The 56,570-nt window shown below is 73.4% G+C and carries 52 protein-coding genes and 1 tRNA gene (2 of these 53 cut by a window edge); 31 read left to right on the forward strand and 22 right to left on the reverse strand.

From position 1 onward, the window contains the following. The 10 genes from ABD230_RS11555 to ABD230_RS11600 form a co-directional block, all read left to right on the forward strand. Nucleotides 1-1,461, forward strand: the 3' portion of a protein-coding gene (locus ABD230_RS11555) for a DHA2 family efflux MFS transporter permease subunit (protein ID WP_344373637.1). It extends 66 nt beyond the left edge of the window; the window shows 1,461 of its 1,527 coding nt (coding positions 67-1,527); its start codon lies beyond the left edge, outside the window; it ends in the stop codon at nt 1,459-1,461. Between the two features lie 71 nt (nt 1,462-1,532). Then, on the forward strand, nt 1,533-2,657 hold the full coding sequence (locus ABD230_RS11560; protein ID WP_344373641.1) for an ABC transporter ATP-binding protein: 1,125 nt from the start codon (nt 1,533-1,535) through the stop codon (nt 2,655-2,657). Between the two features lie 58 nt (nt 2,658-2,715). Beyond that, nucleotides 2,716-3,885 carry a hypothetical protein gene (locus ABD230_RS11565; protein WP_344373644.1) on the forward strand — a complete coding sequence of 390 codons (1,170 nt, stop codon included), beginning with the start codon at nt 2,716-2,718 and terminating at the stop codon, nt 3,883-3,885. Between the two features lie 3 nt (nt 3,886-3,888). Next, nucleotides 3,889-5,778: an ABC transporter permease gene (locus ABD230_RS11570; protein WP_344373663.1), complete on the forward strand. Its 1,890-nt coding sequence runs from the start codon at nt 3,889-3,891 to the stop codon at nt 5,776-5,778. A 140-nt stretch (nt 5,779-5,918) separates the two neighbouring features. Further along, nucleotides 5,919-7,277 carry a 4-aminobutyrate--2-oxoglutarate transaminase gene (gene gabT, locus ABD230_RS11575; RefSeq protein ID WP_344373667.1) on the forward strand — a complete coding sequence of 453 codons (1,359 nt, stop codon included), beginning with the start codon at nt 5,919-5,921 and terminating at the stop codon, nt 7,275-7,277. Next, nucleotides 7,274-8,599 (forward strand): Glu/Leu/Phe/Val family dehydrogenase, encoded by a 1,326-nt coding sequence (locus tag ABD230_RS11580; RefSeq protein ID WP_344373670.1) that lies wholly within the window; start codon nt 7,274-7,276, stop codon nt 8,597-8,599. The genes gabT and ABD230_RS11580 overlap by 4 nt, the downstream gene beginning before the upstream one ends. A gap of 43 nt (nt 8,600-8,642) precedes the next feature. Then, nucleotides 8,643-10,109, forward strand: a complete 1,467-nt coding sequence (locus tag ABD230_RS11585) for an NAD-dependent succinate-semialdehyde dehydrogenase (RefSeq protein WP_344373672.1) — start codon at nt 8,643-8,645, stop codon at nt 10,107-10,109. Between the two features lie 194 nt (nt 10,110-10,303). Then, on the forward strand, nt 10,304-11,713 hold the full coding sequence (locus ABD230_RS11590) for a flavin monoamine oxidase family protein (RefSeq protein WP_344374348.1): 1,410 nt from the start codon (nt 10,304-10,306) through the stop codon (nt 11,711-11,713). Continuing rightward, nucleotides 11,710-12,585 carry a universal stress protein gene (locus ABD230_RS11595; protein ID WP_344373674.1) on the forward strand — a complete coding sequence of 292 codons (876 nt, stop codon included), beginning with the start codon at nt 11,710-11,712 and terminating at the stop codon, nt 12,583-12,585. Before ABD230_RS11590 ends, ABD230_RS11595 begins: the two co-directional genes overlap by 4 nt. Nucleotides 12,586-12,595: 10 nt before the next feature. Then, nucleotides 12,596-14,146 (forward strand): APC family permease, encoded by a 1,551-nt coding sequence (locus ABD230_RS11600; protein ID WP_344373676.1) that lies wholly within the window; start codon nt 12,596-12,598, stop codon nt 14,144-14,146. Nucleotides 14,147-14,299: 153 nt separating this feature from the next. Here the strand turns inward: ABD230_RS11600 and ABD230_RS11605 are convergent, their stop codons facing one another. The 5 genes from ABD230_RS11605 to ABD230_RS11625 form a co-directional block, all read right to left on the reverse strand. Further along, a complete protein-coding gene (locus ABD230_RS11605) occupies nt 14,300-14,845 on the reverse strand; it encodes an SRPBCC domain-containing protein (protein ID WP_344374352.1) in 546 nt (181 codons plus the stop codon). Continuing rightward, nucleotides 14,821-14,952: a hypothetical protein gene (locus ABD230_RS11610; protein ID WP_344373687.1), complete on the reverse strand. Its 132-nt coding sequence runs from the start codon at nt 14,950-14,952 to the stop codon at nt 14,821-14,823. The genes ABD230_RS11605 and ABD230_RS11610 overlap by 25 nt, the downstream gene beginning before the upstream one ends. Nucleotide 14,953: 1 nt before the next feature. After that, nucleotides 14,954-15,418 carry an ArsR/SmtB family transcription factor gene (locus tag ABD230_RS11615; protein WP_344373692.1) on the reverse strand — a complete coding sequence of 155 codons (465 nt, stop codon included), beginning with the start codon at nt 15,416-15,418 and terminating at the stop codon, nt 14,954-14,956. A gap of 175 nt (nt 15,419-15,593) precedes the next feature. Beyond that, nucleotides 15,594-17,261 (reverse strand): amidohydrolase, encoded by a 1,668-nt coding sequence (locus ABD230_RS11620; protein WP_344373694.1) that lies wholly within the window; start codon nt 17,259-17,261, stop codon nt 15,594-15,596. Further along, nucleotides 17,258-18,511, reverse strand: a complete 1,254-nt coding sequence (locus tag ABD230_RS11625) for an MFS transporter (protein WP_344373696.1) — start codon at nt 18,509-18,511, stop codon at nt 17,258-17,260. The genes ABD230_RS11620 and ABD230_RS11625 overlap by 4 nt, the downstream gene beginning before the upstream one ends. Before the next feature lie 185 nt (nt 18,512-18,696). Between ABD230_RS11625 and ABD230_RS11630 the strand changes: the two genes are divergently transcribed. The 5 genes from ABD230_RS11630 to ABD230_RS11650 all read left to right on the forward strand — a co-directional run bounded on the left by ABD230_RS11630 (nt 18,697) and on the right by ABD230_RS11650 (nt 22,133). Beyond that, complete coding sequence (locus ABD230_RS11630; RefSeq protein ID WP_344373698.1) at nt 18,697-19,314, forward strand: TetR/AcrR family transcriptional regulator; 618 nt, start codon at nt 18,697-18,699, stop codon at nt 19,312-19,314. Between the two features lie 84 nt (nt 19,315-19,398). Next, nucleotides 19,399-19,989, forward strand: coding sequence for a DUF937 domain-containing protein (locus tag ABD230_RS11635; protein ID WP_344373700.1), 591 nt, complete (start codon nt 19,399-19,401; stop codon nt 19,987-19,989). A gap of 44 nt (nt 19,990-20,033) precedes the next feature. After that, nucleotides 20,034-20,480, forward strand: coding sequence for an FAS1-like dehydratase domain-containing protein (locus tag ABD230_RS11640; protein WP_344373702.1), 447 nt, complete (start codon nt 20,034-20,036; stop codon nt 20,478-20,480). Continuing rightward, the gene (locus tag ABD230_RS11645) at nt 20,480-20,914 is read left to right on the forward strand and encodes a MaoC family dehydratase (RefSeq protein WP_344373704.1); all 435 of its coding nucleotides are present in this window, start codon (nt 20,480-20,482) and stop codon (nt 20,912-20,914) included. Before ABD230_RS11640 ends, ABD230_RS11645 begins: the two co-directional genes overlap by 1 nt. A gap of 1 nt (nt 20,915) precedes the next feature. Next, nucleotides 20,916-22,133: a UDP-N-acetylmuramate dehydrogenase gene (locus ABD230_RS11650; protein WP_344373706.1), complete on the forward strand. Its 1,218-nt coding sequence runs from the start codon at nt 20,916-20,918 to the stop codon at nt 22,131-22,133. Here ABD230_RS11650 and ABD230_RS11655 read toward each other — a convergent pair. Beyond that, nucleotides 22,130-23,101, reverse strand: a complete 972-nt coding sequence (locus ABD230_RS11655) for an EamA family transporter (RefSeq protein WP_344373708.1) — start codon at nt 23,099-23,101, stop codon at nt 22,130-22,132. The genes ABD230_RS11650 and ABD230_RS11655 overlap by 4 nt on opposite strands. Before the next feature lie 72 nt (nt 23,102-23,173). Here ABD230_RS11655 and ABD230_RS11660 point away from each other — a divergent pair, with 72 nt between their 5' ends. Further along, nucleotides 23,174-24,091, forward strand: coding sequence for a LysR family transcriptional regulator (locus tag ABD230_RS11660; protein ID WP_344373711.1), 918 nt, complete (start codon nt 23,174-23,176; stop codon nt 24,089-24,091). A 45-nt stretch (nt 24,092-24,136) separates the two neighbouring features. On the opposite strand, the gene ABD230_RS11665 is transcribed toward ABD230_RS11660, so the two are convergent. The 10 genes from ABD230_RS11665 to ABD230_RS11710 form a co-directional block, all read right to left on the reverse strand. Further along, nucleotides 24,137-25,138 (reverse strand): alpha/beta fold hydrolase, encoded by a 1,002-nt coding sequence (locus ABD230_RS11665; protein ID WP_344373714.1) that lies wholly within the window; start codon nt 25,136-25,138, stop codon nt 24,137-24,139. A gap of 114 nt (nt 25,139-25,252) precedes the next feature. After that, a complete protein-coding gene (locus ABD230_RS11670) occupies nt 25,253-26,851 on the reverse strand; it encodes a bifunctional phosphatase PAP2/diacylglycerol kinase family protein (RefSeq protein ID WP_344373716.1) in 1,599 nt (532 codons plus the stop codon). Between the two features lie 98 nt (nt 26,852-26,949). Beyond that, entirely contained in the window at nt 26,950-27,588 is a 639-nt protein-coding gene (locus ABD230_RS11675; RefSeq protein ID WP_344373719.1) for a response regulator, read from the reverse strand. After that, on the reverse strand, nt 27,585-28,766 hold the full coding sequence (locus ABD230_RS11680) for a sensor histidine kinase (RefSeq protein WP_344373721.1): 1,182 nt from the start codon (nt 28,764-28,766) through the stop codon (nt 27,585-27,587). Before ABD230_RS11680 ends, ABD230_RS11675 begins: the two co-directional genes overlap by 4 nt. A gap of 57 nt (nt 28,767-28,823) precedes the next feature. Then, nucleotides 28,824-29,735 carry an ABC transporter permease gene (locus ABD230_RS11685; RefSeq protein ID WP_344373723.1) on the reverse strand — a complete coding sequence of 304 codons (912 nt, stop codon included), beginning with the start codon at nt 29,733-29,735 and terminating at the stop codon, nt 28,824-28,826. Further along, nucleotides 29,732-30,631: an ABC transporter ATP-binding protein gene (locus ABD230_RS11690; protein WP_344373725.1), complete on the reverse strand. Its 900-nt coding sequence runs from the start codon at nt 30,629-30,631 to the stop codon at nt 29,732-29,734. The genes ABD230_RS11685 and ABD230_RS11690 overlap by 4 nt, the downstream gene beginning before the upstream one ends. Nucleotides 30,632-30,719: 88 nt before the next feature. Next, nucleotides 30,720-31,982, reverse strand: coding sequence for an RNA polymerase sigma factor (locus ABD230_RS11695; RefSeq protein WP_344373727.1), 1,263 nt, complete (start codon nt 31,980-31,982; stop codon nt 30,720-30,722). Nucleotides 31,983-32,086: 104 nt separating this feature from the next. After that, on the reverse strand, nt 32,087-32,923 hold the full coding sequence (locus ABD230_RS11700; protein WP_344373730.1) for a YciI family protein: 837 nt from the start codon (nt 32,921-32,923) through the stop codon (nt 32,087-32,089). A 131-nt stretch (nt 32,924-33,054) separates the two neighbouring features. Then, the gene (locus ABD230_RS11705; protein WP_344373732.1) at nt 33,055-34,059 is read right to left on the reverse strand and encodes an isopenicillin N synthase family dioxygenase; all 1,005 of its coding nucleotides are present in this window, start codon (nt 34,057-34,059) and stop codon (nt 33,055-33,057) included. 298 nt (nt 34,060-34,357) lie between these two features. Beyond that, the gene (locus ABD230_RS11710; RefSeq protein ID WP_344373734.1) at nt 34,358-35,035 is read right to left on the reverse strand and encodes a LysE/ArgO family amino acid transporter; all 678 of its coding nucleotides are present in this window, start codon (nt 35,033-35,035) and stop codon (nt 34,358-34,360) included. A gap of 71 nt (nt 35,036-35,106) precedes the next feature. Between ABD230_RS11710 and ABD230_RS11715 the strand changes: the two genes are divergently transcribed. After that, nucleotides 35,107-36,024 carry a LysR family transcriptional regulator ArgP gene (locus ABD230_RS11715; protein ID WP_344373737.1) on the forward strand — a complete coding sequence of 306 codons (918 nt, stop codon included), beginning with the start codon at nt 35,107-35,109 and terminating at the stop codon, nt 36,022-36,024. An 81-nt stretch (nt 36,025-36,105) separates the two neighbouring features. Here the strand turns inward: ABD230_RS11715 and dgt are convergent, their stop codons facing one another. Next, nucleotides 36,106-37,617, reverse strand: a complete 1,512-nt coding sequence (gene dgt / locus ABD230_RS11720; RefSeq protein ID WP_344373740.1) for a dGTP triphosphohydrolase — start codon at nt 37,615-37,617, stop codon at nt 36,106-36,108. Between the two features lie 14 nt (nt 37,618-37,631). Next, on the reverse strand, nt 37,632-38,849 hold the full coding sequence (locus ABD230_RS11725; RefSeq protein ID WP_344373741.1) for a pyridoxal phosphate-dependent aminotransferase: 1,218 nt from the start codon (nt 38,847-38,849) through the stop codon (nt 37,632-37,634). A 469-nt stretch (nt 38,850-39,318) separates the two neighbouring features. Between ABD230_RS11725 and ABD230_RS11730 the strand changes: the two genes are divergently transcribed. The 10 genes from ABD230_RS11730 (at nt 39,319) to ABD230_RS11775 (ending at nt 48,606) form a co-directional block, all read left to right on the forward strand. Beyond that, nucleotides 39,319-39,391: transfer RNA gene (locus tag ABD230_RS11730), tRNA-Trp, on the forward strand. Nucleotides 39,392-39,432: 41 nt separating this feature from the next. After that, nucleotides 39,433-39,708, forward strand: a complete 276-nt coding sequence (gene secE / locus ABD230_RS11735; RefSeq protein WP_344373742.1) for a preprotein translocase subunit SecE — start codon at nt 39,433-39,435, stop codon at nt 39,706-39,708. A gap of 66 nt (nt 39,709-39,774) precedes the next feature. Continuing rightward, entirely contained in the window at nt 39,775-40,698 is a 924-nt protein-coding gene (nusG, locus tag ABD230_RS11740) for a transcription termination/antitermination protein NusG (protein ID WP_344373745.1), read from the forward strand. A gap of 155 nt (nt 40,699-40,853) precedes the next feature. Further along, complete coding sequence (gene rplK, locus ABD230_RS11745; RefSeq protein ID WP_344373747.1) at nt 40,854-41,282, forward strand: 50S ribosomal protein L11; 429 nt, start codon at nt 40,854-40,856, stop codon at nt 41,280-41,282. A gap of 130 nt (nt 41,283-41,412) precedes the next feature. Then, nucleotides 41,413-42,102: a 50S ribosomal protein L1 gene (gene rplA / locus ABD230_RS11750; protein WP_344373749.1), complete on the forward strand. Its 690-nt coding sequence runs from the start codon at nt 41,413-41,415 to the stop codon at nt 42,100-42,102. A 152-nt stretch (nt 42,103-42,254) separates the two neighbouring features. Next, a complete protein-coding gene (locus ABD230_RS11755; RefSeq protein WP_344373751.1) occupies nt 42,255-43,874 on the forward strand; it encodes a LuxR C-terminal-related transcriptional regulator in 1,620 nt (539 codons plus the stop codon). Between the two features lie 128 nt (nt 43,875-44,002). Beyond that, nucleotides 44,003-45,178: a flavin-containing monooxygenase gene (locus ABD230_RS11760; RefSeq protein WP_344373753.1), complete on the forward strand. Its 1,176-nt coding sequence runs from the start codon at nt 44,003-44,005 to the stop codon at nt 45,176-45,178. A 140-nt stretch (nt 45,179-45,318) separates the two neighbouring features. Further along, the gene (locus tag ABD230_RS11765) at nt 45,319-46,956 is read left to right on the forward strand and encodes a LuxR C-terminal-related transcriptional regulator (protein ID WP_344373755.1); all 1,638 of its coding nucleotides are present in this window, start codon (nt 45,319-45,321) and stop codon (nt 46,954-46,956) included. Nucleotides 46,957-47,092: 136 nt separating this feature from the next. Beyond that, entirely contained in the window at nt 47,093-47,593 is a 501-nt protein-coding gene (locus ABD230_RS11770) for a hypothetical protein (RefSeq protein ID WP_344373757.1), read from the forward strand. Beyond that, complete coding sequence (locus ABD230_RS11775) at nt 47,545-48,606, forward strand: FHA domain-containing protein (RefSeq protein WP_344373760.1); 1,062 nt, start codon at nt 47,545-47,547, stop codon at nt 48,604-48,606. Before ABD230_RS11770 ends, ABD230_RS11775 begins: the two co-directional genes overlap by 49 nt. 10 nt (nt 48,607-48,616) lie before the next feature. Here the strand turns inward: ABD230_RS11775 and ABD230_RS11780 are convergent, their stop codons facing one another. After that, nucleotides 48,617-48,886, reverse strand: a complete 270-nt coding sequence (locus ABD230_RS11780; RefSeq protein WP_344373762.1) for an acylphosphatase — start codon at nt 48,884-48,886, stop codon at nt 48,617-48,619. A gap of 85 nt (nt 48,887-48,971) precedes the next feature. Between ABD230_RS11780 and ABD230_RS11785 the strand changes: the two genes are divergently transcribed. Both ABD230_RS11785 and glsA read left to right on the forward strand, forming a co-directional pair. Next, a complete protein-coding gene (locus ABD230_RS11785; protein WP_344373766.1) occupies nt 48,972-49,337 on the forward strand; it encodes an iron chaperone in 366 nt (121 codons plus the stop codon). After that, the gene (glsA, locus tag ABD230_RS11790; RefSeq protein ID WP_344373768.1) at nt 49,334-50,572 is read left to right on the forward strand and encodes a glutaminase A; all 1,239 of its coding nucleotides are present in this window, start codon (nt 49,334-49,336) and stop codon (nt 50,570-50,572) included. The genes ABD230_RS11785 and glsA overlap by 4 nt, the downstream gene beginning before the upstream one ends. A gap of 51 nt (nt 50,573-50,623) precedes the next feature. On the opposite strand, the gene ABD230_RS11795 is transcribed toward glsA, so the two are convergent. The 3 genes from ABD230_RS11795 to ABD230_RS11805 all read right to left on the reverse strand — a co-directional run bounded on the left by ABD230_RS11795 (nt 50,624) and on the right by ABD230_RS11805 (nt 54,050). Continuing rightward, nucleotides 50,624-51,859, reverse strand: coding sequence for an alkaline phosphatase PhoX (locus tag ABD230_RS11795; RefSeq protein WP_344373770.1), 1,236 nt, complete (start codon nt 51,857-51,859; stop codon nt 50,624-50,626). A gap of 301 nt (nt 51,860-52,160) precedes the next feature. After that, nucleotides 52,161-52,490, reverse strand: coding sequence for an SPW repeat domain-containing protein (locus tag ABD230_RS11800; protein WP_344373772.1), 330 nt, complete (start codon nt 52,488-52,490; stop codon nt 52,161-52,163). 192 nt (nt 52,491-52,682) lie between these two features. Further along, a complete protein-coding gene (locus ABD230_RS11805; RefSeq protein WP_344373774.1) occupies nt 52,683-54,050 on the reverse strand; it encodes an NAD-dependent succinate-semialdehyde dehydrogenase in 1,368 nt (455 codons plus the stop codon). Nucleotides 54,051-54,264: 214 nt separating this feature from the next. Between ABD230_RS11805 and ABD230_RS11810 the strand changes: the two genes are divergently transcribed. Both ABD230_RS11810 and ABD230_RS11815 read left to right on the forward strand, forming a co-directional pair. Then, nucleotides 54,265-55,515: a CaiB/BaiF CoA transferase family protein gene (locus tag ABD230_RS11810; RefSeq protein ID WP_344373776.1), complete on the forward strand. Its 1,251-nt coding sequence runs from the start codon at nt 54,265-54,267 to the stop codon at nt 55,513-55,515. Beyond that, nucleotides 55,512-56,570: the 5' portion of an acyl-CoA dehydrogenase family protein gene (locus tag ABD230_RS11815; protein WP_344373778.1), read on the forward strand. 144 nt of this gene lie beyond the right edge of the window; 1,059 of the gene's 1,203 nt are visible here — the first part of the coding sequence; the start codon lies at nt 55,512-55,514; its stop codon lies beyond the right edge, outside the window. Before ABD230_RS11810 ends, ABD230_RS11815 begins: the two co-directional genes overlap by 4 nt.

Here is a 56,570-nt window from a genome sequence, read left to right on the forward strand (position 1 = left end):
CTCGTGATCGGCTTCTTCATGATCCTCGTCGACACCACGATCGTGTCGATCGCGAACCCGGCGATCCTCGCCGACCTCGACACCGACCTCACCTCGGTCATCTGGGTGACGAGCGCCTACCTCCTCGCCTACGCGGTGCCGCTGCTCATCACGGGTCGGCTGGGGGACCGCTTCGGTCCGAAGCGCGTGTACCTCGTCGGCCTCGTGGTGTTCACGCTCGCATCGCTGTGGTGCGGGCTCTCGGGCGACATCGCGATGCTCGTCGCGGCGCGCGCCGTGCAGGGCCTGGGCGCGTCGCTCATGACCCCGCAGACCATGGCCGTGATCACCCGCGTCTTCCCGCCGAGCCGGCGCGGCGCGGCCATGGGCCTCTGGGGCTCGGTCGCGGGCGTCGCGACGCTGGTCGGCCCCATCCTCGGCGGGGTGCTCGTCGACGCGGCCGGATGGCAGTGGGTGTTCTTCGTGAACGTGCCCGTCGGCGTCGTCGCGTTCGTGCTCGCCTGGCGCCTCGTGCCCGACCTCGCGACGCAGGCGCACCGCTTCGACTGGCTCGGGGTCGTCCTGAGCGCGGTCGGCATGTTCCTCGTCGTGTTCGGCATCCAGGAAGGCCCCACCTACGACTGGGGCGTCATCGCCGGCCCGATCACGGTCTGGGCGCTCATCGCCGCGGGGGTGGTCGTGCTCGCCGGGTTCGTGGTCTGGCAGGCGTTCAACCGGGTCGAGCCGCTGCTCCCGCTGGGGCTGTTCCGCGACCGGAACTTCGCGCTCTCGAACGTCGCGATCTCGCTCGTCGGGCTCGCGCTGACCGCGATGCCGCTGCCGTTGGCGTACTACTTCCAGGTCGCCCGCGGCCTCACGCCGACGCAGGCCGCGCTCATGCTCGCGCCGATGGCCGTGGTCTCGGGCGTGCTCTCGCCGATCGTCGGCCGGTTCAGCGACCGGGTGGATCCGAAGTGGGTCGCGCTCGCCGGGCTGTCGACGGCGGCCGCGGCGCTCGCCTGGTACAGCGCCTGGCTCGGACCGGATGTCGCGTACGCCGCCCTGCTCCTGCCCTCGGCGCTGCTCGGGGTCGGCATCTCCGGCGTGTTCGCGCCGCTCGCGTCGACGGCGACGCGCAACCTCCCGCGCGAGTCGGCCGGAGCGGGCTCGGGCGTGTACACGATGACCAGGCAGGTCGGTTCGGTGCTCGGCTCGGCGGCGATCGCCGCGCTGATGGGCTCGACCCTCGCGGCTCGACTGCCCGGTGTCGACGCCGGGGCGGCGCGAGCGACCGACGGCGCCCTGCCGCCGGAGGCCGTCGCGGGATACTCGGCCGCGATGGCCCAGTCGTTGTGGCTCGCCGTCGGCGCGTTCGCGCTCTGCGCCGTCGTGGCCCTCTGCTTCGCCGAGCCCCGGGTCACCGTCGGCTGGGGCGAACCGCCCGCGCCCGCCGCGGTCCCGACCCCGATCGCCGAACGCTGATGGCGGCCCGCGCAGCCCGTCGGAGCACTCGACCCACCGACGGGATCCTGAATACAGAAATGGCACCGGACATGCATCCAGCACGCGGAGGCGGCCGACTCGTGGTCGACGGCCTCGAGAAGCACTACGAGCTCGACGGCGCCGAGGTGCCCGTCGTCACGGGCGTCACGTTCACGATCGAACCCGGCACGTTCACCTCGCTCCTCGGACCGTCCGGGTGCGGCAAGACGACGACCCTGCGCTGCGTCGCCGGGCTCGAGACCAGCAACGGCGGCGAGATCTCGCTCGACGGCACGGTGCTCTCGACCGGCACCCGTCACGTGCCGCCCGACCAGCGCGACGTGGGCATGGTGTTCCAGAACTACGCGATCTGGCCGCACATGACGGTGTTCGCGAACGCCGTCTTCCCGCTCCAGGTCTCGTCGGGCCGCCTGCCGAAGAAGGAGGCGAGGCAGCGGGCCATGGAGGCGCTCGAGCTCGTGCAGCTCGACCGGTTCGCACACCGGCCCGCGACGGCGCTGTCGGGGGGCCAGCAGCAGCGGCTGGCGCTCGCCCGCGCCCTCGCGCACCGTCCGCGCCTGCTGCTGCTCGACGAACCGCTCTCGAACCTCGACGCGAAGCTGCGGGACACGATGCGCAACGAGCTGCGCTCCCTGCAGCAGCGACTCGGGATCACCGCGCTGTACGTCACCCACGACCAGTCCGAGGCGCTGTCGATGTCCGACCGCGTCGCCGTGATGAACCAGGGCCGCATCGTGCAGGAGGCGACGCCGCGCGACCTCTACTTCCGGCCGGCGGACCGCTTCGTGGCGGACTTCGTCGGCCGGGTGAACCTCATCCCCGCGATCGTCCGGGACCGCGCCGACGACGGCACGGCCGTCGTCGAGGCCTTCGGCCGGGGGCTGGTCACGCCGTGCCCGAGCGACCTCGGCGCGGGTCGCGAGGTCACGGTCACGTTCCGCCCGGAGAGCGTGCGCTGGCACGAGACCGCGCCCGACCGCCCGAACGTCCTGCCCGCCCGCGTCGCCAGGGTCGAGTTCCTCGGCGAGATCGTCGAGGTCGAGGCCGAGGTGCTCGACGGCGACACCGCGGTCGGCAGCCTCGTCGCTCGCGGCGCCCCCCTGGACTCGCCCGCGGCCGGCAGTTCCGTCTTCATCGAGCTCGCACCGCAGGCGTGCCGCGTCCTCGCGGCATAGCCCGGAGATCGACCGCACCACCACCCACCAGAGCAACGCCAGAGAGGAAACCCGGATCATGAACGTTCGAACCACCCGGATCGGCGGCATCGCCGCGGCGGCCGCAGGCATGCTGCTGCTGAGCTCCTGCAGTTCCCCGGGCGCGGCCGCGCCCGACCCGGTCGAACCCGGCGGCGACGGATCGACGGCGGCCGCCTGCGACGCCGTCCAGGTCGGCGCCATCACGCGCTGCGAGAACTTCTACGACGACTTCTGGCCCGAGATCGACCGCCAGATGGACGCGCTCTACGAGACGGCCAGGGAGACCGACGGCGGCCGCGTCGTGATCTGGGACTGGTACGAGCTCTCGCCGGACGTCATCGCCGAGTTCACCGGCCGGTACCCGGACCTCACGATCGAGACCCGCGGTCTCACCTACAACCTGTCCTCGGCGATCATCTCGGCCAAGGCCACGGGCGCCCGCAACACCGACGTCATCTCGGGCTCGCTCGTGTCGGCGGCCGCGATGACCGACGAGGGGTACTGGGCCGACGTCGACTGGACGGCGTTCGGCGTGCCGGAGGAGTTCTTCACGATCGGCGCGCCCGAGATGCTGCCGGACAGCGTGAACGGGTCGCTCATGCAGGTCAACGTCGACCGGATCGAGGCACCCGCCACGCTCGAGGGGCTCCTCGACCCCCAGTACGAGGGCAAGGTGTCGGTCGCGAGCTACAACGCGAACGTCTTCGCCGGCTACGGCCTGGACCGGGGCGAGGCCGCCATGACCGACCTCATCGGCGAGCTGAAGTCGACGGGCACCCTCCAGGTGCTCGAGGACCAGGACTCCCCGCTCTCGAGCGGCGACGTGCCGATCGCGCTCGGGCAGACCCTCTTCAACCCGAACCCGAGCCTCGGCGTCTCGCCGTACGAGGACGCCGGGGTCTTCGCCCAGTTCTCGGGCGTGAACGTCGACGCGAAGAACCCGGCCGGCGGCATGCTGTGGACCCTCTGGAACGCCTACGACCCCGACTGGCTGCAGCTGCGCATGACGGACGAGCGGTTCTCGACGACCCAGGTGCCCTACCCGGGGCTGCCGACGTCGCTGTTCGACTCGGCGACCGGCCTCATGGAGACCAACGCCGGCGCCCTGCTCGACGGCCTCCAGGGGGGCGCGATCACCGAGACCGTGGACACCCGCGACGAGTGGATCGCGATGATCAACGCCGCCGACGCGGCACTGAACGGATAACCCGTGTCCCAGGCAGGACGGACCACGAGGGCCGAGCGCACCCGGCCGACCTCGATGCGGATCGCGACGATCATCGCCGGCGCGGTGATCTTCCTCCTCCTCGCGATCCCGCTGGTCGTGCAGGTCATCACGGCCTTCCGTGGTCCGTTCCTGCCGTTCGGGGTCTCCACCGCGCGGTGGTCGGCCGAGAACTTCGTCACGCTCTGGAGCCTGCGCGAGGACTTCTGGGCGGTGCTCGGCTCGACCGCGGCATTCGTGGGCGGGTCCACGGTGCTCTCGCTGCTCATGGCCTTCGGGCTCGCGTGGGTCACCGTCCGCACCGACGCCCCGCTGCGCCGGGTGATCTCGGTGCTCGTCGTCGTGCCGTTCATCATCCCGCCCATCGTCAAGGCGCAGGCGTACCTCCTGATGCTCTCGCCCGAGTCCGGCGTGCTGAACCAGGTGCTGCGACTGCTGCCGGGCGACCTCGTGATCGATCCCTATTCGTTCTCGACGATGATCGTGATCCAGGCCCTCACGAACGTGACCTTCCCGTACCTCATGATCGTGCCCATCCTCACGAGCATGGACGGCTCGCTGGAGGAGTCGGCGCGCGTCTCCGGCGCCTCCTGGCCGCAGACCCTCCGTCGGGTGACGCTGCCCATGCTGTGGCCGGGTCTGCTCGGCGTCGCCGTGCTCACCTTCATCCTCGGGCTCGGCAGCCTCGAGATCCCGCTGCTGTTCGGGCAGGAGTCGGGGAAGTCGATCTTCGCGCTCAAGCTCTGGACGCTCATCAGCGCCGGTGCGGGAGAACTGCCGCAGTACGGCCTCGCCGCGGCGTGGGGGTGCGTCTTCCTCGTGATCACGACCATCGCCTTCGTGGTCTACCTCCGGGCGACGCGGAACGCCGAGCGGCGGGCGTCCATCTCGGGCAAGGGGTTCCGCCCGACGGTGATGAGGCTCGGCGCCTGGAAGCTCCCCGTCATGCTCGTGATCCTCGTCTTCGTGCTGCTCACGGCGGTCCTGCCGCTGTTCGCGCTGCTCTGGTCGGCGATCACGCCCTACCCGATCGCGTTCTCGTTCGAGGCGCTCGCCGCGCAGACGCAGTTCGGCGCCTTCGGCGCCGTGCTCGGCGACCCGGAGTTCTGGGCCTCGCTGGGCCGGACCCTGGTCATCGCCGGAGGGAGCGCGACCATCGCCTGCGTCGCGGCGACCGTGCTCGCGTACGGCATCGCGCGGAGCCGCCGGACGGGATGGACGAGGGCGGTCGACCTCTTCGCGTCGTCGTCGGTCGCCATCCCGGCGGTCATCGCGGGCTTCGCGATGTTCCTGACGTTCATGGTGATCAACCCCGTCATCCCGCTCGCCGGCACGATCGCGGCGCTCGTGATCGCCTACTCGTTCCGCGTGTCGATCGCCTACCGCGCCGGGTACAGCGCCACGCTGCAGATCCGCATGGAACTCGAGGAGGCTGCCCTCGTGAGCGGCGCGAGCGCGTTCGAGGGCTTCCGCCGCATCGTCGCGCCGCTGCTCGCCCCGACGGTCTTCGCCGTCTGGATCCAGATGTTCATCCTGGGCACGAACGAGTTCACGCTCCCCGCGTTCCTCGCGACCCCGGAGTCCCGGCCGCTCTCGGTGTACATGTACGCGATGATCAGCCCACGCTCGGCCCAGCTCTACGCCCCGGACCAGGGGGCGGCGATGGCGCTCATCTTCACGCTCCTCGTCTTCGCGATCGGCTACGGGCTGCAGTGGCTGGTCTCGCTGCGCGCCATCGGCCGCAGCTCGCGTCGCGTCGCGGTCGTCGAGGCGGCGCCGGAGGCGCTGGGCGCGCCGGCACCGGCGGAGACCACCGCTGCGCCGGACACGCGCTCGATCGCGGCGCAGCGGGTCCGTGAGCTGACGCGACGCTGACGCCCGCCCATCTCGACGCGGTTTGTACGAGATGGCCTGTCGACCTGCTCCTGATGTACATGAGGGAGGGGGTGGCATCCGTTCGGCCCTGCCTACCATGAGCCGACATCGCCACCGTCGTCACCGCATCGGAGCACCCCATGACCATCGTCGAACCCACGGCCACCACCGTCGGCGGCCCCGCACTCCCGCAGGAGCGCCGCCTCGTCACCAGCATCCCGGGCCCGCGCTCGCAGGAGCTCATCGCCCGCAAGGCGCAGGCCGTCGCGAAGGGCGTCGGGCACACCATCCCCGTCTCGGTCGCGGCCGCGGGCGGCGGCGTCATCGTCGACGCCGACGGCAACTCGATCATCGACCTCGGCTCGGGCATCGCCGTCACCGGCGTCGGCAACTCGAACCCGCGCGTCGTCGACGCGGTCAAGGCCCAGCTCGACGCCTTCACCCACACCTGCTTCACCGTCGCGCCGTACGAGGGCTACGTCGCCGTCGCCGAGAAGCTCAACGAGCTCACCCCCGGCGACCACGAGAAGCGCACGGCGCTCTTCAACTCCGGCGCCGAGGCCGTCGAGAACGCGATCAAGGTCGCGCGCCACCACACCAAGAAGATGGCCGTCGTCGCCTTCGACCACGCCTACCACGGCCGCACGAACCTCACCATGGGCCTCACGGCGAAGAACATCCCGTACAAGAACGGCTTCGGCCCGTTCGCCCCCGAGGTGTACCGCGCGCCGCTCAGCTACCCCTTCCGCGACGGCGGGCTGTCCGGCGCCGAGGCCGCGGCCCGCGCCATCACCCAGATCGAGAAGCAGATCGGCGCCGAGAACCTCGCCGCCATCATCATCGAGCCCATCCAGGGCGAGGGCGGCTTCATCGTGCCCGCGCAGGGCTTCCTCCCCGCGCTCGTCGAGTGGGCGAACGCGAACGACGTCGTCTTCATCGCCGACGAGGTGCAGACCGGCTTCGCCCGCACCGGCGCCTGGTTCGCCAGCGAGCACGAGGGCATCGTGCCCGACGTGATCGTGACCGCGAAGGGCATCGCCGGCGGCCTGCCGCTCTCGGCGGTCACCGGTCGCGCCGAGATCATGGACTCCGCGATGGCCGGCGGCCTCGGCGGCACCTATGCGGGCAGCCCGCTCGCGTGCGCCGCAGGTCTCGCCGCGATCGAGGCCTACGAGGAGGACGGCCTCATCGAGCGCGCCAAGCAGATCGGCTCGGTGCTCATCGGCCGCCTGAACGCGCTCCGCACCGCCGACCCGCGCATCGGCGACGTCCGAGGACGCGGCGCCATGGTCGCCGTCGAGCTCGTCGACCCCGTCACCGGCGCGCCCGACGCGGCGCTCACCGCGAAGGTCGCCGCGTACGCCCACGCCAACGGCGTGCTCGTGCTCACGTGCGGCACCTACGGCAACGTCATCCGCTTCCTCCCGCCGCTCACGATCGGCGACGAGCTGCTCGTCGAGGGCCTCGAGGTCGTCGCGGAAGGACTGCGACGCGCATGAACCCCGTGACGGCGACGACGGCGTCGCCCGTGATCCCCGCGGGCGCGGCGTCCGTGCCCGTGAACCCGGTCGCCGACGCCGAGCCGACCCCGCTCGTCGACGCCCGCGCCCAGCTGGCCGAGGCGATCGAGCTGCTCGGCTACGGCGACGGCCTGCACCGCATGCTCGCGACCCCGCGTCGCGAGCTGGCCGTGGCCGTGCCGCTGCGGCGCGACACCGGCGAGACCGAGGTCTACCTCGGCTACCGAGTGCAGCACAACTTCAGCCGCGGCCCCGCCAAGGGCGGCCTCCGCTACGCGCCGAACGTGAACCTCGACGAGGTGCGCGCACTCGCGATGTGGATGACCTGGAAGTGCGCCCTGCTCGACGTGCCGTACGGCGGCGCCAAGGGCGGCATCGCGATCGACCCGCGCGACCACTCCGTCGGCGAACTGGAGCGCGTCACGCGGCGCTACACCAGCGAGATCCTGCCGATCATCGGGCCGGAGCGCGACATCCCCGCCCCCGACATCGGCACCGACGAGCGCACCATGGCCTGGATGATGGACACCTACTCGGTGAACTCCGGGTACACGGTGCCCGGCATCGTCACCGGCAAGCCGATCTCGCTGGGCGGCTCGCTCGGCCGCGCCTCGGCCACGAGCCGCGGCGTCACGCACATCGCGCTCGCGGCGCTCCGCCACGCCGGCATCGAGCCCGGTCGCGCGACCGCGGCCGTGCAGGGCTTCGGCAAGGTCGGCGCGGATGCCGCCCGGTTCCTCGCCGAGGCGGGCGTGACGGTCACCGCGATCAGCGACCAGTACGGCGCCGTGCGCAACGACGCCGGGCTCGACGTCGAGGCGCTCTCGGACCACGTCCGTGCGACCGGCTCGGTCGTCGGCTTCGCCGGCGGCGACGATCTCGACCGCGACGCGGTGCTCACGCAGGACGTCGACCTGCTCGTCCCGGCCGCGGTCGAGGGCGTGCTGCACGAGGGCAACGCCCGCGAGGTGCTCGCGACGGTCGTCGTCGAGGGCGCCAACGGTCCGACCACCCCGGCCGCCGACGCCATCCTCCGGGAGCGCGGCGTGCTGGTCGTCCCCGACATCCTCGCCAACGCGGGCGGTGTCATCGTCTCGTACTTCGAGTGGGTCCAGGCCAACCAGGCGTACTGGTGGCGGGTCGACGAAGTCGAGAGCAGACTGGAGGAGCGGATGCTGAACGCCTGGCGTCATGTCCTCGGCTACGCCGAGGCCCGCGACCTCTCGCTCCGCACCGCCGCCACGGCCCTCGCCGTCGAGCGCGTCGCCGAGGCGCACCGCCTCCGCGGCCTCTACCCGTGATCGCGCGCGATCCGCGCAACCGAACGAAACGGACACCCCGAGCATGACCACCGCAACGCAGGAATCCGCACTCCTCGACCAGGTCGCCGACGGCCTCTTCATCGGCGGCGAGTGGGTCGCGGCCGAGGACGGCCGGACCTTCGAGGTCCGCGACCCGGCCACGGGCGACGTGATCAAGACCATCGCCGACGCGTCGCCGGCCGACGGCATCCGCGCGCTCGACGCGGCCGTCGCCGCGCAGGACGCGTGGGCGGCGACCGCGCCGCGCGAGCGCGGCGAGATCCTCCGCCGCGCCTTCGACACCCTCATGGAGCGGGCCGACGACTTCGCCCTCCTCATGACGCTCGAGATGGGCAAGCCGCTCGCCGAGGCGCGCGGCGAGGTCAAGTACGGCGGCGAGTTCCTCCGCTGGTTCAGCGAGGAGGCCGTGCGCATCACCGGCCGCTACGGCTGGAACCCCGAGGGCACCGGCCGGATCGTGGTCGCGCAGCGCCCCGTCGGCCCGTCGTACTTCATCACGCCGTGGAACTTCCCGCTCGCCATGGCGACCCGCAAGATCGCCCCGGCGCTCGCCGCGGGCTGCACCGTCGTCGTCAAGCCCGCCGCCCTCACGCCGCTCACGACCATCGCGTTCGTGCAGCTGCTCGAGGAGGTCGGGCTGCCGAAGGGCGTCGTGAACGTGGTCACCACCACGAGCTCGTCGAGGGTCTCGGGCCCGATCATCGCGGACCCGCGCCTGCGCAAGCTCTCGTTCACGGGGTCGACCGAGGTCGGCCGCAAGCTCATCGAGCAGTCGGCGCAGGGGATCCTCCGCACCTCGATGGAGCTCGGCGGCAACGCCCCGTTCGTCGTGTTCGAGGACGCCGACCTCGACAAGGCGGTCGAGGGCGCGATGGTCGCGAAGTTCCGCAACATCGGGCAGGCGTGCACGGCGGCGAACCGCTTCATCGTGCACGAGGCCGTGGCGTCCGAGTTCGCGAAGCGCGTGACCGACCGCGTCCAGGCGATGCGCGTCGGCCGCGGCACCGAGGACGGCGTGCACATCGGCCCGCTGATCGACCAGGACGCGGTGGCGTCGACGCACGAGCTGGTGACGGACGCCGTGGACAAGGGCGCGACCGTCCTCGCCGGGGGAGCGCCCATCGACGGCGCGGGCTCGTTCTACGCGCCGACCGTGCTCCACGACGTCGCGGCCGACGCCCGACTGCTCCGCGAGGAGATCTTCGGGCCGGTCCTCGGCATCACCACGTTCGCCGACGAGGACGAGGCGGTGCGCCTGGCGAACGCCACCGAGTACGGCCTCATCTCCTACGTGTTCACGCAGGACCTCGCCCGCGGTCACCGCATGATCGACCGCCTCGACACCGGCATGATGGGCCTGAACACGGGCCTCGTCTCGAACGCGGCGGCGCCCTTCGGCGGCGTCAAGCAGTCGGGCATCGGCCGCGAGGGCGGCTTCGAGGGCATCCACGAGTTCCTCGACACGAAGTACACCCTGATCCCGGCGTAGCCGGGGTCCGGTCCGGCACGACCGGACCGAGCGGATGCCGCGACGTGCGCCGCACGTGCGCCGCGGGTCGCGGCATCCGTCCCGTTCACATCACCGATATCGCTCTTCTCAGGAACCGGGGCCCGCTCGCGGGCGTTTCTCAGGAGGACACGCCGTGTCCTGCCCCTGTGCACCCGGATTCCTCCTGAGTACCGATCCGCGGACGGGCGCGAGACAGCAAGGAAACCACCATGGAACGCATCGAGACCGACGTCGTCATCGTCGGCGCCGGCGCCGCGGGCCTGACCGCCGCCACCGAACTCGTCACGGCCGGCCGCGAGGTCGTCGTCCTCGAGGCGCGCGACCGCGTCGGCGGCCGGCTCTGGACCGGCGACGTCGACGGCGCCATGCTCGAGATCGGCGGGCAGTGGGTCTCGCCCGACCAGGACGCGCTCATCGAGACGCTCGACGAGCTCGGACTGGAGACGTACGACCGCTACCGCGAGGGGCAGAACGTCTACATCGCCGAGGACGGCGAACGCCGGCTCTTCGAGGGCGAGATCTTCCCCGTCCCCGCGAAGACCGAGGGCGAGATCGTCGGCCTCATCGAGAAGCTCGACGCGCTCGTCGCGGAGATCGACCCCGACGCGCCGTGGACCCACCCCCGTGCGAAGGAGCTCGACGAGATCTCGTTCGCGCACTGGCTCGAGACGCAGACCGACGACGTCGAGGCGCGCCTGAACATCGGCATGTTCATCGCCGGCGCGATGCTCACCAAGCCCACGCACGCGTTCAGCGCGTTGCAGGCACTGCTCATGGCCGCGTCCGCGGGCTCGTTCTCGCACCTCGTCGACGCCGACTTCATCCTCGACAAGCGTGTCGTCGGCGGCCTCCAGCAGGTGCCGCTCCTGCTCGCCGAGCGCCTCGGCGACCGCGTCCGCCTCGGCCAGCCGGTCCGCACCGTGCGCTGGCAGGAGGACGCCCCGGCCGGCGCCGCCGCCGTGGTCGCCGTCACCGACGAGCTCGAGGTCCACGCGCGCGAACTCGTGCTCGCCGTGCCCCCGGTGCTCGTGGACCGCATCTCGTACGAGCCGCCGCTGCCGCGCCGGCAGCACCAGCTGCACCAGCACCTCTCGATGGGCTTCGTCATCAAGGTGCACGCCGTCTACGAGACGCCGTTCTGGCGCGAGCAGGGCCTGTCGGGCACCGCCTTCAGCCCGTACGAGCTCTCGCACGAGGCGTACGACAACACCAACCACGGCGACACCCGCGGCACGCTCGTCGGCTTCGTCTCCGACGAGGCGGCCGACGAGGTCTTCCGGCTCAGCGCCGAGGAGCGCAAGGAGCGCATCCTCGAGTCGCTGTCGCACTACTACGGGGAGCAGGCCAAGCACCCGGTCGTGTACTACGAGTCCGACTGGGGCTCCGAGGAGTGGACCCGCGGCGCCTACGCCGCGAGCTTCGACATGGGCGGCCTCGCGCGCTACGGCGCCGACCTGCGCACCCCGGTCGGGCCGATCCGCTTCGCCTGCTCCGACATGGCCGGCAAGGGGTACCAGCACGTCGACGGCGCCATCCGCATGGGCCGGCTCGTCGCCTCGCAGATCGTCGAGGAGCTCGCGTGAGCGCAGCCCCCGTCCTCGTCGGCTACACGGCCAACGAGGCGGGCGCCGACGCGCTCGCGGCCGCGAACCGCATCGCGACCGCCGCCGGCGCCCCCCTCGAGGTGGTCATGGTCCTGCCCTCCGAGGCGCGCAACTCGTCGGTGCCGGCCGACGCGGGCTACGAGCGGTTCCTCCGCGAGCAGTCGCGGTCGTGGCTCGCCGAGGCCTCCGGGTGCCTCGGCACGGAGGTCGCGACGAAGCTGCACCTGCGGTACGCGGAGTCGTACGCCGAGGGGCTCATCGCCGCCGCGCACGAGTTCGGCGCGAAGCTGATCGTCGTCGGCACCGCGGGCGGCGGCATCCTCGGCCGGGCGCGCATCGGCTCGGTCGCGAACGAGCTGCTGCACTCGTCCGACGTGCCCGTGCTGCTCGCCCCCTCGGGCGCCCGGGCGGCGACGACGCAGGGCGTCACGCGGATCACGGCCGCCGTCGGCACGCGCCCGGGTGCCGACGCCCTGCTCGAGTCGGCGATCCGGCTGGCGCGCGCGACGGGCGCCCCGCTGCGCCTCCTCTCGCTCGTGCCGATCGACCTGCCCGCCGGACTCGACGCCGAACTCGCCGCGCTCACGAGCACGGTGCACGCCGAGGACGTCCTCGACGAGGCGCGCCGCGCGCTTCCCGACGGCGTCGACGCGAGCGTCGAGACCGCCGCCGGCGCCTCCATCGAGGCCGCCGTGCGCGCCCTCGACTGGCACCCCGGCGAGGTCGTGCTGGTCGGCTCGAGCCGCCTCGCGGCGCCGCGCCACCTGTTCCTCGGCTCGACCGCGGCCAAGATGCTGCGCGAGCTCCCCGTCCCCATGATCGTGGTGCCGCGCACCACCCGCACCACCTGAAGGACCTGCGATGACGCATTCCCTCCAATCCCCGCCACCGCTGACCGAGGCGACCCGGGCGGTCGCCCCGGACGAGCAGGGCATCTCGAAGAAGGGCCTCTCGGCCGGGTCCGTCGGCCTCATCGGCGCGATCGTCATCGGCATCTCGTGCATCGCCCCCGCGTACACGCTCACCGCGGCGCTCGGCCCGACGGTGTCGGAGGTCGGCACGCAGGTGCCCGCCGTCATCCTGCTCGGCTTCATCCCGATGCTGCTGGTCGCGTTCGGGTACCGGGAGCTGAACCGGCGGATGCCGGACTCGGGCACGTCGTTCACCTGGGCGACCCGCGCGTTCGGCCCGTGGATCGGCTGGATGGCGGGATGGGGCCTCGTCGCGGCGACGATCCTCGTGCTGTCGAACCTCGCCGGGATCGCGGTCGACTTCCTGTTCCTGCTCGTCTCGCAGGTGGTCGGCGATCCCGCGATCGCGGACATCGCGGCGAACCCGTTCGTCAACGTCGCCGTGTGCCTGCTCTTCATGCTCGGCGCGACGATGATCTCGTACCGCGACATGCGGACCACCCAGAAGCTGCAGTACTGGCTGGTCGGCTTCCAGGTCGTCGTGCTCGTGGTGTTCTCGGTCGCGGCGCTCGTCGAGGTCGCCAACGGCAACGCCTTCGACGCGACGCCGATCGAGCTGAGCTGGTTCAACCCGTTCGCGGTGAGCGACTTCAGTGCGCTCGCCGCCGGCCTGTCGCTGTCGATCTTCATCTTCTGGGGCTGGGACGTCACGCTCACGATGAACGAGGAGACGAAGGGCGCCGAGAAGACGCCGGGCCGGGCGGCCACGCTGTCGGTGGTCATCATCGTCTCGCTCTACCTGCTCCTCTCGACGTCGCTGATCTCGTTCGCGGGCGTCGGCGACGGCGAGCACGGCCTCGGCAACCCCGACATCCAGGACAACGTGTTCTTCGCGCTCGCCGGGCCGGTGCTCGGCCCGCTCGCGGTGCTCGTGTCGCTCGCCGTGCTCACGAGCTCGGCGTCGTCGCTGCAGTCGACGTTCGTGTCGCCGGCGCGCACGCTCCTCGCGATGGGGCACTACGGCGCGCTGCCCGAGAAGTTCGGCCGCGTCAGCCCGCGCTTCTTCACGCCCGGGTACGCGACGATCGTCTCCGCGATCGTGGCGTCCGTCTTCTACGCCGTCATGCGGTTCGTGAGCGAGAACGTGCTGTGGGACACGATCACCGCGCTCGGCATGATGATCTGCTTCTACTACGGCATCACCGCGTTCGCGGCCGTCTGGTTCTTCCGGAGGACGTGGTTCCGCTCGGTGCGCGAGTTCTTCTTCACGCTGCTGTTCCCGCTCGTCGGCGGCGTGATCCTCTCGGTGCTGTTCGTGACGACGCTGGTCGACAGCATGGACCCGGAGTACGGGTCGGGCTCCGCGATCGGCGGGGTCGGCCTCGTGTTCGTGCTCGGCATGGTCGTGTTGCTCACGGGCGTCGCGGTCATGGCGTGGCAGGCCGTGAAGCGGCCGGCCTTCTTCCGCGGCGAGGTGCTGGAGCGCGCCTCGGCCGACTGAGACCCGTGCGGGCGGCGGTCCTCACCCCGTCGACCCGCGCGTGAACGCGAACCGCCCCGCCGGCGACACCCGGCGGGGCGGTTCGGCGTGCGGGCGGGGCGCGACCGGTCCGGCGTCTCGTGGGCCGCAGCGTCCACACGGCTCCGTCGCCGGCTACTCCGCGGCCGGCGCCGGCGCCGTGCCCGTGTACATCCCGTACACGAGGTCGGCCGCGGCGGTCGCGGTCGCGGGGTCGGCGCCGGCGGCGACATCCGCCTCGGCCCACCGGTCGGCGCTCCGTCGCATGAACGCCATCCCCTCGTCGCTCTGCAGCCACTCCTCGGAGTTGTCGGGCCGGACCTCGCGGGTCGTGACGTGCAGGCCGAGGCCGAGCAGCGCGCCGTCCCAGCCGATCCCCGTGGGGGAGGGGCCCATCTGCGCCCACATCTCGTCGGTGACGTCGGCGGCGCGGGCGACGTGCTCGAGCTCGAACCTGGTGTGCTCGGCGTCGACGGGGGCGAGTCGGACGGTGATCCACGTCGTGCCGCCGCCGTACTCCCACGTCGCGCTGAAGGAGTTCGGCGCGTCGCACGCGGTGATGGTGCCGCCCGCGTTGCCCTCCAGCTGGTAGGTGCCGTGCAGTCGCAGGTCGCCCGTCACGGGCAGGAACCAGCGCGGGATGCGCTCGGCCGAGGTCAGCGCCTCCCACAGGTCCTCGATGGGCGACGGTAGGTGCGCGCGAGCGTCTGCACGCGCATCCGCTCGCCATCGCGCTCCTCGGTGGCGACGCCGCGGTCGACGGCGTCGATCTGTGCCTGGATGTCCATGTCAGTGCTCCTGATCGGGTCGGTGCGCCGGGGTCGTCGGATCGGGACGGCCGGGGCGCGGGGTCGTCGGCGGGCCGGGCGGGTCGGGCGGGTCGGGCGGGCCCGGTGCCGCGGGCGGCGTCGGGTCGGCGGATGCCGCGAGGCGGCGCTGCCGCCGCCCGCGCGCGAGCTCGGTGCCGAGCGCGTCGAGCCGGGGTTCCCAGAACCGCTCGAACGGCGTGAACCACTGCGCCGCCTCGGCCAGCGGCTCCGGGTCGAGGGCGTACAGCCGCCGGGTGCCCTCGGCGCGCACCGTCGCGAACCCGGACTCCCGCAGCACGCGCAGGTGCTGCGAGACGCCGGGCTGGCTGATGCCGAACTCGGCCTGCACGATGCGCCCGACGTCGCCGGCGGCGAGTTCGCCGCCCGCGAGCAGCTCGAGGATCCGCCGGCGGACCGGGTCTCCGAGGATGTCGAGCGCGTGCATGGCGTCAATGATTCACCACGCGCTTATATAAGTCAAGGGTGAAGCAGGAAGGCAGGAGATTCCGCCCGATGGAGGCCGTGGGGCGGCCATCGGGCGGAATCTCCTGCGAACGTGCGGCGGCGGCGGCCGGCGCCCGGGGCCCGGCGCGCGGTCCCCGGCGCTCAGGCGCCCACGCTCACGCGACCGCGCGCTCGTCCTCCCCGGCGGCGACGTCCTCCTCCGCGTCCGACACCTCGTACGCCGTCCGCCCCGCGACGACCGTGCGCACCACGTGCGCCTCGAGCAGGGCCTCATCGCCGAGGTCGAACGGGTTCCGGTCGATCACCGCGAAGTCCGCGGCGAGGCCCGGCGCGATCCGGCCGCGCACGTGCTCCTCGCGGCACGAGTACGCGGCGTCGCGCGTCGCGTGCCGCACGGCGTCGGCGAGCGGCACGGCGTACTCGGGGTGGTTCGCCGGGAACGACGCATCCAGGGCCGAGCGTCGCGTCGCGGCGACGTACAGGTTCGGCAGGGACTCGTGCGGCGCGGTCGGCGCATCGGTCGAGAAGGCGAGCACGGCGCCCGCGTCGGTGACCTCGGTCCACGGGAACCCGCGGTCGGCGCGCTCGTCGCCGAGCATGGCGGCCCAGTTGGCCCAGATCGCCGGGTCGGCGTGCACGGGCTGCATCGACGCGACGACCCCGAGCCGGGCGAGCCGGTCGACGTCGGCCCGGTCGACGTACTCGAGGTGCTCGATGCGGTGCCGGCGGTCGCGCTCGCCGTTCACGGCGATCGCGTGCTCGAGGGCGTCGAGCGCGATCCCGCTCGCGGCGTCGCCGATGGCGTGCATCGCGACCTGCAGGCCGGCGGCATCCGCCTCGGCGACCACCGGTCGCAGTGCGTCGAGCGGCCAGATCGGGTCGGCGTTCGACCCGTCGACGTACGGATGCCGCATCGCGGCGGTGCACGCGTCGATCACGCCGTCGAGCACGAGCTTGATGCCCGCGATGCGGAGCCAGGGCGTGTCGACCTCGGCGGCGAGCGCGACGGCGTTCCGCACCTGCGCGAGGTTCTGCGCCTCGTCGCCGGTGTTGGCGACGAACCAGTGCGCGACGACGCGGATCGGCAGCGTGCCGCCGCGACGCTCGGCGGCGCGACGGAATGCCGCGAGCCCGAGCTCGTCGAATGCCATGTCGACGACGCCGGTGACGCCGGTCGCGAGGTACGCGGCGATGGTCCGCTCGACGGCGGCGTCGCGGTCGGCGTCGGTCGACTGCGACGCGAGGTGGTCCCAGACGTGCACCTGCGCGGCGGTCTCGTACAGCATGCCGTCGGGTTCGCCGTCGGCGTCGCGGCCGATGCGACCGCCGAGCGGGTCCGGGGTGTCGCGCGTGATGCCGAGCTCGGCCAGCGCGGCCGTGTTGACCCAGCACGAGTGGTAGTCGTTGGCGTCGAGGTACACCGGCACGTCGGGCAGCAGCGCGTCGAGCATGACCGCGTTCGGCACGCCCCCGGGCACGGAGTCGAACAGCCAGCCCCGGCCGAGCAGTCGGGGCGCGTCGGGTGCGGCCGCACGCGCGGCGAGGAGGCGGTCGCGGATCTCCTCGAGGGTGCGGGCGTCGGTGAGTCCGACCCGGCCGAGCGCCTCGCCCATCATCACGAGGTGCGTGTGGGCGTCGACGACGCCCGGCAGCACGAGCCGACCGCCGAGGTCGACGACCTCGGCGTCCGCGCCGGCCGCCGCCCAGACGTCGGCCTCGGTGCCCACGGCGGCGACGGTCGCGCCGTCGACCGCGATGGCGTCGGCCCACTCGGGTCCGTCGGCGGTGAAGACGCGGGCGTTGACGTAGGCGGTGCGGGTCATGCGGGGACCTCCTCGGTGGTGGCGGGACGCTCGGCGCCGGCCGCGGCATCCGTCGCGGTCTCGGTCGCCTGCACGAGGCGCGAGAACCGGGCGACGAGGGCGACCGGGGTGATCAGGGCGAAGCTCGCGATGCCGAGCACGATGCCGAAGCCGGTGAAGCCGAGGGCCTCGACGAGCGCGGCCCCGATGACGGGCGTGAGCGCCGAGCCGACGAGGTAGACGGCGAACAGCGGGCCGGACCAGCGGCCGTCGGCGTCGAGCGCCGCCGCGGTCGAGACGAAGTAGAGGAACGTGATCGCGTACACGGTGTTCCACGCGATGAAGACGGCGACGAACACGGTCGGGTCGGTGACCGTGCTCTCGACGACCTTCAGCGCACCGCCGGCGGTGAGCAGGATCGCGAGCGGGAGGGCGCGGCCGAACCGGTCGCCGACGATCGTGATGAGGATGGCGCCGATGATGCCGCCCGCGGTGGCGCCGCTGAGCGCGAGGCCGAGGCCCTCCGGTGTGAGCGCGGCCTGCTCGGCGCCCATGACGCCGGCCATCGCCCAGAGCGAGTCCTCGCTGACGGCGAACATCGCGAAGCAGGCGAGCAGGGCGAGCCCGGCGATCGTGACTCGTCGGCCGGCGGGCGAGCCCGTGCGGGCGGATGCCGCGGCGGCGCCGGTCGCGTGCGGCTCGAGGATCGGCGCCGCCGGCAGCCACGCCGTGGTGGCGAGCATGACGAGCGAGACGCCGGCGAGCACGCCGAAGACGCTGACGGGCACGAGCCCGATCATCGGCACGATGGCGAGGATCACGGTGATGACGGCGCGGTTGGCGAGCCCGTTCAGGCCGGCGACGCGCTCCGGGTCGATGAATGCGGCGAGCGCGGCGCCCGAGGAGGCGACGGCGCCGCCGGCGCCGATGCCGCCGGCGAGCAGCCCGGCCACGACGGCGGCGGGCGCGGGCACGATCGCGGCGATGCCGAAGCCGGCCGCGGCGATGACGAGTCCGATGCGGGCGACGGCGAGGCGTCGCGGTCCGGCGCAGAGCCGGGCGACGACGAGCCCGGTGACGGCGGTGGCCAGGAGCGTCGCGGTGACGATCCAGCTGGCGGTGAGCACGTCGGCGGCGAGGGCGGCCTGCAGCGCGGCGATCATGTACGGCGAGAGGTTCACGCCGAGGTAGCCGGCGATGCCGATGCCGAAGGTCGCGACGGCGCCGGGCAGCCGGAGCGGCACGCGCGAGGTGGGAGTGTGGTCGGTCACGGGAGGTCTCCTGTCGGGGAGCGCACGACGGTGTGCGAAGTCGAGGTGGCGGTCGGCCGGGGGTGTGGCATCCGCCCATAACGAATGGTATTCGTTTATTATCCACGTCGACCCGTCCGCTGGGAAGGGGTGATTCGGAATCGGCTCCGGCGCCCGCCTAGGCTGGGCGCGACGAGGAGGTGCGGATGCCGAGGCCCAGGGTGCCGCTGCTGTCGGCCGACCGCATCGCCGATGCCGCGCTCGAGCTCGTCGACTCGGGGCGGCCGTTCGGCGTCAACGCGCTCGCCCGTGCACTCGGGGTCACGCCGTCCTCGCTCTACAACCACGTCAGCGGACGCGACGAGATCATCGAGCTCATCCGCGGCCGCATCGCCGCCAGGTACCTGCCGGTGCTGCCCCAGGGCTCGTGGGACGAGGTGCTCGCCGAGACCCTGCGCGGCGAACGGCGCATGTACGCCGAGCACCCCAACGCGATCCCGCTCATCGTCGGCAAGACCATCACCGACCCGCTCGTGATCGCCAGCTACGACCACCTCGCCACGAGCCTCGTCGACGCCGGCTTCCCCGAGGACGAGGTGCTGACCGTCATCGCGATCATCGACTCCTTCGCGCTCGGCTTCGGCCTCGACCTCGCCTCGCCCGACGACATCTGGCAGCCGCAGGGCCGGACCGCGACCCTCGGGCGCCTGCTCGCGAGCGCCGAGCGCGGCGCCGCGCGCTCCGACCGCGCGTTCGAGGAGGGACTCGAGCTGCTCCTCGACTCGCTCCGGCTCCGCCTCGCGCGACTGCGCGAGCCCGACTGACCCGCCCGCGGGTTCCGCGGCGGGCGCGGCACGGCTAGCGTGAGCGTGGGCGCCCGGGGGAGGGCGCGAAGGGGAGGAGCCGACGTGGCCTCGTACGACGACATCATCGCCAACATCCCGATCGCCGACCTCGCCGCGCGGCTCGGCGTCGACGAGGCGACGGCGCGCGACGCCGTGGACCAGGCGCTGCCGGCGCTGCTCGGCGGCATGGGGGCGAACGCGCAGGATGCCGCGGGCGCGGCCTCGCTCGAACGGGCCGTCGAGCACCACCCGCCGCAGTTGTTCGACGGCGGTGTCGACCTCGACGAGGTGGACACCGACGACGGCGAGAGGATCGTGCACAACGTCTTCGGCACGAACACCGACCAGGTCGTGCGGAAGCTCGGCTCGACCGAGGGCACGGCGGAGCCGGGGCTCATCCAGAGGCTGCTGCCGATCCTCGCGCCGATCGTGCTCAGCTTCCTCGCGGGGCAGTTCGCGAAACGCCAGCAGGGCTCGGGCTCCCAGGCGGCGCCGACGGGCGGTGGCGGCGGCATCGGCGACCTGCTCGGCGGGCTGCTCGGCGGCATGGCCGGCGGCGGATCATCCGCCGGCAGGCCGTCGGCCGGCGGCGCCGGGGGACTCGGCGGGCTCGGCGACCTGCTGGGCGGCCTCCTCGGCGGCGGCAAGCGCTGACGGCGCCCGCGGAGCGCCGCCGGCGCCCTGCGTAGACTGTCACGGTGCCAGTGAACCCCGAGCTGCAGGGGCGCGAGTTCCCGCCGACCGCGCCGTACGTCGTCGGTCGTGAGAAGGTGCGCGAGTTCGCGCGCGCCGTGTTCGCGACCAACCCGATCAACCACGACGTCGAGGCGGCGCGCGCCGCCGGCCACGCCGACATCGTCGCACCGCCGACCTTCGCCGTCGTCGTGCAGGAGCACACGCTCGCGCAACTGCTCGCCGAGCCCGACGCCGGCATCGACTTCTCCCGCGTCGTGCACGGCGACCAGCGGTTCACGTCGTCGCGGCCGATCGTCGCGGGCGACGAGCTCACCGCACGGCTCACCGTGTCGAGCGTCAAGACGCTCGGCGCGCACTCGATGGTCACCGCCGAGTCCGTGATCACGGGCGCCGACGGGGAGCACGTCGTGACCGCGATCTCCACCCTCGTCGTGCGAGGAGACGACTGATGACGACTGCCGCCCTCCCCGACTTCGACGCGCTCGCCGTCGGCGATGTCGTCGCCGAGCGTGAGACCCACCTCACGCGCGACTCGCTCGTGCGCTACGCCGGCGCCTCGGGCGACTTCAACCCCATCCACTACCGCGACGACGTCGCCGCGGCCGTGGGCCTGCCCGGCGTGCTCGCCCACGGCATGCTCACGATGGGCCTCGCCGTGCAGCCGGTCGCCGACTGGGCCGGCGACCCGGCGCGCGTGGTCGACTACCAGGTCCGCTTCACCCGTCCGGTGGTCGTCGACCCCGAGTCCGGCGCGGACGTCGCGGTCACCGCCAAGGTCGGCCAGCTCGACGCCGACGCCCGGGCCGCGCGCATCGACCTCACCGTCACGTTCGAGGGCGCGACCGTCCTGGGCAAGGCCCAGGTCCGCGTGGTGCTCGCCTGACATGACGGATCCCGCCACGACGACCGGGGCCGACGAACCGACCGGCCGCTTCTCGGAGCTCACGACGCTGCGCGTCGGCGGCCCGATCGCCCGGCTGGTCTCGGCGACGACGCGCGAGGAGCTCGTCGACCTCGTCCGCGAGGCCGAGGCGTCGGGCGAGCCGTGGATGGTGCTCGGCGGCGGCTCGAACCTGCTCGTCGGCGACGACGGCTTCGAGGGCACCGTCATCCGCATCGCGACGGAGGGCATCGAGGTCCAGCCCGGCGCCGAGTCCGGCGCCGTGCGCCTCCGGGTGCAGGCCGGCGAGACCTGGGACGACCTGGTGGCGTTCGCGGTCGAGCGCGGCTACGCGGGCCTCGAAGCGCTGTCGGGCATCCCCGGCTCCGTCGGTGCGGCGCCCGTGCAGAACATCGGTGCGTACGGCCAGGAGCTCTCGGACGTGCTGCTCGGCATCGAGTTCCTCGACGAGGGTGCCGACGAGCCGCGCACGATGTCGGCCGACGACCTCGAGCTCGGCTACCGCACGTCGGTGCTGAAGCAGGGCCTGCGCGGCGTCGTGGTCTCCGTCGAGCTCGCGCTCCACGACACGACCGCCGAGCGCGAGGTGCTCGGCCAGGCCCTCGGCACGCCGGTCGCGTACGCGCAGCTCGCGACCGCGCTCGGGGTGCAGCTCGGCGACCGCGTGCCGGTCGCCGACGTCCGCGAGGCCGTCCTCGCGCTGCGCTCCGGCAAGGGCATGGTGCTCGACCCCGACGACCCCGACTCGGTGAGCGCCGGCTCGTTCTTCACGAACCCGATCGTCTCCGAGCGGGCGGCCCGCACGCTCCCGGGCGAGGCGCCGCGCTGGTACGTGGAGCCCGACGAGCCCGACGAGGTCGTCCCGCTCGCGGAGCTCGAGGGCGCATCGCCGCTCGACGCCTTCCTCGCCCACCAGGCCGAGGTCGAGCAGGCCGAGGCGAAGGCCGCGGCGGACCCGTCCGTGCCGCTCGTGAAGCTCTCGGCGGCGTGGCTCATCGAGCACAGCGGCATCCGTCGCGGGTTCTCGCTGCCGGGCTCGCACGCGGCGATCTCGTCGAAGCACACGCTCGCGCTCACGAACCGCGGCGGCGCGAGCGCGGAGGAGCTGGCGCAGCTCGCGCGCTTCGTGCAGGGCCGGGTGCAGGCCGAGTTCGGCATCCTGCTGCACCCCGAGCCGGTGCTCGTCGGCGTGGAGCTCTAGCCGACCGGTCCGCTCGCCGCGGCGGCCCGCGCCGCGGCGGTGTCGACGGGCGCGGTGGGCGCGGATGCCTCGGCGCGCCGTCGCCGCGCGCGACGCCGCCCCACGACCTGCACGAGGGTCGGGATCGCGACGCCCGCCACCAGCACCGCGCTGCCGACGAACTCGAGGGCGTTCGGCACCTCGTGCAGCACGAGCCAGGCGGCGGTGATGCCGACGGGCGGCACGAGCAGGGTGTAGGGCACCACGTCGGCCGCCGGGTGCCGGCCGAGCAGCATGTTCCAGATGCTGTAGCCGACGAGCGAGGCGGCGCCCGCGGTGAAGGCGACCGAGACGAGCGTCTGCCAGCCCAGCGTCGCGAACGCCTCGCCGACGACGGCCGGCCCGTCGAGCACGAGGCTCGCGGCGAGCGCCGGCACGGGTACGACGAGCGCCGACCACACCACGAGGCCGAGCCCGTTCGACGGCGGCGCGGTCCGCGCGACGACGTTGCCGATGCCCCAGCTCAGGGCACCTGCGACGCAGAGCGCGAGCGGCACGAGCGACGCGAGGCCGGCCTCGCCGTCGACCCGCCCGACCCCGACGAGCACGAGGCCGCCGAGCCCGACGGCGGCGCCGACGACCTGGGCGCGGGTCGGGCGCTCGCGGAGCGCGACCGCGGCGATCGCGATCGTGAAGATCATCTGGCTCTGCAGCACCACGGGGGCGAGGCCGGCGGGCAGCCCGAGGTGAATCGCCGTGAAGACGAACGCGAACTGGCCGAGGCTCATGAACGTGCCGATCGCGAGGATCGTCCGCCACGGCACCGCGGGCCGGGGCACCAGGAACACGAGCGGCACGGCCACGGCGGCGAAGCGGAGCGCGACGAGCACGAGCGGCGGCGTGTCCTGCAGGCCGAGGTCGATGGCGAGGAAGTTCACGCCCCAGATGACGGCGACGAGGACGGCGAGCAGCGTGTGCCGAACGGACATGGACCCATCGTCGCGCGCCCGATCGTCCAGCACCAGTTCCGATTCGCTTCAGGTATCACGTAGCGTTGCTTCATGATCGATCCGCAGGGCCTGCGCGCGCTCGTCGGCGTCGCGCAGCACGGCAGCGTCGCCGCCGCGGCGAGCGCGCTCGGCTACACGCCGTCGGCCGTCTCGCAGCAGGTCAAGCGCCTCGAGGGCGAACTCGGCGCCGCCCTGCTCGAGCGGCGCGGGCGGGGCGTGCTGCTGACCGAGCGCGGCCGCGTCGTCGCGACCGAGGGGCGGGCGCTGCTCGACGCGATGGCCCAGCTCGTCGCCGGGGGAGCGGATGCCGCGTCGGGCGCGCTCGCCCCCGTGCGCGTCGCCTCGTTCTCGACCGCCACGCGCGGGCTCGTCGGCCCCGCGATGCACGACCTCCGCGCGGCGGGCGTCACCGAGCTGTCGGTCTCGAGCGTCGACCCGTTCGAGGCGGTCGTGCTCGTCGACCGCGGCGACGTCGACCTCGCCATCGTCCACGACTGGAACTCGGTGCCACTCGTCGTGCCCGACGGGCTCGTGCGCGAGCCCATCTGCCGCGACGAGGCCGACGTCGTGCTGTGGGCGTCGCATCCGCTCGCCGACCGCGACGCGCTCGACCGCCACGACCTCGTCGACGAGGCCTGGTCGAGCACGCCGCGCGGCGCGATCTGCCACGAGGCGCTGCTGCGGCTGTTCACCGACCTGGGCCGCGTGCCGCGCATCGTCGCCGAGGACCCGGACTTCGCGTCGCTCGTCGAGCTCGCCCGGCAGCAGGTCGCGATCTGCCTCGTGCCGCGGCTCGGGCGCGGGGCGCTCCCCGACGGCACGGTTGCGATCCCGCTCGCCGACCGCAGCCAGGTGCGGCAGGTGTCCGCGGTCTCGCGCGCCGCCCGATCGGAGAGTGCCGCCATCCGCGCGGTCGTCGACGGACTGCGACGGGTCGCCCCGAACGCCGCGGGCGCCGAGGTCGCCTGAGCGCGGTCGGCCCCGACCGGCGCCGCGAACGCCGCGGGCGCCCGATCAGGCCGAGCCGAGCGCCACGCGAGCGGCGTCCGGCACGCCGGCCCGCTCGCGGGACGAGGGGACCTCGTGCCGCTCCAGCCAGCTCAGGATGGCGCGGTTCGTGTCGTCCGGCGCCTCCTCCTGGATCCAGTGACCGCAATCCAGCTCGACCACGTCCACCCCGGGCACGTACTCGCCGAGGTCCTCGGACTTCGCGATCGCGTCCCGGTCGCCGTACACCATGAGCGCGGGCTGACTGACGATCGGGTCGACCTCGGCCAGCAGGTGCCAGTTGCGGTCGAGGTTCCGGTACCAGTCGATGCTGCTCGTGAATCCCGTCGACTCGAAGGCGGAGACGAACACGGCCAGGTCGTCCTCGCTCATCAGCGGGTCTCCGAGCGGCGTCTCGGACAGGGCGAGCTCGATCATCGCCATGCCCGGCCGCGGCTCGACCGGAGGCTCGTTCCTGCGGTACAGGTTGCGCAGGAACCGGGAGGTGTTGGCGTCGAGCACGGCATCGGCGACGCCCGGGTGCCGGTTGAAGTGCACCAGGTGGTTGTCGTCGCCGACGACCGCCTCCAGGAACTCGATCCACGGCTGCGCCCCGCGGGCCATGTACGGCAGGCTCAGGTTGACCACCCGGTCGACCCGGCTCGGGTGCAGCAGCGCGAGCCCCCAGACGACCATGGCCCCCCAGTCGTGGCCGATGAACGTCGCGTGCTCGTAGCCGTAGTGGTCGAGCAGGCCGACGAGATCGCCGGTGAGGTGTTCGATGTCGTACTCGGCGACCTCGTTCGGGCGCGACGAGTTCCCGTACCCCCGCTGGTTCGGGACGATGACGTGGTGGCCGGCCGCGACGAGGGCCGGCACCTGGTACCGCCACGAATACGCGAGCTCGGGCCATCCGTGGCAGAGCACGATCGGCGTCCCGGCGTCGCGCCGGCCCGCCTCGAAGACTTCGAGTTCCACCCCGTTGACCGGGATCAGGGTGGGCTCGGGGAACGCGGTCGGGATCGACATCACGACCCTCCTTTCCGTCGGTGTCGGGGCACTTCCCCGTCCGGGCTCGACCGTAGCCACCGATCCGGACGGATCACGTCCGCATTCGGCGGCGTGCGACCGGCCCGGCGCTGCTCAGTCGCGGGTCCCGGTCGCCGCGGGCCGGTACACGTCCAGGTCGAGCGGCAGGACGCGCAACCGGGTGCGATACCCGGGTGCCGACAGGTGGGCGGATGCCGCGGCCGGCGCCTCGAGCGCGACCTCGCCGTCGTGGGCGAACCCCGGGGGCTGGCCGTGGCGCGGCCGCACGTCGACCGTGAGCTCCCCGGTGACGATCGTCTCCATGCGCTCCGGGATGAGTCGCAGCGTCCGGAACGCGGCGGCGGTCCGGCGGCCGAAGGCGAGCGAGGCGACCGAGCCCGCGCGCGACCCGGCGTGGAGGATGCGCACGTCGAGCACGCCGTCGTCGAGCGAGCGGCGCTGCAATGGTGCGAGGGTGCCCGGGTCATTGCGCCCCACCCCGACGAACAGCGTCCACACGCGCGCCCGGCGCCCGTCGACCACGACCGCGACCGGCTCCGACCGGCGCAGCACCCGCCACGCCGCGACGACCGCGGCCGGCCACTTGCTCCGCAGCCGCTGCTGCAGGCGCTCGCGCTCCGCCACGAAGTCGGGGTAGATGCCGACCGACGCGGTGTTCATCACCGTGATCGGCGAAGCCTCGCCGAAGGCGAGCTCGGCGACGTCCGCCCGCACGCCCTCGCCGCGCTGCACCGCGTCGACGGCCGCCTCGACGGTGTCGGCGCCGACCGTGCGCGCGAAGTGGTTGAACGTGCCGCCCGGGACCACGAGCAGCGGGACTCCCGCCCGTCGCGCCTCGTGGGCGACCGCCGCGACGGAACCGTCGCCGCCGCACACGCCGATGATCCGCGGCGGCGCGTCGCGGGCCAGTGCGGCCGCGGCGACCCCGACGGGGTCCTCGTGGGCCTCGAGCACGTGCACCTCCGCCCGCGGCAGCCGGTCGCGGATCACGGCGACCGGATCGGCGCGCACGACGCTCGTGCCCGCCGCCCGGTTCACGACGACGAAGACGCCCTCCCCCTCCGGCGAGGCCGGCAGGCGACGGTCGCGACCCGGCGTCGGCGGCGGCCCCGGGGCGCCGGGCCGGGGCCGGACGACCGCAGCCCCGAGCGCCGCGACGGCGCCGCCCAGCGCGAGCCCGCCGACGACGTCGGAGAGCCAGTGGGCGCCGACGTGCAGGCGCGAGTACGCGACGCCGACGGCCGCCGGTGCGAGCGCGGCGCCGACGCGCGGCGCCTCCAGCGAGACCCCCGCGGCGAACGCCGCCGCGCTCGCCGAGTGCCCGGATGGGAACGTGCGGCTCGACGGCTGCACGGGCAGTCGCCGGCCGATCGGGATGTCCTCGAGCGCGGGCCGGTCGCCGCCGAACACGCGCTTGGCGATGAGGTTCGTCAGCGCGCTCGCCGTCGCGAGCGAGAGGATGCCGCGGACCGCCGCGCGCCGCCGGCCGGTCACCGCGAGCACGCCCGCGATCGTGAACCACAGCACGCCCTTGTCGGCGAAGCCCGTCAGCCGCGACCAGAGGCGATCGACGTTCGGATGCGAGTGCCATCCGTTCACCCGGTGGGCGGCCGCGGCATCCGCCCGACGCACCCACGGCGGCAGCAGGCGCGCGCGACGTGCCGCGACCCGCACCCCCTCGACCAGTCCCACCCGCCCCAGCGTAGGGGCGTCGCGTCGCGCCCACCGCGGGGTTGCGCGGGGCGGCGTCGACCGGGACGGCCCCGGGCCGGACCGACCGGGCGCTCGCGTCAGAGCAGCCCGAGCTCCATGGCCCGCGTCACCGCTCGGGTCCGGTCGTTGACCCCGAGCTTCTCGAAGACGTGGATGAGGTGGGTCTTCACGGTCGCCTCGCCGATCACGAGCGTGCGGGCGATCTCGGGGTTCGACCGGCCGTCGGCCACGAGCCGCAGCACCTCGAGCTCGCGCGGCGACAGGCTCGGCGCGACCGGCTCCGTCGCATCCGCCCGGACCCGCCGCACGAGCTTCGCGGCGATCGACGGGGCGAGCACGGTCTCGCCCGCGGCGACCGAGCGGATGCCGGCGAGGATCTCCTCCTGCGGTGCGGCCTTCAGCAGGTAGCCGCTCGCGCCCGCCTCGATCGCGGCGAGGATGTGGTCGTCGGTCTCGTACGTCGTGAGCACGAGCACGCGCGTCGCCCCGCCGTCGGCGAGGATGCGCTCGGTCGCCCCGGCCCCGTCGAGGCCCGGCATCCGGAGGTCCATGAGCACGAGGTCCGGGCGCAGGTCGGCCGCGAGCGCCACGACCTCCAGGCCGTCCACGGCCTCGCCGACGACCTCGAATCCCGGCTCGGAGTCGAGCAGGCCCACGATGCCCGCACGCACGATGGGGTGGTCGTCGGCCACCACCACCCGGATCGACGCGGTCACGGCGCGGCTCCCTTCTCGTCCCGGGTTGCGGGCACGACGACGCGCAGCACCGTGCCCCCGGCCGCGCCGGCGCCGAACTCCAGGCGTCCGCCCACGAGCGCGACCCGGTCGCGCATGCCCGCCAGCCCGAAGCCGTCGTCGCCGGGTGACGCGTCGCCCGGGCCGACGCCGTCGTCGCGCACCGCGAGCACCACCTCCGGAGGCGTCCCGGCCGTCGTCACGACGACGTCGGCGGCGCTCGCGCGGGCGTGCTTGCGGACGTTCGCGAGCGCCTCCTGGGCGCAGCGCAGGAGCACGACCTCGAGCTCGCGGTCGAGCCCCGCGGCATCCGCCGTCACCGCGACCCGCACGCCGGTCTCGCGCTCGAACGTCGCGGCGAGCCGGCGCAGCGCCTCGGCGAGCCCGCCGTCGGACTCGACCGGCGCGAGCGACGCGACGAGGCCCCGCGCCTCGGTGAGCGCCTCGCGCGCCATCTGCTCCATGAGCTCGACGTCGCCCCGGGCGGACGCCGCGGCCTCGCCGTCGACGCTCGCGAGCCGCCGCTCGGTGCGCTGCGCGACCATCACCATGCCCGTGAGGGACTGGGCGATCGTGTCGTGGATCTCGCGGGCCAGGCGCGCCCGCTCGTCGGCGATGCCGGCGTCGCGGTGCATCGCCGCGAGCTGGCCCTGCGCGGCCTGCAACTCGTCGAGCAGTCGGGCCCGTTCGTTGCCGAACTGCGCGATCCGCGTGATCCACAGGCCCAGGGCGATGCTGAATCCCACCGACAGCGCCGCCACCGCGGCGCCTGCGAGGAGCCCGCCGACGCCCGACCGCACCGTGTAGCCCGCGACGATCGACACGGCGAACAGCAGGTTCGCGATGATCGCGCTGCGCGTCGACGGCGACGTCGACCAGACGAAGGGGTAGAGGAACGCCTGCAGGATCGCGAACGACGGCTCGATCGCCGTGCCGACCGCCAGGATCACCGCGTAGACGATCGCGATCGCGAGGTGCTGCCGCGCATCGACCTCCGGCACGCAGCGCCGCCCCCACAGCAGGTGGACGAGGAGGAAGGCCCCGGCGGTCGCGCACGTGGCGGCGTCGTCGGGGCCGAACGGCGGGTCGAGCAGGGTGAGCGCGGCGATCACGACCGTGACCGCGATCGCCGCGGCATCCCACCACCGCACGTTCTGCATGGACTCAGGCTCCCACAGCGCCTGCGCGCCGTGCAGCGCCCGCGGCTCGCGTCGCGCTCACGAGTCGCGCCGGATCCAGCGGAACGTCAGCCGGCTGATCACGAGCCCGACCACGAGCCAGACGAGCAGCGCGACCGCGACCCAGCCGAGGTCCCACGCCTCGTACTGCTCGAGCACGGCGAAGTCGTCGGGCAGGAACGCGGCGCGCATGCCCTGCGCCATCCACTTCAGCGGGAAGAGGCTCGCGATGTTCTGCATCCACTCGGGCAGCTGGTTGAACTGCAGGTAGACGCCCGAGATGAACTGCAGGATCAGCACGATCGGGATGACGACCGCGGTCGCGCTCCGGCCCGACCGCGGCAGCGCCGACAGGGCGATGCCGAGCAGCGCCGAGGTGGCCACGCCGAGCACGAACACCCAGGCGAAGGTCATCCACGCCTCGGGCTCGGTCGGCAGCGCGATGCCGTACAGCGTCGAGGCGACGAGCAGCAGCAGTGCGGCCTGCAGCACGCCGGTGACGAACACCTGGCCGATCTTGCCGACGAAGTACGACACGGGCGAGAGCGGCGTGCCGCCGAGGCGCTTCAGGGTGCCGTTGCTGCGCTCGGTCGCGATGTCGATCGCGAGGTTCTGCACGCCCGAGAGCAGCATGCCCGCGGCGAGCATGCCCGGCAGGTAGTAGGCGCCCACGCTGACGGCCTCCGCGCCGGGACCGGGCTGGATCTCGCCCGAGGCGCTGAACGCCGCGGTGAAGATGCCGAGCATGATCACCGGGAACAGGAAGGTGAAGAACACGGCGTCGGGGGAGCGGAAGTAGCTGCGCACCTCGTAGCCGATCCGCGTCGTGCCGACCGTGAGGCGGCCGGGGCGGGCGGCGGGCGGCGTGCCCGTGCCGCTGGGGCGGCCGGTGGGGCGGATGCCGCGGCGCGCGCGACGTGCGGTCGTGGCGGTGGTGTCCGTGGTGCTCATGCGACGGCCTCCTCGGCGTCGGGTGCCGCGGCGCCCGCCGCGCGCACCAGGTCCAGGTAGATGTCCTCGAGGGTGGGTCGGATGACCTCGAGCCCCACGGGCTCGCCGTCGAGGTCGCCGGCGATGCTCGCGACGACGGCCGCCGGCTGCTCGGTGCGGACCTCGCGGGCGACGCCCGCCCGGTCGCGCCACCGGACGATCGGCACGCGCGCCTCGGCGCCGCCGAGCCGGTCGACCGGGCCGACGTCGACGAGGCGGCCGCCCAGGATGATCCCCGCGCGGTCGCCGAGCTGCGCGGCCTCGTCGAGGTAGTGGGTGGTGAGCACGATCGTGGTGCCCTCGTCCTTCAGCGAGCGGATCAGCTTCCAGAACTCGCGCCGGGCCTCGGGGTCGAACCCGGTCGTCGGCTCGTCGAGGAAGAGCAGCTCCGGGCGCCCGATGATGCCGAGCGCGACGTCGACGCGCCGACGCTGGCCGCCGGAGAGCTTCGAGATGCGCGTTCGCGCCTTCTGCTCCAGGCCCACGGCGGCGATCACCTCGTCGACGTCGCGGGGGTGCGGGTAGAAACGGGCGAAGTGCGAGAGCTGCTCGCGCACCGTCATCACGCCGCTCTCGGTCTCGGACTGCAGCACGATGCCGAGCCGGGCCTTCCAGTCGAGGCCCCCGCGGGCGGGATCGGCGCCCAGCACGCTCACCTCGCCGGCGGTGCGCAGGCGGTAGCCCTCGAGGATCTCGATCGTGGTCGACTTGCCCGCGCCGTTCGGGCCGAGCAGCGCGAAGGTCTCGCCGCGGGGGATGTCGAGGTCGATGCCGTCGACGGCCGCGACGGTGCCGTACTGCTTGCGGAGTCCGCGGATGCGCACGGCGGGCGCCTCGCGGGTCGTGGTCTGGTCCATGCCCTCGAGCCTCCTCCTCGCGCGCGCCGCGCGGCAGCCGTGGAGCGGTCGATCTTCGCCTCCACCGATCGGTGGATGCCGCGCGGCCTCAGGCCCGGTCGAGGTCGGCGAGGCGGCGTGCGAGGAAGCGGCGCTCGGGGGCCGTGCGGGCGAGCGCCAGGGCGGCGCGGTACTTCGCGGCCGCGGCATCCGCCTCGCCCAGTCGGCGGTGCAGGTCCGCCTGCGCGGCCGGAAGCAGGTGATAGCCGTCGAGACGGCCGGATGCCTCGAGCAGCGCGAGGTCGTCGAGCCCCGTGCGCGGCCCGAACGCCATGCCGCGGGCGATCGCCCGGTTCAGCGAGACGAAGGGCGAGTCGGCCAGCATCGCGAGCGCGTCGTAGCGGTCGGCGATCGCGGGCCAGTCGGTGTCGTCGGCGATGCGCGCCCGCGCGTGCACGGCCTGGATCTCGGCCTGGAGGCGGTACGGGCCGGGCGGGGCCGCGGGGGCGCCGTCGCCGGTGCCGGTTCCGGTGTCCGTGGTGTCGTCCGTGGCGTCGGCCTCGCCGTCGCCGAGCAGCCGGAGCCCCTCGGCGAGCTCACGGGCGTCCCAGGCCGACCGGTCCTGATCGGGCAGCGGGACCAGGTCGCCGTGCGCGTCGACGCGAGCGGCCGAGCGGGCGTGCTGCAGCAGCATCAGCGCGAGCAGCGCCCGCGCCTCGTCGGCGTCGGGCATGAGCGCCACGACGAGCCGCGTGAGCCGGATGGCCTCCGCGGCGAGGTTGAGACGCTGCAGCTCGTCGCCGTGCGACGCGAGGTAGCCCTCGTTGGCGACGAGGTAGAGCACGGCGAGCACGCCCTCGAGACGCTCGGGGAGGAGGTCCGCCGTCGGCACGCGGTACGGGATCCCGGCGTTGCGGATCTTGCGCTTGGCCCGGGAGATGCGCTGGCCCATGGTCGGCTCCGGCACGTGGAAGGCGCGGGCGATCTCGCCGGTGTCGAGCCCGCCGACCGTGCGGAGCGTCAGCGCGACGCGCGACTCCATGGGCAGCGCCGGGTGGGCGCAGGTGAAGACGAGGCGAAGCCGGTCGTCCCACTCGGGGTCGGCCGCGGCGAGGTCGGCGGGGTCGGGCGGCCCGCCCGCGCGCCCGGCGAACTCCTCCATCTGGATCCACTCCCTGACCTTCTCGGTCTCGACGCCGCGCCGGCGGAGCCGATCGAGCGCGAGGTTGCGCGCGGCCGTGGTCAGCCACGCGCCCGGGGTCCGCGGCACGCCGTCGCGCGGCCAGGTCGCGGCGGCGCGCTCGAAGGCGGCGGCCGCCGCCTCCTCGGCGACGTCCCAATCGCCCGTGACCCGGATGAGGGTGGCGACCACGCGCGCCCACTCCGAGGCGTAGGCGTCGCGCAGCGCGTCCGCGACCTCGGGCGCGAGCGGGGCCGGCCCGCCCGCGCCCGGGGTCGCCCGGCGATGCCCGCTCGTCAGAGCCCCGCTCCGGCGAGCGCGTCGGCCGCCGGAGGCTCGAGCCGGACGAAGCGGTCGGCGCGCTCGCGCGCGTCGCGCTCGAGCGGGTCCTCGTGCACGTCGAAGGGCCACATCGGCCGCAGCTCGATCGCGCCGCCACGGGCCATCGGGTGCTTCGCGGCGACCTCGATCGCCTCGGCGAGGTCTCGGACCTCGATGAGGTCGAAGCCGGCGACCCACTCCTTCGCCTCGGCGAACCCGCCGTCGGTCACGAGCACCTCGCCGTGGCGGCGACGCACGAACGTGGCATCCGCCGGCGGCCGCAGGACCTCGCCGAACATGCGCACGCCGCGCCCGTCCATCTCGTCGACCCACGCATCGACGTGGTCCTCGGCGGAGCCGCCCTCCGCGGGGGCGGAGCGCTCGCCGCCCGGTTCGACGACCACCTGCATGAGGTACCGGCGCCCGCTCGCAGGGCGGTGGGCGAGGCCGGCGGGCACGATCCGCGCGTCCGGTGCGGCGTCCGGCCAGCGCACGAACGGCCGGATCTCGACCCGGCCGAACGAGGCGACGGGATGCCTCGAGGCGACCTCGATCGCCTCGTCGAGATCGCGCACGTCGATGACGTCGACGCCGCCGATCGACTCCTTCGACTCGGTGAACGGCCCGTCGGAGACGAGGACCTCGCCGCCGCGGACGCGGACCGTCGTGGCGTCCTGCTCGGGGCGCAGCCGCTCCCCGTACTCCGAGACGCCGCGCGCCTCGACGTCGTCGACCCAGTCGCCCACGTTGTCGTCGGCCGGCACGTAGGGCAGGGCGTCCGGGCCCTCTGCGTAGAACAGCGCGTATTCCATGGCGGATTCCTTCCTCTCGATCACGCTACGCAGGTACGACGAACGGGGGAAGGCGATTTCGACCGCGGCGAGTGTCCACTTCCGGCGGGTCGGTCGCGCGGCGACCGACGTCGAGTGGACGCTCGAGCGGCTCAGGCGCCGACGAGCAGGCGCGGGTGCTGCGCCTCGACGACGTTCGGGTGGGCGCGGAGCCGGCTCTTCAGCCAGTTCTCGCCGAAGACCGCGTGCAGCGGGTTCGCGGGGTCGTCGGTGACGCCGGGGGCCTCGGCGGCGAGGGCGGGCGGCAGCTCGATGGTGGGGATCACGGCGTCGAGCGAGGGGCCGTGGAAGTAGGGGATCGAGATCCGCTCGGTGCCGGGCTCGGGCGACACCACCCGGTGCAGCGTGGCCTTGAGGTAGCCGCCGGTGGCGATCTCGAGGAGCTCGCCGATGTTGACGACGAACGAGCCGGGCGGCGGGGTGACGTCGATCCACTCGCCGTCCTTCTCGACCTGGAGTCCGGCCTTGCCCTCCTCGACCGAGAGCAGCGTGAGCACGCCGAGGTCCTTGTGCGCGCCGACGCCCTGCGCGGGCTGCTCGGCCTCGACGCCCGGGTAGCGCACGACCTTCATATAGGGCGAGGGCGTCGCGAACGCGGCGTCGAACGCGTCGGCGGGCGCGCCGAGCGCCTCGGCCCAGGCGCGCAGCAGCCGGGTGCCGACCTCGTCGAGCCGGGTGATCCACTCCTCCGCGACCTCGCGAAGCTCCGGGAGCGCGTGGGGCCAGAGGTTCGGCCCCTGGAGGACCCAGTAGTCGGGCGTGTCCGGTCCGACCGGCACGGAGGGGCGCTCGGCGCCGATGTCGATCTGCTCGCGGATGTCGACCCGGCCGAGCGTGCGCTCGCCGCCCATGCGCGTGTAGCCGCGGAAGTGCGGGCTCTTCACGTTCTCGATCGCGAGCTTGTGCGACTCGGGCAGCGCGAAGAACGCGCGGGCGGCCTCGTACGCGCGGTCGATGAGCTCGGCCGGCACGCCGTGGCCGACGAGCGAGAAGAAGCCGACCTCGTGGGTCGCGCGTCGGAGGTCGTCGCGGAACGCGGCCTGCTGCTCGGGCGTGCCGTTGAGGAGGGAGAGGTCGAGGACGGGGATGCCGGACATGTGCTGGTCCTTTCGAGGGTGCCGGGAGGTGGTGCGCCGACGATGCGGCCCCGGCATCCTTGGACGTCGGCTCCGGTCATCCGGTTCGAGGGGTGTGCCTCGAGGGACGGATGCCGCGGAGCTGACGCGGACGCGTCGGATGCGGCGTGAGCACTGGGCTGCGGTCGGCGGCGCGTGAGGAATCGCGCCCTGGGGTCGTCGGGGAGACGACCGCCTAGCGGCGACAGCAGCGACAGGTGTCAGTACTCACGATGCGGATACGGTAGCACGGCCTCGGCCGGGGCTCGCAATCCCCCGTTCAGGCGGGGAGCACGAGGGAGACCGCGATCGCGAGCATCACGACCGCGATGATCCCGTCGAGCACGCGCCACGCCCGGGGGCTCGCGAGCACCCCGCCGAGGAGCCGCGCGCCGTACGCGAGCCCGAAGAACCAGGCCGCGCTCGCGATCGCGGCGCCGAGCGCGAACGTCCATCGGTCGCCGCCGTGCGTGGCGCCGACGGAGCCGAGGAGCACCACGGTGTCGAGGTAGACGTGCGGGTTGAGCCAGGTCAGCGCGAGGCACGTCAGCACGACGGGCAGGACCGTGGAGCCGACGGCCCTCGTCGCGGTCGCCGTCGCGACAGCGCCCGGACCGGACCCCGCGCCGCCGGCGCCGGATCGCGGTTCCTCGACGACGAGGCCCTCGTCCGTCCCGAGCAGCGCGCGCCGCGCCGCGAGGATCGCGTACGCGACGAGGAAGATCGCGCCCGCCCACCTGGCGACGCCGACCAGCCACGGCACGGCCTGCAGCATCGCCCCCATGCCGCCGACGCCCGCGGCGATGAGCAGCGCGTCGGAGGCCGTGCAGATCGCGGCCACGACGAACACGTGCTCGCGCCGGATGCCCTGGCGTAGCACGAAGACGTTCTGCGCGCCGATGGCGACGATGAGCGAGAGGCCGAGGCCGAGGCCGGCGACGAGGGCGGTGAGGTCCATGGCTTCTGACGCTAGGTGGGGTGGCCAGTGAAATCCAGCTCAGGATTCTTCATCGGCATTAGCATTCCTTCATGCAGATTCCGCTCGACCTCGCCCGAACGCTCGCGGCGGTCGTCGACGGCGGCACGTTCGAGGCCGCGGCCGCGGCCCTGCGCATCACGCCCTCGGCGGTCTCGCAGCGCGTCAAGCAGCTCGAGCAGCGGCTCGGGCGCGTCCTCGTCGTCCGCTCGAAGCCCGTGCGGCCCACCGAGGCGGGCGCCGCCGTGGTGCGGCTCGCACGCCAGCTCGCGCTGCTCGAGCACGACGCGCTCGCCGCCTTCGGCGGCCAGGACGACGGCTCCGCGCGCCCGACGACCGTGCCGCTCGCGGTCAACGCCGACTCCCTCGCGACGTGGTTCCTCCCCGCGCTCGCCCGCATCGCCGAGACGCACCCGGTCGTCTTCGACCTCCACCGCGACGACCAGGACTTCACCGCGGGACTGCTCGAGTCGGGCGCCGTGATGGGCGCCGTGACCTCGCAGTCCACGGCGGTCGGGGGATGCCTCGTGCGGCCGCTCGGCGTCATGCGCTACGTCGCCGTGGCCACCCCGGAGTGGGTCGCCCGGTGGTGTCCGGGCGGGGCGGATGCCGCGTCGCTCGCCGACGCGCCCCGCGTCGACTTCGATCGGCGCGACGACCTGCAGGGCGTGTACCTGCGTCGGATCGGCGCCGGCGACGTCGAGCCCCCGCGGCACTTCGTGCCCGCCTCGAACGACTTCGCGACGGCGGTCAAGCTCGGGCTCGGCTGGGGGCTGCTGCCGGGGTTCCAGTCCGACGCCGAGCTCGCCGACGGCCGGCTCGTCGCGCTCGGCGGACCGCCCGTCGACGTGCCGCTGCACTGGCAGCAGTGGAACCTCGGCTCGCCGCTGCTCGACGCGATCGCCGACGGGCTCACCCGCGAGGCGCGGCGCGCCCTGGAACCGCCGGCGCGGCCGCCGGCGCCGGCGTGACCGGCAGGACGGGTGTCGCGTGACCGGATCGTCCGGTGACGACCCCGAGGCCCCGGCTGACGGCTCGGAAACCTCCGTCGATCAGAGGTTCTGGCCGATGTCCCAGAGCCGGTCGGGTCGACCGTCGATCGCCTCGGAGACGGCGAGGGCCTGGTCGTCCGACAGCGACGCCACGTAGTCGACGACGCCCCGGCCGATGCCCAGGCGACGCACCTCCGACGCCTCCGGCACCGGGACGCCCTCGGGTCGCGTGGCCCGCAGGGTCGCGTACCCGTCGGTCGCGATCTCGACGAGCTCCTTCAGGCGCTGGGGCACGCGATCGCGGTCGTCCTCGTCGTGGATCCACGCGGTCAGGCCCTTCACCGCCCGGGTGAGCACCCGGCTGAGTCCGCGCTGGTACATCACGATGTCGGAGCGGTCGAGGATGAAGTGGCGGTGCACGAACTTCAGGACCTCGACCTCGTGCCACGCCCGCCGGTCGAGCGTCACCGGCCCGGCCCGAACCACGCCCTCCGGCGCGGGCACGACCGAGGACTGCAGGTGGTCGATCCAACGGTTCGTGAAGGACGACAGCGCGCGCTCCGACGCGATCGAGCCGTCGAACGGGCTCGCGAGCAGGCCGTCGACGAGGTCGTCCGCGACGACCGCGACCGCGTCGCGGAACGCGTCGTCGTCGACCGTCCAGGGATCGCTCGCGTGCAGCTTGCGGCGCAGCAGCTCGATCGCCGCGCCGGGCGGCGCGCTCCGCCGCCGCAGCGCCTCGTCGTCGAAGCCGCGCAGCTCGGGGCCGGCATCCATCCAGCCCCGGAACTCGCGGGCGACCGCGCCCTGGCCGAGCAGTCCCGCGCGGTGGAAGTCGTCGACGTCGTGGATCGAGTACGCGATGTCGTCGGCGATGTCCATGATCGAGCACTCGAGCGATTGCCGCAGCGGCGCGTGGCCCGAGCGCGCCTCGGCGAGGTCGACGGCGTCGATGCCGTACGCCGAGAACTTCAGCACGTCGACGCCGTCGGGCGTGCGCCGGAGACCCCGGGGGAGGGGTCCCTCACCCAGCGCGTCGAGGTCGAGATGGCGCGTCCAGGGGTACTTCGCGACCGCGCTGCGGACGGCGGCCGTGAGGTTCAGCCCGCGCGGCGCGACCTCGCTGACGTCGAGCGAGGTGAGGATGCGGTACGTCTGGGCGTTGCCCTCGAACCCGTCCGGAAGCCCGAGCGTGTCGCGCGCGAGCCGGTCGAGCACGCGCTCCCCGAGGTGGCCGAACGGCGGGTGGCCGAGGTCGTGGGCGCTGGCCGCCGCCTGCACCACCACCGCGTCGCAGCCCCGCTCGAGCGCGAACTCGCGCGTCGCGGCCGCGGCATCCGTCAGCTTGACCGCGATCGCGCGGGCGACCGCGGTGACCTTGATCGAGTGCGTGAGCCGATTGTGGATCAGCGGGCCGGCCCCCGGTTGCGCGATGACCTGCGTCACCGCCGAGAGGCGCGAGAAGTACGGCGAGAAGCGGACCCGCTCGAGGTCGAGCCGGAACTGCGAGTGCTCGCCGACGACGTCCGCGCTGCTGCGCGGCTCGTGCGTCCGGCGCGACGCGCGGTCCATCGTCGGCGCCCCGGTCAGGAGAACAGCCGCTGCAGGCGCTGCACGCCCTCGAGGAGCGGCTCATCGCCGAGCGCGTAGCTGAAGCGCAGGAAGCCGCTCGGCCCGAACGCCTCGCCTGGCACCGCGGCGACCTCGGCCCGCTCGAGCATCAGGTCGGCGAGCTCGAGCGACGTCGTCGGCGTCGTGCCCGCCCACTCCCGGCCGAGCAGCCCCGAGACGTCGGGGTACACGTAGAACGCGCCCTGCGGCACCGGCACCGACATGCCGTCGATCTTCGAGAGCTCGGCGACGATCGTGCGACGTCGCCGGTCGAAGGCGCGACGCATCTCCTCGACGGGCTCCTGCGGACCGGTGAGGGCCGCGATGGCCGCGCGCTGCGAGATGTTCGACACGTTCGAGGTGAGGTGCGACTGCAGGTTCGCCGCGCCCTTGATCACGTCGGCCGGCCCGACCATCCAGCCGAGGCGCCATCCGGTCATCGCGTAGGTCTTCGCGACCCCGTTGACGAGGATCGCCTGGTCGGCGAGCCCCGGCACGGCCTCGACGATCGACACCGCGCGCGGCGGCGCGGCCTCGGGGTCGTCGGCGTACGTGAGGTTCTGGTAGATCTCGTCGGTGACGACCCAGATGCCGTGCTCGAGCGCCCACTCGCCGATCGCCTTCACCTGCTCCGGCGGGTACACCGCGCCGGTCGGGTTCGAGGGCGAGACGAACAGCAGCGCGCGGGTGCGATCGGTGCGCGCCGCCTCGAGCTGCTCGACGGTGACGAGGTAGCCCTGCTCGGAGCCGGCGAAGACGTCGACCTGCCGGCCGCCGGCGAGCTTGATCGCCTCGGGGTACGTGGTCCAGTACGGCGTGGGCACGAGGACCTCGTCGCCCTCGTCGAGCAGCACCTGGAAGGCCTGGTAGACGGCCTGCTTGCCGCCGTTGGTGACCACGACCTGGTTCGGGGCGACCTCGAGCCCGGAGTCGCGACGCGTCTTCTCGGCGACCGCCGCCCGCAGGTCGGGCAGGCCCGCGGCGGGGGTGTACCGGTGGTTGCGCGGATCGCGGACCGCCTCGAGCGCGGCCTCGACGATGTGCGCGGGCGTCGGGAAGTCGGGTTCGCCTGCGGCGTACGAGATCACCGGCCGGCCATCGGCCTGGAGGGCCTTCGCCTTCGCGTCCACCTTGAGCGTGGCGGACTCGGCGATGGCGGAGATGCGGGCGGAGAGACGGCGCTGATCGGTCACGACTCCAGCCTAGGCCGCGGGCGTCGGGCGCGTCATCGGGGGACCGGCGGCTCGCGGACGGGTGTCCGGACGGATCGTCCGGAGGCGGCCGCTCGTCCCGTGAGCCGGGAGCCGGGTGACGGCGAGATGCGGCCCGGACGGAGGGACGCCGCGGCAATCGTTCCCCCGAGCCGCGGCGTCCGGCGCCTGCCCCCACAGGCGCGCTCCCCGAAACCGTCGTGCGTCGCCCTCCGACGAGCACAGCACCCACGCTACGCCCCCTCCCGGACGCCGGTACGGGACATTCGTCCCATGCCGTCCGAGCGGGGCGGACGCGGGCGACGGTTTGGCGCACCTCCCGGCGTCGCATACACTTGTCGAGGTTGTTGAAGCCGACGAAGATCGAACGCGCCCTCGTTCCGGGTGACCTGCCCGTTCCGAAGGTCGATCACGGCGACTTCGACCCCGAGTGATCCAGACCGGATCACTTAGGGCGGTGGCTCAATTGGTAGAGCAGCGGTCTCCAAAACCGCAGGTTGCAGGTTCGAGTCCTGTCCGCCCTGCGAGCCGGCCGGCGATGGCCGGCCCATGAAAGGTGTACGAGGTGGCCCGGAAAGTACTCGACGAACCCAGCGAGGATGTCGTCGCCAACGCCAAGCGCGAGAGCGCGGCGCGGCGCAACCCCTTCGCGAGGATCGCCCTGTTCATCCGCCAGGTCATCGGCGAGCTGAAGAAGGTCGTCACCCCCACGCGCAGGGAGCTGTTCAGCTTCACCGGCGTGGTGCTGGTCTTCGTGGTCATCATGATGGCGATCGTCTGGGGTCTCGACCAGCTCTTCGGGTGGCTGGTCCTGTACGTCTTCGGAACGCCGGGGGTCTGATCGGGCCGTCGGCCCGACACCTGCCGCGGGGGACCTGCGGCACGGCAGAACAGAAGGATTGAGGAAGTGTCGAAGAACGAGCGCCAGGACGTCGACTGGGCGACCGCCGCCGAGCAGTCCTCCGAGGAGGACGAAGCGCAGGAGGGCAACTCGCTCGAGCGCGACGAGAACTCGGTCGAGCCGGCCGAGCACCGCGCCGTGCACCTCGTCGACGACGAGGGCAACGACATCGACCTCGACGCCGTCCTCGACGCGATGGCCGAGGCGACCGACCCCGAGGCCGACGCCGTCGTGGACGACGCCCTCGACGTCGACTCGGCCGACGAGGCCGACGCGGCGGCCGACGCCGTGGTCGAGGAGGACGAGGACCACGACCCGTACGAGGCGTTCCGCAACGAGCTGCGCTTCCTCCCGGGCAAGTGGTACGTCGTGCACTCCTACGCGGGCTTCGAGCGCCGCGTGAAGGCGAACATCGAGCAGCGCCGCGAGACCATGGCCATGGCGGAGTTCATCCACCAGGTCGAGGTCCCGATGGAGGACGTCGTCGAGATCAAGAACGGCCAGCGCAAGATGGTCACGCGCGTGCGCGTGCCCGGCTACGTGCTCGTCCGCATGGACCTCAACGAGGAGAGCTGGTCGGTCATCCGCCACACCCCGGGCGTCACGGGCTTCGTGGGCAACGCGCACAACCCGACCCCCCTCCGCTTCGAGGAGGCCTTCAACATGCTGAAGCCCCTCGTCGACCTGAAGGACGTCGCCCCCGCCAAGGGTGCGAAGGGCGCCCCCGGCGCCGGCACCGCCCGTCAGGTCCCCGCCGAGGTCGACTTCGAGATCGGCGAGACCATCACCATCAAGGACGGCTCGTTCGCGGGCCTGCCCGGCACGATCAGCGAGATCAAGCCCGAGAGCGGCAAGCTCACGGTCCTCGTCTCGCTCTTCGAGCGCGAGACCCCGGTCGAGCTCAGCTTCGACCAGGTCACCAAGCTCTAGGGGCTCACAGCCCCGGCGCAGCAACCCTCCGGTATCATCGGAGGGTTGTGCTGCGTCAGCACCAGCACAACAGGCCACCGCTCCCCGGACCGCCCGGGTTGCGGGAGAGTGCCCCGGTCGATCCGGCCGGGCGTTCGAACAGGAAGAGAGAAATCATGGCACCGAAGAAGAAGGTCACTGGTCTGATCAAGCTTCAGATCAACGCCGGCGCCGCCAACCCCGCCCCGCCGATCGGTCCGGCGCTGGGTCAGCACGGCGTGAACATCATGGAGTTCTGCAAGGCCTACAACGCGGCGACCGAGTCGCAGCGCGGCAACGTGATCCCCGTCGAGATCACCGTCTACGAGGACCGCAGCTTCACCTTCGTCCTCAAGACCCCGCCCGCCGCGGAGCTCATCAAGAAGGCTGCCGGCGTCCCCAAGGGCTCGGGCGTCCCGCACACGACCAAGGTCGGCAAGATCTCGCAGGAGCAGGTGCGCGCCATCGCCGAGCAGAAGATGGCCGACCTCAACGCGAACGACCTCGACGCCGCGTCGAAGATCATCGCGGGCACCGCTCGCTCGATGGGCATCACGGTCGAGTAAGGCCTTCCCGCGGGCCGTGCGCACGTCGCCGAGCCCGTGACGGATGCCGCGCGGCATCCGTGCACCAGAACTCTCACTCGTGGCAGCGCCCGCCAGGCGCGATGACCACACTCTCGCAAGGAGAACCAACATGGCACAGAAGTCCAAGGCCTACCGGGCCGCGGCCGAGAAGATCGAGGCCGGCAAGTACTACACCCCGAGCGACGCCGTCGCGCTCGCGAAGGAGACCGGCTCGGCGAAGTTCGACTCGACCGTCGAGGTCGCGCTGAAGCTCGGCGTGGACCCCCGAAAGGCCGACCAGATGGTGCGCGGCACCGTCATCCTGCCGCACGGCACCGGCAAGACCGCGCGCGTCATCGTGTTCGCGACCGGTGCGGCCGCCGAGGCCGCGATCGCCGCGGGCGCCGACGAGGTCGGCGGCGCCGAGCTCATCCAGAAGGTCGCCGACGGCTACACCGCCTTCGACGCCGCCGTCGCCACCCCCGAGCTCATGGGCCAGGTCGGCCGTCTCGGCAAGGTGCTCGGCCCGCGCGGCCTCATGCCGAACCCCAAGACCGGCACCGTGACCCCGAACCCGGCCAAGGCCGTCGAGGACATCAAGGGCGGCAAGATCGAGTTCCGCGTCGACAAGCACGCGAACGTGCACTTCGTCGTCGGCAAGTCCTCGTTCACGCAGCAGCAGCTCGACGAGAACATCTCGACCGCGCTCGAGGAGATCGTGCGCCTCAAGCCGTCGAGCGCCAAGGGCCGCTACATCCAGAAGGGCGCCGTGTCGACCACGTTCGGCCCCGGCATCCCGCTGGACGTCAACGCCATCTGAGTCGCCTGACTCGTCACGAGGGGCCCGCCGGTTCGCCGGCGGGCCCTTCGTCGTCCCGCCGGGCGTCCTTGCGGCCGCCACGAGCGCGGCGCTAGCTTGTGCGACGACGGCCGTGCCGGACCTGACGGGACCGTCGGCCGTGGAGGAGCACGATGACGTCGACGAGCGCGCTCGAGGCCGGCCGGACCGCGGCAGCCGAACTGCGCTGGGCCGATGCGGTGGAGTACCTCGCGCGAGCCGACGCGGGCGGCAAGCTCGCGGCATCCGACCTCGAGCTCCTCTCGACCGCCGCGATCCTCCGCGGCGACCTGGGCTCCGCGTTCGACGCCGGCGCGCGGGCGTACGCCGCGCACCTCGAGGCATCCGACGACGCATCGGCCGCGAAGTGGGCGGGCTGGATGGCGCTCGCGCTCGTCGAGGTCGGCGACTTCTCCGAATCGCTGGTCTGGTCCGCTCGGGCGATGCGGATCGCCGCGGGCGTCGGCGATCCGCTCCTGTCCGCGACCGTGCGGCTCGGGCCCGCCGTTGCCCAGCTCGGCAGCGGCGACCTGGCCGAGGGCCGCCGCATGGGCGAGGAGAGCCTCGCGATCGCCGAACGGCACGGGGACCAGGCGCTCATCGCGAACGCCTCGCTGGTGGTCGCGAAGGCGCTCATCGCCGGCGGCGAGCTCACGACGGCGCTCGCCATCCACGACCGCACGTTCGTCGCGATCGAGGCCGGCGGGGTCGGGCCGTTCCAGACCGGGGACGTGCTGTGCGCCATGGTCTCCGACGCGATCATGGCGAGCGACCTCGATCGCGCGACGGCGTGGGTCGGATTCCTCGACGACTGGTGCCGTGCCCAGCCGTCGCTCATCACCTTCAGCGGCCAGCGATTCGCGCTGCTCGCACAGGTGCAGGTCATCCGTGGCGAGTGGGATGCGGCGGCGGCCTCGGCGGAGTCGGCGATGGCGCGATTCCGTGCAGGCGACTTCCGTGCGGCGCACGGCGCACCGTACGCGCAGGGCGAGGTGCAGCGGCTCCGCGGTTCCTTCCACGCGGCTGCCGAGTCCTTCCGGCTGGCGGAGGAGTCCGGCTGGGAGCCCCAGCCCGGCTCGGCGCTGCTCCTGCTCGCGACGGGACGGCTCGCGAAGGCCCGGTCCGAGGTCCGTCGGACGTTGGCGGGGGACGTGCCCCTCATGCGGCGATTCGTGCTCCCGGCCGCCGTGGAGATCGAGGCGGCCGCGGGCGACCTCGATGCCGCCGGCCGGGCGCTCGACGAACTGCGGGACTCGGCCGACGCGATGCGGACGCCGCTGTTCGATGCCATCGTCGCCCTGGCCGGGGCCCGCGTGCGCGTCGCGTCGGGCGACGCCGTCGGCGCGCTCGCCGACGCCGGTGAGGCGGCGCGCGCGTTCCTGGAGGCCGGTGCGCCCTACGGGCGGGCGCGGGCACGACTGGTCGCGGCCGGTGCGCACGCCTCGCTCGGCGATCGCGATGCGGCCGACGCCGAGTTCCGCGCCGCTCGCGAGACGCTCCTCGCGCTCGGCGCCGAGCCGGAGCTGGCGGAGGCCGCAGCCCGGATGGGCGAACGCCAGGTCCGCGACCTCAGCCCGCGCGAGGTCGAGGTGCTGCGGCTCGTCTCGACCGGGCTCACCAATCGGGGGATCGCCGCGCGGCTCACGCTCAGCGAGCGCACCGTCGACCGGCACCTCAGCAACATCTTCGCCAAGCTCGGGGTCTCGACGAGGTCGGCGGCGACGGCGTACGCGTACGAGCACGGCCTCGCCTGACCCTGCACCATTCGACCCATGCGCCGCGGGACGGGATGGGTGGTCCGCCCGACGCGCCGACCGGGTGCGGGTCCATACCGTGATGTCGAGGGTCCGGTTCCGCGCCGGGCCGGGAGACGGAGGACATCATGGATGCCACGGGGACGCCGCGTCGCGCAGCGGACGCGGTGGTGAACAGGACGCCCGGCGGGACCGATGAGCACGACACGGTCGTCGTGGGCGGCGGGCAGGCCGGCCTGACGATCGGCGCCGAGCTCGTGCGACAGGGCCGCGACGTCGTGATCCTCGACGCGTACGAGCGGATCGGCCAGGCGTGGCGGCGACGCTGGGACTCGCTGCGGCTGAACACGCCGGCGAAGTACGACGGCCTGCCGGGCATGGCGATGGGTGAGGACCGGTTCGCCTTCCCCACGAAGGACGAGTTCGCCGACTACCTCGAGCGGTACGCGGCCGCCGGCGCGCTGCCGGTGCGCACCGGGGCCCGCGTGGTCGCGCTCGATCCGGTCGACGGCCGCTACGTGCTGGAGACGGCGGACGGCCGGCGATTCCGCGCGGCGAACGTCGTGATCGCGACCGGCGCGCACCAGGTGCCGCGGCGCCCGTCGTTCGCCGACCGGCTCGCGCCCGAGATCGTGAGCCTCCACTCGGACGAGTACCGCAACCCCGGGCAGCTCGCCCCGGGACGCGTGCTCGTCGTCGGGTTCGGCAATTCCGCGTCGGAGATCGCCTTCGACGTGTCGCGATCGCACGAGACCTGGATCTCGGGGCGCCCGACCGCGGAGCTGCCGTTCCGGCACGGGCGTGCCGCAGCGCGCTTCGGCTTCCCGGTGGTGCGGTTCATCGGACTGTACGTCGCCACCGCGAGCACTCCGCTCGGGCGGCGCATGCTCGCCCGGATGCAGGGTCGTGCCGAGCTGCTGATCCGGGTCCGGCGCCGGGAGCTCGCGGCGGCGGGCGTGCACATGGTGCCCCGGACGACCGGGATCGAGGGCGGGCGGCCCGTCGTCGACGGGACCGTGCTCGACGTCGCGAACGTCATCTGGTGCACGGGCTTCGACGAGGACTTCGGCTGGGTCCACCTGCCGGCGTTCGAGGGCGGTCGCCGGCCGCGGCACGACCACGGTGCGGTCGACGGCGCGCCCGGCGTCTACCTGCTGGGGCAGCACCTGCTCCAGTCGGAGGGCTCGGGAACCCTCGTCGGCGTCGGGCGCGACGCCCGGTGGATCGCGCGGCGGATCGCCGCCGCCCCGGCGGCGGTCACGAGCGCGGACGCCGTGGCGACGGCACTCCGCACCCCGGCGTGAACGACGTCGATGCGGCCGGGGCGGCCGTGCGGTCCGCGGTGCCGGCCGCCTCCCCGGCGGCCTTGCCGCCCAGGAGGGCGCACGGTACCGTTCGCGAAGGGGCGGCTCCCGGCGGCCGACCGGCCGCGCGCGAGGGGCCCATGGCGATGGTCGCTTCGACGAGTCTCGAACAGGCGCGCACCGCGTTCGCGGAGCGCCGGTGGAACGATGCCGTCGACTGGTTCGATCGGGCCGAGGGCGGCGCGGCCGCCCTGACGGGCGAGGACCTCGAGCGGTTCGCCACGGCGTCCGACCTCCTCGGGCACGTCGATCGTGCGATCGAGCTGGCCACGCTCGCCCACGAGGCGCACCTCACGGCAGGGAACCTGGACCGGGCGGCGTACACGGCCACGTGGATCAGCCTCGAGTCGATCACGTCCGGCAGCCCGGCGCAGGGCATGGGGTGGCTCGAGCGCGCCAAGCGCCTCGTCGAACGGCTGGACGGGCCGGGGGCCGCCACGGGGTTCGTGCTCATCCCCGAGGCGCTCGGGGCGCTCTACGCCGGTGCGGCGCAGCCGGCCCGCGAGCTCTTCGCCAGGGCCGCCGAGATCGCCGAGCGCACGGGCGACCGGGACGTGGCCGCGCTCGCGCTGCTCGGCACCGGCCAGGCCGCGATCATGGCCGGGGACCCGGCACGCGGCATCCGCATGCTCGACGAGGTCATGGTCTCGGTCACCGCCGGCGAGGTCGGCCCGGTGCCCTCGGGCATCGTGTACTGCGCCGTCATCGGGTACTGCCACCTCACGTTCGAGCTGCGCCGTGCGGTGGAGTGGACGCGCGCCCTCGACCGCTGGTGCCGCGACCAGCCCTCGCTCGTCGCGTTCAGCGGGCAGTGCCATGCCCATCGAGCCGAGCTCTTCCGCCTGCACGGCGCCTGGTCCGACGCGATGTCGGCCGCCCGGACCGCCGAGGAGCGCCTGGAGGCCGGGGACTTCGGCGCCGCGTTCGGCGCGCACTACCAGCAGGCCGAGGTGCTGCGCCTGCGAGGCGCGTTCGCCGAGGCGGAGGCACGCTACCTGCGTGCCGCCGAGTCGGGGTGGGACCCGCAGCCCGGCCTCGCGCTCCTGCGCCTGGCCGAGGACCGCGTCCCGCTCGCGCAGAGCCTGATCCGCCGGAGCGCCGAGGGCGCCGACCCCGCCACGCGATGCCACATGCTCCCGGCGCTCGTGACGATCGAGGTCGCCGCGGGCGACCTCGACGCGGCGCGGCGTGCGGCGGACGAGCTCGCGGCGATGCACCGGACGAACGAATCCGTGATGCTCCGCGCGCTCGCGGCCTTCGCGGACGGCGAGGTCCTGCTCGCGGCGGGCCGGCCGGCCGAGGCCTTCGCGCGGCTGCGCGAGGCGCGCGAGTCGTGGAGCGAGGTCGGCGCCCCGTTCGAGGTCGCCCGATCGCGGGTGCTGATGGCGCGGGCACGGCGCGACCTCGACGAGGACGAGGCGGCGCAGCTCGAGGCCGACCTCGCCGAGTCGGCCTTCGCGGAGCTCGGCGCGGAGCCGGCGCTCGAGGCGCTCGCACGCGAACGCGGGGCGACCGGCCGGAGCGACGTGCCGCTCACCGAGCGGGAGGTCGAGGTGCTGCAGCTCGTCACGCGGGGCATCACCAACCGCGAGATCGCCGGGGAGCTGCACCTCAGCGAGAAGACGGTCGCGCGCCACCTCAGCAACATCTTCACGAAGCTCGACGTCGCGAGCCGGGCCGCCGCGACCGCCTACGCGTTCGAGCACCGGCTCGTGTGAGCACCGGCTCGTGTGAGCGCCGGCTCGGGTGAGCGGCCGGGCCGCGGCCGTGGGTAGAACCACCCATGCCGGGGCCCGGCGAAGTTGCGTGCTTCTGCCGACGCGCGGAATCCGCCCCGAACGTAGCGTCGGAGACATGGACGTACCGATGCTCGCAGGAATGGTCGCCGCCGTGGTGTTCGCGATCAGCAACCTGCCGATGGTGTGGAAGGCGTTGCGCACCCGCGACGTCGGGTCCTACAGCCTGGGCAGCATCGGGATGATCAACGCGGCCAACGTCGTCTACTCCCTGTACGTGTTCACCCTGCCGCCCGGTCCGATCTGGATGCTGCACTCGTTCTACGTCGTGGCGTCCGCGATCATGCTGGTGCTGTGCCTCCGCGCCCGGTCGCGGCGGGCGGTCGGGGCTGCCACGGTGGCCGCCGCGGGCGATGCGGGCGTACGCTCGTCGCGTGGCCGCGGCCGGGCCGCGGCCGGTGGCAGGGCAGTCGGATGGCACCGCAGCACGCAGTATCGGAACCGACCCTCCTCGTGGTCGGGGGACGGTGGGGCGGACGACGCCTCGCGGTCCCGCCCGGAACGACGACGGTGGGCCGCGACCCGTCATGCGGCATCGTCCTCGACGTCGACGGCGTGAGCCGTCACCACGCGCGGCTCGTGCGCGCGGGCGACACGGTGACGATCGAGGACGCCGGCTCGACGAACGGCACCGAGGTCAACGGCCGCCACCCGGCGGGCCCGCACGAACTGCACCACGGCGACCTGGTCCGGCTCGGTCCGCTCGAGCTGTCGTACCTCGGTCCGCGCGAGCGGCCCCTGCCGCGGACGACGCATCGCCGCGGTCGCGTCCGGATCTGGCGGGCGGTGCTCGTCGGCGGCCTCGCCAACCTCCTCCTGCTCGCAGTGGGCGTCGTCGTGCAGTTCGCGACCGACTGGACGGGGATCGGCCCGTGGCTCGCGGCCCCGCTCACCGGCATGGCCGCCGCGCTCGTGCAGATCCTGAAGGACGCGCTCACGAAGGTGCCGGAGCCCGCGCCGCCCGGCGAAGCGGCGCCCGGCGGCGGGGGGCCGCCGGCGCCGCGGGTGGAGCCGGTCGGCGCGCACACGACCGCGCCGATGGGCTTCGAGGTGCGGCATCGCCGGGGCGGGCTGCCCGTGGTCGTCGCCGCGATCGTCACGGTCCTCGTCCTCGGCGTCGGCGGGGTGGCCGTCGCCTACGGCGTCGCGACGGTCAGCGGCTGGATCACGGGCAACCAGGTGGGCGTCGACCGGCTGGTCGGCGGGCCGGTCGCGGTCGACTCCGGCGGGATCGTCACCACCGTCACCGCAGTCGAGCACACCGCCGACTTCACGCGCGTCGAGCTCAGCGTGCGCAACGACCTCGCGAACACGGTCACGCTGCCCGTCTACCGGAACGCGAGCCTGTCGGCCGCGGACGGCACGACCCTCGACGCCGACGCGTTCCGCAGCTCGTGGGGCGAGACGCTCGCGCCCGGGCAGCTCCGCAGCGGCGTCATCGTGTTCGGCGGGCACCTCCCCGACGCGGGCACCACGGCGACGCTGACCTTCGCGACCGTGTTCGAGCAGGGGTTCTCGGGACCGTCGTCGATCGCGGTCGGCGGGCTCGGCATCGCCCCGCTGGGGCCCTGAGTGCGGCCGATCAGCTGAGGACGCGGAATCCGCGCTCCCCGGTCGGCTCGAGGTCCGCGGTGCTGAGCGAGGTGACGTCGGCGCCGGGCGGTCCCTCGTCGAGCCACGCGAGCATCGCGTCGACGGCCCGCGGCTCGCCCTCGATCTCGGCCTCGACCGCCCCGTCGTTGCGGTTGCGGACCCACCCCGAGACCCCGAGCCGCTGGGCCTCGACGCGCGCGCTGAACCGGAAGCCGACCGCCTGCACGCGGCCGTGGACGATGACGCGCTGCCGGATCATGGTGACCCCCTCGCGACGAGGGTAGACCCGTCCCCGGCGCGCCGCGCGCATGCCGGGCGCGCGCCCCGCGCGTACGATGACGCCCATGGGGGAGGTCGCCGACTACGTCGCCGGGCTCGAGGAGCCCGCCCGATCCGCGATCGATGCGGTCTACCGCGTCGCGCGCGAGACCGTGCCGGATGCCGCGGAGGGCGTCGGCTACGGCATGCCCGCGCTGCGGTACCGCGAGAAGCCGTTGCTGGCCGTCATGGCGGCGACGGCGCACCTCGGGCTGTACCCGTTCAGCCCGGCCGTGATCGACGCCGTGTCCGACGCGCTCGACGGGTTCGACCGCTCGAAGGGCACGATCCGGTTCACGGCGGAGCATCCGCTGCCGGCCGACGTCGTGCGACGGCTGGTCTCGCTCCGGCGCGACGAGATCGACGCGTCCACGGGTCGACGCCGCGCATGAGCCCGGAGGACCGCCCCCGGCTGCTCGGCGACGCGCTCGACCGCACGCTCGCGGAGACCATGGCCGGCGTCGCCCGCCGCACGTCGGCGGGCCGCGTCGCGGACTACATCCCGGAGCTCGCCGGCGCCGACCCCGATGCGTTCGGCGTCACGCTCGCCAGCGTGCTCGGGCGCACCTACGGCGCGGGCGACGCGTCGACGGAGTTCACGATCCAGTCGGTGTCGAAGCCGTTCGTGTACGCCTTCGCGTGCGACGAGCTCGGCGCCGACGTCGTGCACCGCCACGTGGGCGTGGAGCCGAGCGGCGAGCCGTTCAACGCGATCAGCCTCGACGGGCGCGGCCGCCCCGAGAACCCGTTCATCAACGCCGGCGCGATCGTGACCACCTCCCTGGTGCCCGCGCCGGACGCCGGGGAGCGGTTCGCGCGCATCCGCGACGCGCTGTCGCGGTTCGCCGGCCGCGAGCTCGACGTCGACGAGGACGTGCACCGGTCCGAGGCGACGACCGGCCACCGCAACCGCGCGCTCGCGGGACTGGCGCTCGCCGCGGGGACCCTGGGGACCGACGACGTGGATGCCGCCACCGATCCGTACTTCCGCCAGTGCTCGCTCCGCGTCACGACCCGCGACCTCGCCCTCATGGCGGCGACGCTCGCGAACCACGGCGTCCATCCACTCACCCGCGAGCGCGTGGTCGGCGAGCGCACGGCGCGCGACACCCTGTCGGTCATGGCCACGTGCGGCATGTACGACCGGTCTGGGGCTTGGGCGTTCCGGGTCGGGCTGCCCGCCAAGTCGGGCGTCGGCGGCGGCATCGTGGCCGTCCGGCCCGGCGACTTCGGCATCGGCGTGTTCGCGCCGCCGCTCGACGAGGCGGGCAACAGCGTGCGCGGGGTCGCGATGCTCGAGGACCTGTCGGCGACGTTCGGCCTGCACATGTTCGACCATGCGGCCGTGCCGGTCTCGCCGGTCGCCGAGGTCGCGGTCGACGCGGAGGCGTCGACCGTCACGGTGCACCTCCGCGGCGAACTCGACTTCGTGGCGGCGGAGCAGCTGGTGCACGACACGGGCCGCGTCCTCGAGCACACGGGGGCGACGACGGTGCGGTTCGACTTCGACGACGTGACGGCCGTCGCCGGCATCACCGCGCAGGTGCTGCGCGAGACGACGGCCGCGGCGCGGCAGGCCGGCCTCTCGGTCGAGTACCTGCGCGCGGCACCGGGGCTGCTGGACTGACGCGCGACGGGGGCGGGCCGTTCCCGGCCCGCCCCCGCCCAGCGCTGCAGGTCAGCGCGTGGTGATCTTCCACGTCCCGTCCGCGAGCGCCTTGTCCGGGTGCTGCACGTTCAGGTAGAGCGACTTCGGGTCGGTGCCGAAGTAGATGCCCGAGATCTCGGCGCCCGTGTCGACGAGCGACGCGAACTGGTCGACGGAGTCGGCGGCGCCGTCACCGTCGCGGTCCAGGCCGGCGACCCAGACGTCGGAGAGGTAGTTGTCCTCGACGACCCAGAGGCGGCCGTCGGGGCCCTGGGCGAGGTTGTCGGGGTTGTTGAAGCCCGTGACGCCGGCGCCCGCGTCCTCGACCGGGACGTTCAGGCCCTTCTCGACGAACGAGGTGAGCTCCTGGTGCACGAGGTCGATCGCGACGACCCGGTCCTCCGACGTGTTCGCCACGTAGAGGGTGCTGCCGATGACCTCGACGTCCTCCGGGCGGCCGAACTCGGTCGCGGCGACCGCGTTCGCCGCGGCGTCGCCGTCGACCACGACCTGGTCCATGTCGAGCGCGACCCACTCGAACGCCCCGACCTTCTCGTCGTAGGTCGACGAGTCCCACTTCTGCTGCTCGTCGGAGAGGCCCGTGAGCTTCAGCGCGTAGAGCTGCCCGTCGGAGAGGTCGCCGCGCGTGGTCGGCACGAACTTGTAGATCGAGCCGCCGTTGAGCTCGTCGATGACGAACACCGAGCCGTCGGCGAGCGCCTCGATGCCCTCGTGGCGGAGGATGCCGACCTCGCTGCGCTGCTCGATGCGCGTGATGACGGTCGGGTCCTTCGGGTCGAGGAAGGCCTCGAACAGGCGGCCGCCGGCGGTCTCCTCGGCGAAGAGGAGCGTGCCCCACGGGGTCCAGCGCAGGCCGTCGAGGCGGCTCCAGTCGGCGCGCTGCGCGATGCGCTTCGCCTCGCCGGTCTTCAGGTCCACGACGGAGAGCGAGCCGTTCGAGCCCACCTCGTGCGTGCGGTAGAGGTACCGGCCGGCCTGCGGCCCGGTCTCGTTCACCGTGTTCATGTCGGTGAGGTCGTCGGTGCCGCCGTCGTAGAGGTCGAGGACGGTCTCGTCGGCCACGAGGTGCTGGGTGAAGCCCTCGGGGACGACGAAGGGCTCGGCCCAGTCCGAGGACGCCGTGGCGTACGGCGTGCCCGCGATCGGGTCGAAGCCCATGGGGCCGTCGGCGGCCTGGGCGGTGGCGGGGATCATGGCGAGGGCCGTGGCGCAGACGGCCGTGCCGGCGATGGTGCGGAATCGCATGTCGAATCGTCTTCCTGGTCGATCGGTGACGGACGACGCCACGGTAGGCAGCGGCGGTGTCGTCGACATGGCCCGCGGGGTGCGCCATCCGGAGCCGCCGATGAACGGCACGTGGCCGGCATGCGGATGCCGCGGGGCGGCGGCCGCACCGAAGGGCCGTCCGCCTCGTGAGGGCGCGCCGGGGCGCGGACGCGCCCCGGCGCGGGGTCATCCGCTTCGATGGCGTGCGCGGGCGCGCCCGGCCGCGGGCACGGCGGCACCGCGCCCGGTCAGGCCCGCGACCGGCCTGTGATCGCGCGTCTCAGTGGGTGATCGCGTCGTGATGCGCGCGCATCGCGGGACGGATCGCGAGTGCCGCGAGCACCAACGCGATCGTGCCGCAGATCCACGACATCCACGCCGGACCGAACACGTCGGTCTCGACGTAGCGGCCGACCCATGGCGAGATGATCAGCAGCACGCCCAGGCCGCCCTGCACGTACTCCATGGCGACCAGGCCCGGCCATGCGAGGTTCACGAACCCGGAGGCGATGAGCAGGATGCCGAGCACCACCATGATCGGAACCGACGCGCCCATGGGGCTGAGGAAGAACGCCGCACTCGCGACCGCGAGGCCGGCGGCGATCGTCACCCAGTCTTCCCATCGAGTCCACTTCTTCATAGAAACCAACCTCCTCGAGGTGCGGCTCCCATATCTGGGCGTCACTTCAACGGTAGAACCGACCGACCGTCCGGTCAATATGTCCCGTCGCTCCGACGGTCGCGATGCACGACGCGCCCCGCGGCGAGGCCGCGGGGCGCGTCGTGCGTGGTGCCGGGATGCTCAGCCGATGCGGATGAGCTTCTTGTTCACGAACTCGTCGGCGCCGAAGCGGCCGAGCTCGCGGCCCGAGCCGGAGCGCTTGATGCCGCCGAAGGGCAGCTCGGCGCCGTCGGCGAGCACGACGTTCACGAAGACCATGCCGGCCTCGATCTGGTCGGCCACGCGGAGCGCCTGCTCGCGGTCCGTCGAGTAGACGTACGATCCGAGCCCGAACGGGGTGTCGTTCGCGATGCGCACCGCATCGGCCTCGTCGGCGGCGCGGAAGACCTGGGCCACCGGGCCGAAGAACTCCTCCTTCGAGGCGGGGTTCTCGGGGGTCACATCGGTCAGCACCGTCGTCTGGAAGAACGCGCCGTCGCGCGACCCGCCGTGCACGAGCTTCGCGCCGTGCTCGACCGCGCGCTTGACCTGCGAGTCGAGGCCCTCGGCCGCACGCAGCGACGACAGCGGCCCGAGCGCCGAGTCGGCCGACGTCGGGTCGGTCGCCTCGACCTCGGCGATCTTCGCGGTGAACTTCTCGAGGAACGGCTCGTAGAGCTCGTCGATGACGACGAACCGCTTCGCGGCGTTGCACGACTGGCCGTTGTTGTCGAGGCGCGCGTCGACCGCGTTCTGCACGGTGGCCTCGAGGTCGTCCGTCGAGAGCAGGATGAACGGGTCGGAGCCGCCCAGCTCGAGCACGACCTTCTTCAGGTGCTTGCCCGCGATCTCGGCGACGGCCGCACCGGCGCGCTCCGAGCCCGTGAGCGAGACGCCCTGGACGCGCGGGTCGGCGATGACGGTCTCGATCTGGTCGTGCGACGCGTAGACGTTGACGTACACGCCCTCGGGGGCGCCCGCGTCGCGGAAGATCTGCTCGATCGCCGCGGCCGACTCGGGGCACTGCTCGGCGTGCTTCAGCAGGATGGTGTTGCCGATGATCACGTTCGGGCCGGCGAAGCGCGCGACCTGGTAGTACGGGAAGTTCCACGGCATGATGCCGAGCAGCACGCCGAGCGACGAGCGGCGGACGACCGCCGAGCCCTCGCCGTCGAGCAGCGTGATCGGCTCGTCCTTGGTGAACTCCGCCGCGTGGTCGGCGTAGTACTCGTAGATCGCGCCGGCGAAGTCGACCTCGCCGAGCGCCTGCTCGATGGGCTTGCCCATCTCGCGCACGATGATCTCGGCGAGCTCCTGGCGGCGCTCGACGTGCAGCTCGCCGACGCGGCGGACGAGGGCGGCGCGCTCGTCGACGGTGGTCGACTTCGACCACGTGCGGTGCGCCTCGGCAGCGCTCGCGATCGCGGCCTCGAGCTCGGCGTCGGTGATGGTCGGGAACGTCTTGACCGTCTCTCCGGTGGCCGGGTTGACGACGGCGTAGTTCGTCATGGGACTCCTCTGGGTTTTCGGTGCACTCGTCGACCCGGACGGCGACGACGGTGCACGCCGTCTCCAAGCCTAGGCGGACCGCCGGGGAACGCGATCGACGCGGTGGCGGATCGCCGTCGGCCGTTCGACGCACTGTACAACGGGGGCCTCCGGGGGCGTGGGTATCGTGGCGCGGGGGACCGGATGCCGGGACCCACGACGCCGAGGAGGGCGGATGACGGGCGCGGGACGGGACGTGCGGGGGGTGCTCGACGGCATCCGCATCGCCGACTTCTCGCGCGTGCTGGCCGGGCCGTACGCCACGATGCTCCTCGCCGACTTCGGCGCCGACGTCGTGAAGGTCGAACCGCCGACCGGCGACGACACGAGGCACTGGCATCCGCCCGTCGGACCGGACGGCCAGGCCACCTACTTCGGCAGCGTCAACCGCAACAAGCGCTCGGTCGCGCTCGACCTGACGGATGCCGCCGGCCTCGCCGAGGCGCGCCGCCTCGCCGCGACCGCCGACGTCGTCGTCGAGAACTTCCGCCCCGGCGTCATGGCGCGCTTCGGGCTCGCGTACGACGACGTCCGCGCGGCGAACCCCGGCGTCGTCTACTGCTCCATCACCGGCTTCGGCGCGGGCGCCGGCGCCGCGCTCGCCGGGTACGACCTGCTGGTCCAGGCCGTCGGCGGCCTGATGAGCATCACGGGCGAGCCGGACGGCGGGCCGACCAAGGCGGGCGTCGCGCTCGTCGACGTGCTGACCGGGCAGAACGCGGTCGCCGGCATCCTGCTCGGCCTGCGTCGGCGGGACGCGACGGGCGAGGGGTCGCTCGTCGAGGTCACCCTGCTGCAGAGCCTGCTCTCGGCGCTCACCAACCAGGCCGGCGCCGCCCTCGGGACGGGGCGCGCACCGCAGCGGATGGGCAACGCCCACCCGAGCATCGCGCCGTACGCCGTCTTCCGCGCCGCGGACCGCGAACTCGTGATCGCGGTCGGCAACGACCGGCAGTTCCGCACGCTCGCGCGACTCGTCGGGGCGCCCGCCATGGCCGACGACCCCCGCTTCGCCACGAACGCCGACCGGGTCGCGCACCGGGACGAGCTCCACGACGAGCTCGGGCACGCCCTCGCCGACGCGACCGCGACCGCCTGGGTCGGCGTGCTCACGGACGCGGGCGTGCCCGCCGGGCTCGTCAACGACGTCGGCGAGGCGCTCGCGTTCGCCGACGGCCTCGGGCTCCGGCCCGTCGTCGACCTCGACGGCGTGCGCTCGGTGGCCAACCCGATCGGCATCGCCGGGGCGGCCGCCGCCTACCGCACCCCGCCGCCGCGCCTCGACGCCGACCGCGGCGCCGACTGGCGGGCCGACGGCGCCGCGCCGCGGCATCCGCACGACCTCGACCTCGACCTCGACCGCGCCGACGGACGCGCGGACCCCGCGGACCCCGCGGACCCCGCACCGGAAGGAACCGACCGATGACCGACCCCGCCGCCCCGACCGCGCCCCGCATCGACGCCGTCTTCGACCTCGACGCGCTGCTCACCGAGGAGGAACTCGCCTGGCGCGATCGCGCCCGCCGCTTCGCGCAGGAGCGCATCGCGCCCGTCATCGAGCAGGACTTCGAGGACCGGCACTTCCGCCGCGAGCTCGTGCGCGAGGCCGGCGAGCTCGGGTTCCTCGGCATGCACCTCACCGGGTACGGCTGCGCGGGCGCGGGCGCCGTCGCATACGGGCTCGTCTGCCTCGAGCTCGAGGCCGCGGACTCCGGCTGGCGGACCTTCGTGTCGGTGCAGGGCTCGCTCGCGATGAGCGCCATCCACAAGTACGGATCCGAGGCGCAGAAGGAGCGCTGGCTCCCCGGCATGGCGGCGGGCGAGCTCGTCGGCTGCTTCGCGCTGACCGAGCCGCAGGGCGGCAGCGACCCCGCGGCGATGACCACCACCGCCCGCCGCGAGGGCGACGAGTGGGTGCTCGACGGCGCGAAGCGCTGGATCGGCCTCGCCTCGCTCGCAGACGTGGCCGTGGTCTGGGCCAGGGTCGACGACGAGTCCGGCGACGACCACGGCGTCGTGCGAGGGTTCCTCGTGCCGACCGCGACCGACGGGTTCACGGCCACGCCCATCGAGGGCAAGCTCTCCATGCGGGCCTCGGTGCAGTGCGACGTCGCCTTCGACGGCGTGCGGCTGTCGGCCGACGCGATGCTGCCGGGTGCGCGCGGCCTGTCGGGGCCGTTCGGATGCCTCAACGAGGCGCGCTACGGCATCGTCTGGGGCGCCATGGGCGCGGCCCGGTCGTGCCTGGAGTCCGCGCTCGAGCGCTCGACCACCCGGGAGGTGTTCGGCCGGCCGATCGGGGCGAACCAACTCACCCAGGCGAAGCTCGCCGACATGCTCGTCGAGGTCGAGAAGGGCGTGCTCCTCGCGCTGCACCTCGGCCGGCTCAAGGAGCGCGGCGCGCTGACCCCGGCGCAGATCTCGGTCGGCAAGCTCAACTCGGTTCGCGAGGCGCTGCGGATCGCGCACGAGTCGCGCACG

It is taken from the genome of Agromyces tropicus (assembly GCF_039531345.1).
Classification (GTDB): Bacteria; Actinomycetota; Actinomycetes; order Actinomycetales; family Microbacteriaceae; genus Agromyces; species Agromyces tropicus.

Excerpts from the sequence above, each read along its gene's own strand:
- ABD230_RS11690 (WP_344373725.1), bottom strand. The coding sequence starts at position 30,631 with ATGGACCAGACCACGACCCGCGAGGCGCCCGCCGTGCGCATCCGCGGA.
- gabT (WP_344373667.1), top strand. The coding sequence starts at position 5,919 with ATGACCATCGTCGAACCCACGGCCACCACCGTCGGCGGCCCCGCACTC.
- ABD230_RS11805 (WP_344373774.1), bottom strand. The coding sequence starts at position 54,050 with ATGACGAACTACGCCGTCGTCAACCCGGCCACCGGAGAGACGGTCAAG.
- ABD230_RS11560 (WP_344373641.1), top strand. The coding sequence starts at position 1,533 with ATGCATCCAGCACGCGGAGGCGGCCGACTCGTGGTCGACGGCCTCGAG.
- ABD230_RS11630 (WP_344373698.1), top strand. The coding sequence starts at position 18,697 with ATGCCGAGGCCCAGGGTGCCGCTGCTGTCGGCCGACCGCATCGCCGAT.
- ABD230_RS11615 (WP_344373692.1), bottom strand. The coding sequence starts at position 15,418 with ATGCACGCGCTCGACATCCTCGGAGACCCGGTCCGCCGGCGGATCCTC.
- ABD230_RS11765 (WP_344373755.1), top strand. The coding sequence starts at position 45,319 with ATGGCGATGGTCGCTTCGACGAGTCTCGAACAGGCGCGCACCGCGTTC.
- ABD230_RS11620 (WP_344373694.1), bottom strand. The coding sequence starts at position 17,261 with ATGACCCGCACCGCCTACGTCAACGCCCGCGTCTTCACCGCCGACGGA.
- ABD230_RS11780 (WP_344373762.1), bottom strand. The coding sequence starts at position 48,886 with ATGATCCGGCAGCGCGTCATCGTCCACGGCCGCGTGCAGGCGGTCGGC.
- ABD230_RS11660 (WP_344373711.1), top strand. The coding sequence starts at position 23,174 with ATGATCGATCCGCAGGGCCTGCGCGCGCTCGTCGGCGTCGCGCAGCAC.
- ABD230_RS11785 (WP_344373766.1), top strand. The coding sequence starts at position 48,972 with ATGGGGGAGGTCGCCGACTACGTCGCCGGGCTCGAGGAGCCCGCCCGA.
- ABD230_RS11795 (WP_344373770.1), bottom strand. The coding sequence starts at position 51,859 with ATGCGATTCCGCACCATCGCCGGCACGGCCGTCTGCGCCACGGCCCTC.
- rplA (WP_344373749.1), top strand. The coding sequence starts at position 41,413 with ATGGCACAGAAGTCCAAGGCCTACCGGGCCGCGGCCGAGAAGATCGAG.
- ABD230_RS11755 (WP_344373751.1), top strand. The coding sequence starts at position 42,255 with ATGACGTCGACGAGCGCGCTCGAGGCCGGCCGGACCGCGGCAGCCGAA.
- ABD230_RS11770 (WP_344373757.1), top strand. The coding sequence starts at position 47,093 with ATGGACGTACCGATGCTCGCAGGAATGGTCGCCGCCGTGGTGTTCGCG.
- ABD230_RS11685 (WP_344373723.1), bottom strand. The coding sequence starts at position 29,735 with ATGAGCACCACGGACACCACCGCCACGACCGCACGTCGCGCGCGCCGC.
- ABD230_RS11710 (WP_344373734.1), bottom strand. The coding sequence starts at position 35,035 with ATGGACCTCACCGCCCTCGTCGCCGGCCTCGGCCTCGGCCTCTCGCTC.
- glsA (WP_344373768.1), top strand. The coding sequence starts at position 49,334 with ATGAGCCCGGAGGACCGCCCCCGGCTGCTCGGCGACGCGCTCGACCGC.
- ABD230_RS11760 (WP_344373753.1), top strand. The coding sequence starts at position 44,003 with ATGGATGCCACGGGGACGCCGCGTCGCGCAGCGGACGCGGTGGTGAAC.
- ABD230_RS11565 (WP_344373644.1), top strand. The coding sequence starts at position 2,716 with ATGAACGTTCGAACCACCCGGATCGGCGGCATCGCCGCGGCGGCCGCA.
- ABD230_RS11665 (WP_344373714.1), bottom strand. The coding sequence starts at position 25,138 with ATGTCGATCCCGACCGCGTTCCCCGAGCCCACCCTGATCCCGGTCAAC.
- ABD230_RS11600 (WP_344373676.1), top strand. The coding sequence starts at position 12,596 with ATGACGCATTCCCTCCAATCCCCGCCACCGCTGACCGAGGCGACCCGG.
- ABD230_RS11610 (WP_344373687.1), bottom strand. The coding sequence starts at position 14,952 with ATGGACATCCAGGCACAGATCGACGCCGTCGACCGCGGCGTCGCCACC.
- dgt (WP_344373740.1), bottom strand. The coding sequence starts at position 37,617 with ATGGACCGCGCGTCGCGCCGGACGCACGAGCCGCGCAGCAGCGCGGAC.
- ABD230_RS11680 (WP_344373721.1), bottom strand. The coding sequence starts at position 28,766 with ATGCAGAACGTGCGGTGGTGGGATGCCGCGGCGATCGCGGTCACGGTC.
- ABD230_RS11645 (WP_344373704.1), top strand. The coding sequence starts at position 20,480 with ATGACGACTGCCGCCCTCCCCGACTTCGACGCGCTCGCCGTCGGCGAT.
- ABD230_RS11655 (WP_344373708.1), bottom strand. The coding sequence starts at position 23,101 with ATGTCCGTTCGGCACACGCTGCTCGCCGTCCTCGTCGCCGTCATCTGG.
- ABD230_RS11715 (WP_344373737.1), top strand. The coding sequence starts at position 35,107 with ATGCAGATTCCGCTCGACCTCGCCCGAACGCTCGCGGCGGTCGTCGAC.
- rplK (WP_344373747.1), top strand. The coding sequence starts at position 40,854 with ATGGCACCGAAGAAGAAGGTCACTGGTCTGATCAAGCTTCAGATCAAC.
- ABD230_RS11810 (WP_344373776.1), top strand. The coding sequence starts at position 54,265 with ATGACGGGCGCGGGACGGGACGTGCGGGGGGTGCTCGACGGCATCCGC.
- ABD230_RS11580 (WP_344373670.1), top strand. The coding sequence starts at position 7,274 with ATGAACCCCGTGACGGCGACGACGGCGTCGCCCGTGATCCCCGCGGGC.
- ABD230_RS11650 (WP_344373706.1), top strand. The coding sequence starts at position 20,916 with ATGACGGATCCCGCCACGACGACCGGGGCCGACGAACCGACCGGCCGC.
- ABD230_RS11585 (WP_344373672.1), top strand. The coding sequence starts at position 8,643 with ATGACCACCGCAACGCAGGAATCCGCACTCCTCGACCAGGTCGCCGAC.
- ABD230_RS11700 (WP_344373730.1), bottom strand. The coding sequence starts at position 32,923 with ATGGAATACGCGCTGTTCTACGCAGAGGGCCCGGACGCCCTGCCCTAC.
- ABD230_RS11705 (WP_344373732.1), bottom strand. The coding sequence starts at position 34,059 with ATGTCCGGCATCCCCGTCCTCGACCTCTCCCTCCTCAACGGCACGCCC.